A 57,671-nucleotide genomic window follows, 5' to 3' on the forward strand; every position below is an offset into this window, starting at 1 on the left:
GCTGACGGCCTGCTGTTGATTGGCCGTCGCCATGTCCGCAGCAACAACTCGTGGATGCACAACAGCCAGCGTCTGGTCAAAGGCAAAGGCCGCTGCACCCTGCTTATCCACCCGGACGATGCCAGCAAACGAGCGTTGAACCCCGGAGATCATGCCGAGGTTTCGGTTCAGGGGCGAGACGTGGTGATCCCGGTGGAAATCACCGAAGACATTATGCCGGGTGTGGTGTCCATCCCCCACGGTTGGGGTCACCATCGATCAGGCACCGGCCAATCAGTGGCATCGTCCCACGCCGGGGTCAGCATCAACGATCTGTTGGATGATGCCCTGGTGGATCCGGTTTCGGGAACCTCGGTCTTGAACGGCCAGGCGGTTGATGTCAGAGTCTGGCAACCCGAACCTCAACAGAAACAGGCCTGATAGCGGCCTCTTGAACAAACAGGAGTGTAACCATGCCCAGAGGGCTGCAATTGGTCTTTATTGCCATCGGGCTGGTTATTATCGGTGTGTTACTGGTGTATATCTGGCGCCAATCTCGGCTGCTGTCCGAACAGCGGCTGCGCCAGAAGAAAACCGAGGAGTTTCAGGCCCGGCGCCGGGACGAAATGATTGAAAGTATCCGGATTATCGCCATGGCGGTAGAGGAAGACCAGGTTGAGTATTCCGAGGCCTGTCTGAGATTCAAGGGTCTGCTGGATTACCTGGCCCCGGAACTGCTGGAAAAACCACCCTTTCAGGTGTTCCAGACGGTGCACGACAAGATTCAGCACATGCCCACGCATCAGGCGAGGAAGAATACCGACTCTGCGACCATCCGGGAAATGGACAAAGAACGGTTTGCCGTGGAAAGGGAGCACTCCGATGAAATCCGTCAGGCTGCCACAGCAATCCGCCATCATCGCTTTGACTGACGCCCGTATTTTGTAACTTTTTGTTACCGATCGGACGCCCGCTTCAAAAATATGTCAAAGCAAATCAATAGCTTTTAGCCTCAAGGAAAGCTGACACCATGCTCATTTATGTAATCTGCATGCAGTCGCCTTTCCTTTTCCCGGAGCTTGTCTAAATTTAAAACAGGAGGCCGCTCCCACCACACTGGATCAGCCTCCCCGTTGTTTTCTCCTGACAAGTTTGGACGACTCTGCAACAAGCGGGTGAACTTGCCGGCCTCAATGGCCGGCCCTTTTTTATCCGCCCTGACTCATCATCCCGGCCATGGCCATAATGCTGTCTTTTCGGCGCACCAGCTCATCAAACTGTTCCTGAACCAGCTCCCTGTCCAGACCCAGCTCATCATAGACAGCCTGAGTTGCAGACTCACCCGCGCCCAAGGCAACACCCCGCTCGGTCAGCAACTGCCGCCCCAGCCACAAGAGACGGGCATATACATTGTGAGGCCCGTCATAGGCGGGATTCTTCTGGTAACGAATAGCCAGTGTCACTTCGTCCGGCATACCCCAGTTTTCCATCAACTGCGCCGCAATCTGCTCCCGGGTGATCCCCAGCAGGTAATGCTCGATGACACTGGAATCAATGTGCGGGCTCACCTCCAGCGAGCGGCAGACCAGCTTGAAATGCGGAGGGAACACCTGCGCCAGTACCAGATGCCCGAAGTTGTGGAGCAAACCGGCCAGATAGGCGAGACCAAACAGAGGTCGCTGCCCTCGAGGCATCATACTCGCGAGAATACCTGCAGACTGAGCCTGCCAGATGGCCTGCTGCCAGTAATCAACATAACCGTCCGGGTGATCCTGCGGGTGCTTCAGGGCACGCCCCAGTGCCAGGCCCATGGCCAGATTCATCACCAAATCAAAACCCAACACCCGGGATACTGCATCGTGGACGGAATGCACCCGCCCTGCAGCGGCGTAGAACGATGATGACGCCCAACTCACGACCTGGGCTGCCAGGCTCGGATCGCTCTCCACCACATCCACCAGGTCCCCCATTACCGCATTAGGGTTTACCCGCAGATGAATGATGCGCTGGGCAGTCTCAGGCAAGGGCGGCAGCTCCAGCGTATCCTCCAGTCGCTGCTGAATACGCAAGCCGGTGAACCTTTTGATGGCGGAATGCAGCTGGTCACGGTCGGCGGCGTGATTGTCAAGATTGACGGAGATATTTGCGATATCCACCGCAAAATCGTGTCGGGCGGCCTTTGCGGTCAACTGGCGGAAATCTTCGGCCGGCATCATCAGGCCCAGGTCCTGTTCCCCCAACTCCAGCGCAACCGCCTCGAGTTCGTCCACACGCCGGTCAACTACAGTCGGCCAACCGGTGAGTGATGGCAGCGCCGGCAACTCCTGAAGCCCGGCTTTCTGGCGGACCCGAACCTGCTCGCGCCGCTGCATCATTCTCAGATCCCGCCCCAGACGCTTGTTCAGGGCTTCCAGATCGAGCATATCGTTGCGACGGCAGATGGCCTGCAGATTACCTTGATCGTCACTGAGCAGTACCATTCGAAGCAAATGGCCGGTATCAATCTGGCTTACGCTCCGGAACGATACACCGGGGGCGTTATCACCAAGTGCCTGCTGTACCACAACAGGAAGTTCCATAGCATTCTCCGGACAAAGGTTATCAATCAGTTTTCATGCATTTTGCAGTCATTAACGCGACATTAACAGGCCAATATCGGCCACGAGCACAGGCGTTATGAAATTCATGACCAACACTATACGTCGCCATAACGAATTTTCTCACCCAGCCACCGTCTGATAAGTGCTGAGACTACCCGAGGCTCCCTCATCAGGCTCGGAGCCATGTCACGAATGGGTTCAATCCAACCCTTGTCGCGTTCAAAATCGGCCAGGCGAAACTGCATCAAGCCAGTCTGGCGAGTACCCAGCACTTCTCCAGGCCCCCGAATCTCAAGATCCTTTTCGGCGATAAAGAAGCCATCCTGACTGTCCCGCAGCGCCTGTAACCTGGCCTTGCCATTATTGGACAGGGGCGGGTGATACATCAGCACGCAGAAACTGGCTTGCTCACCGCGGCCAACCCGGCCCCGCAGCTGATGCAACTGCGCCAGCCCGAGCCGCTCCGGGTTCTCGATAATAATCAGAGAGGCATTGGGCACATCGACGCCGACCTCGATCACCGTGGTAGCTACCAGCAAGTCCAGTTCACCGTCTTTGAAACGCTCCATTACCGCGGCTTTTTCCTGGGCTTTCAGGCGGCCATGAACAAGGCCAATGGACAGGTCCGGCAACCTCTCAACCAACTCCTGGGCGGTCACTTCCGCCGCCTGGCACTGAAGCGCCTCGGATTCTTCAATCAGAGTGCATACCCAGTAGGCCTGCCGCCCTTCCCTGCAGGCCTGGCGTACCCGCTCAATGATGTCGTCCCGGCGGCTCTCCGGCAGCACAATCGTTTCAATGGGCTTACGCCCCGGCGGCAGCTCATCAATCACGGAGGTATCGAGGTCGGCATAGGCGCTCATGGCCAGGGTTCGCGGTATGGGCGTCGCCGTCATGATCAACTGGTGCGGCGCCAGCGTTCCTCCAACCCCTTTCTCTCTCAGGGCCAGCCGCTGATGCACGCCAAAACGGTGCTGTTCGTCGACAATCACCAGCGCCAGGCGCTGGAATACCACGTCATCCTGAAACAGGGCATGGGTACCAATGGCAATCTGAGCACGGCCCTCGGCGACCGCATTCAATGCTGAGTGCCGGGCCTTGCCTTTCACCTTCCCCGACAACCAGACCAGCTCCACATCCAATGGCTCCAGCCAATTACGGAAGTTCTGATAGTGCTGCTCCGCCAGAATTTCGGTAGGTGCCATCAAGGCTACCTGGGCGCCGGCTTCGATGGCTTGCAGGGCCGACAGAGCGGCGACCACGGTTTTTCCCGAGCCGACATCACCCTGAACCAGGCGAAGCATCGGCACCGGCTGGCTCAGATCCTGCCGGATATCGGCCATCACATGGCGCTGGGCACCGGTCAGACTAAACGGCAGTTGCTCCAGAAATCGCTCTGCCCGGTCTCCCGCTGGTAGCAGCGGCAAGGCCTCCCGGGCCTGTATCTGCTCCCGGACCTGCAACAGGCTAAGCTGATGCGCCAGCAACTCCTCCATCACCAGCCGCTGCTGAGCCGGGTGCTTTCCCTCTACCAGCAGATGCACCGGGGCGCCGGCCGGAGGCAAATGCACCAGGCGAACAGCCTCGGTTATGCCGGGCAACTGGTAGTCCGCCAGCAGTGCCGGGGGCAGCCAGTCCTTGATGGGGTAGCGATCCAGATAGCTCAGGGCCTGCTGACACAGCCCCCTGACCCGGGGCTGTTGAATGCCCTCGGTCAGCGGATACACCGGCGTGAGCGTCGCCTGTTCGGCCGACGGCATGGGAGGTGGATTGGTCTGGTACTCCGGATGGTAGAATTCGTAACCGGCCCGGCCCGGTCGCACTTCGCCGAAACAGCGTACTCGCGTGCCTTCAGCAAGCTGGTTTTTCTGGGCGGCATTGAAGTGAAAAAACCGCATCACCAGAAACCCGGTGTCATCCCGCAACGTCACCTGCAGGCTGCGCCGACGCCCCATCACCAGGTCGGCCTTCATGACCTCACCTTCCACAACGGCAATATCGCCGATACGCAGGCTGCCCATGGGCACTACGCGGGTGCGGTCTTCATAACGGTAGGGAAGATGGAACAGGAGATCCTGAATGGAGTGGATGCCCAGCCTGGCAAGTATTTCCGCCAGGGCGCTTCCTACGCCCTTGAGCTGGGTTACCGGGATGTCCTCCAGTGACGTCATACGGCCCTCAGGCGCTTTCAGCAACCGCCGGTGTGTCGGTTTTGGCTTTTTCAATCACCCGGCACTGGCTAGCCGCCAGTGACAGTACATCGATGGCTTTGGGCCGCGGGAAGGTTACACGCCAGGCCAGCGCCACGGTTCGGAAAGGCACCGGCGCCGCAAAAGGCCGCACCGCAAGGATATCTTCCTGGTATTTGATGGCAGTGGCGGCCGACAGCGGCAGTACCGTGATTCCCAGACCGGAGGCCACCATGTGCCGGATGGTTTCCAGCGAACTGCCCTCGGTCACCAGCTCCGGTCTGCCGTTATCCGCCCGTTTGGTGATGGCATCCACCAGGGGCGGACATGACTCCAGCACCTGATCCCGGAAACAGTGGCCGGGCCCGAGCAGCAACAATTGCTCTTTCGCCATCTCTTCGGCCGTCACCTGCTCTTTCTCTGTCAGCGGATGATCTGCTGGCAGCAGCACCACAAACGGCTCATCGTAAAGCGGCAGGGTTACTACTTCCGGCTCTTCAAACGGCAGGGCAATGATGATGGCATCCAACTCTGAGTGCCGCAGCTTCTGGCGCAGGCTGGCGGTGTAGTTCTCTTCTATGTACAGGGGCATGTCTGGCGCTGCTCTGCGCAGCTCCGGTAATAAATGCGGGAACAGGTAGGGTCCGATGGTGTAAATCGCGCCGACCTTCAATGGCGAATTGAGCTGATTCTTGCCGTCCTGCGCCATATCCTTGATCACGCCCACCTGGTCCAGAACCCGCTGGGCCTGCTCAATGATACGCTGGCCAACTTCGGTCACCCGAATACTGCTTTTGCTGCGCTCGAACAATGGGATACCGAGCTCATCCTCCAGCTTTTTAACCGCAACGCTAAGGGTCGGCTGGCTGACATGACAGCGCTCTGCGGCACGGCCAAAATGCCTTTCCCGGGCAAGTGTAACAACGTATCGTAACTCGGTGAGGGTCATGGTGAGCTCCGGTTGACGTACTCAGGTCGAAGTTTCACTTACTTTATCAGCCAAAGGATAAGGATTGAAATTGTCTATGGCAATGACTGATGACAAGCAAAAGGCACAAATTCTGGTGGCGGGCTGCGGCAAGCTCGGAGGTGACATTGCCACGGTTCTGCTGGGCGCCGGAGACGTATACGGGCTGCGCCGCAACCCGGATCGGGTTCCCCAGGGAGTGACCGGGATCGGGGCAGATCTGACCCACCCGGAATCCATGGCTGGCAAGCTTCCGGAACACCTGGACATCGTCGTCTATTGCCTGACGCCATCCAGCTACGACGAAGAGGGTTATCATCAAGCCTATGTCACTGGTCTCAAGAACCTGCTCAACGTCATCGGTGAGCAATCCCTCAAGCGGCTGATCTTCATCAGCAGCACCAGCGTCTTTGCGCAGAATGATGACAGCTGGGTCGATGAGAACAGCCCTGCCGATCCGGACCGGTTCACTGGTCAACAAATCCTCCAGGGCGAACGTACCGCCCTGAACAGCGGGCATCCAGCCACCGTTATTCGCTTCAGTGGCATTTATGGCCCCAGCCGTCAGCGTTTTCTTGAGGAAGTCCTGGAAGGCCGCATGAATCCCCAACCACCCGCACCTTTCAGCAATCGCATACACGAAGTGGATGCCGCCAACGCTGTGGCATGGCTTGCGCAAAAAGCCCTGAACGGTGAGGACCTGGAGCCACTGTACGTCGCCAGTGATTGCGAGCCGGTTCGGCTGGATGAGGTGGTTGATTGGGTGCGGACTCAGGTGCCGTGCAAAGCCCCGGTGGAAGGCGCCCGTAAAGGCGGGCGGGCCGGTAGCAAGCGCTGCAGTAATCGAAAACTGCTTCAGAGTGGCTTTGAATTCCGGTACCCCGACTATCGGGCGGGGTACCGGGAGATGATCAGCAAGCTCTGACGCTTAGCTGAGCACCATAACGGCTTCCATTTCCACCGGAACGCCTTTCGGCAGCGCGGCTACACCGACGGCGGCGCGTGCCGGATACGGCTCCTGGAAATAGGTGGCCATGATCTCGTTGACAGTGGCGAAGTTGGCCAGGTCCGTCATGTAGATATTCAGTTTGACGATGTCCTTCAGCTCGCCACCGGCCGCTTCACACACGGCTTTCAGGTTCTCGAACACCTGACGGGTCTTGGCGGCAAAGTCGCCCGCCACCACTTCCATGGTTTCCGGGTCCAGCGGAATCTGGCCAGACAGATACACGGTGTCCCCGGCTTTAACAGCCTGAGAGTAGGTACCAATCGCCTGAGGGGCGTTTTCGGTCTGGATAACAGATTTGTTGGTCATGACCTGCAATTTCCTCTTTTCCAAAACGCCAATCGTCACCTTTGGGCGTAGCCACTGTCAACCACGCAAAGGTCTCAGTGCCGAACCCGGCCGATATGGGTCACTGCACGAATATTCCGGACCCTGCGCATCACCCGCGCCAGATGCTTGCGGCCATTCACATGCACCACGAGGCTGACGATGCCGAAGCGCGCGTTCTGGTCTTCCACACTGATGCGCTCAATGTTTCCGTCTGCCATGGCAACGGCGTTCGCTACTTCGGCAATCACCCCGCGCTGGCGCTCCAGTTCAACCCGAAGCTCCACCGAGAATTCATCGGTAATGTCCTTGGCCCACTTCAGGTGGGTCAGCCGGGCACGGCCTTCATCGTCCTCCGGCAGGCGGGAACAGGTATCTGAATGAATCACCATACCGTTGCCGGAGTCCATCACACCAACCACCGGGTCCCCGGGAATGGGTTTGCAACAATTGGCAAAGCGCACCAAGAGCCCTTCGGTGCCGCGTATGGTGACGGCGCCCTGCTTGCTGTCCGGGGCATTTTCCAGGTTGGCCGGCGCGTCCATCACGTCATTGCCAGACACCAACTGACGGGCCACCAGATAGGCCATACGGTTACCCAGACCAATATCGCTGATCAGATCATCAAAGCTGTTGACCTGGTTGTGATTAACCACCGCCTGTTTCTGGGCATCGCTGATATCCGACAGTTTGGCACCAAAACCCTTGAGCGAACGTTTGAGCAGGGTGCGACCCAGCTCCATGGACTCGGTCCGCTTACGGGTTTTGAGCACATGCCGGATACTGCTTCGGGCTTTGCCGGTCACCACGAAGCTGAGCCAGGCAGGATTCGGGCGGGCGCCGGGCGCGGTGATGATTTCCACCGTCTGCCCGCTTTGCAGCGGTTGACTCAGAGATGCCAGATTGCGATTGATCCGACACGCCACAGAGGCATTGCCGATATCGGTATGGATTGCATAGGCGAAGTCCACCGGGGTGGCCCCGCTTGGCAGCTCCATGATCCGGCCCTTGGGCGTAAACACATAGATCTCGTCCGGGAACAGATCGACCTTGACGTGTTCAATGAACTCCATGGAATCATCCGCGCGTTCGCGCATTTCCATGAGCCCCTTCACCCACCGATCAACCCGGGATTGATTGATGGTGGTCACGCCGGAGGCTTCGTTTTTGTACATCCAGTGGGCAGCAATACCATTGTTGGCAATGTGCTCCATTTCCTCGGTCCGGATCTGGATCTCGATGTTCACGTGCATGCCGAACAAGGTGGTGTGAATGGACTGATAGCCATTCGACTTGGGCATGGCAATGTAATCCTTGAAACGCCCGGGCAGTGGCTTGTAGAGACTGTGTACGGCGCCAAGTATGCGATAACAGTTATCCTCGGTATCCGTAATGATCCTGAACGCATACACATCCATGATTTCATGGAAGGATTTCTGCTTGAACTTCATCTTGTTATAAATGGAGTTCAGGTGTTTCTCCCGCCCCAGAATGCGGCCCGGAAGCCCACGCTCCTCCAGCTTTTCCTGCAGCTTTCCCCGGATGTCTTCAATGATCTCCCGGTGGCTGCCACGAAGCTTCTCCACCGCCTTGGAAATGTACTTGGCGCGCATGGGATAGAGCGAGGAAAAGCCCAGATCTTCAAGCTCGGTACAGATGGAATGCATGCCCAGGCGATTGGCAATGGGCGCATAGATATCGAGGGTTTCAGTGGCGATACGCAGGCGCTTCTCGTACGGCATGGGGCCAAGGGTGCGCATGTTGTGCAGGCGATCCGCAAGCTTCACCAGAATCACCCGGATATCCTTGGCCATGGCCAGGGTCATCTTCTGGAAGTTTTCCGCCTGGGCCTCCGCCCGGGAGCGGAACTCAATCTGGGTCAGTTTGGAGACACCATCCACCAACTCGGCCACATCCTCTCCGAACTGTTCCGCCAGCGCATCTTTTGGAATGCCGGTATCTTCAATGACATCGTGAAGCATGGCTGCCATCAGGCTCTGATGGTCGAGCCGGAGGTCGGCAAGAATTCCGGCCACAGCCAGGGGGTGAGTAATATAACGGTCGCCGCTTTTACGCATCTGGCCTTCGTGGGCCTGCTCGGCGTAATAGTAAGCCCGTCGCACCTGATTGATGCGATTGGTATCGAGGTAGGAACTGAGCTCTCTGGCCAGTTCTTCTACCGTTGCCTCTGCTGCGACCACCGCGCCTCCATCGTTCTCAGTATACCGGGGACAAAAAAGCCCGAATGCGTGCATCCGGGCTTCCGTTGTCCTTCCTGGCAGGTTCTATAGTTACACTATAAAACTGCGGAGGCAGATTTCAATGCTTCTCAATTACCGGCACGTATTTTTACGCATCGCCGGCAACCGGACGAACTCAGTCGTCGTCTTCTTCCAGCAGAAGATCGCGGGTCACCTTGCCTTCTGCAATCTCACGCAGGGCAATAACGGTCGGCTTGTCATTCTCTTCCGCAACCATCGGCTCGGCACCCTTGGTGGCGATCTGGCGGGCGCGTTTGGTGGCCAGCATGACCAGCTGGAATCGGTTATCTACGTTTTCCAGACAATCTTCAACGGTAACTCGTGCCATTATCTTCCCCGAACAAAAAGAATCACTGATTTAGCAGACCGCGTAGTTTACTGGCCCCGGCTCAATTTGTATACAGTGAAAATCACCATCACCCGTGAGCGGACAAGTCCCGCAGCAACTCACCGTGGCGAACCTGCTGGGTGGCCATTTTCAGCCGCTCACTGCGGACAATGGCCAGCAGATCAGCTAATGCCACCGCAAAGTCATCGTTGACCACCAGGTAATCAAACTCGACCGCGTGCCGGCACTCTTCCTCCGCCTCCGACAGCCGCCGTTCGATGACTTCCGGCGCGTCAGTACCACGGCCAACAAGTCGCTGGCGCAGGATTTCAGCCGAGGGCGGCACAATGAAAATGCTCACACATTCCGGAATCAGCCGGCGCACCTGTTCCGCCCCCTGCCAGTCAATCTCCAGGATCACATCCTGCCCGGTAGCCAGGGTTTCCCGCACCCACACCTGGGAGGTGCCATAGTAGTTGCCGAAAACATCCGCATGCTCCAGGAAATCACCCCGGGCAATCATGGCCTCGAACTCATCCCGGCTGATGAAGTGATAGTTCACGCCATCCTGCTCTCCATCGCGCATCGGGCGAGTGGTGTGGGATACCGACACCCCCAGCCGGGAATCCTGACGGAGCATTTCCGACACGAGGCTGGTCTTGCCCGCGCCGGAAGGAGCGGAAATCACAAACAGGGTACCCTGCCCACCGGCCTGCTTCATGGCTTGAAGACTCCTGAACAACAGTTTGCGGCCAACACGCATGGCCAGAAAGCGGCAAATTATACGGGGTTTGACTTATCTCCGCATCCCGGCCCGGGTTCAGCTGTTAGTATGAACGCAAACACCCACAGTAAACGGATACCGCCATGGAAAAACTCCTGATCATCATGGATCACCACCATAAAGACCAAACCGCCCTCGCCCGTGGCGTGGCACTGGCCCGGGCAACGGGCGCAGCGGTGGAGGTCGTGGCGTTTGTGCATGAATATCTGGATGCACTGCCGGGCGATCCGGAGGTACAACAACGGGCCCGACAGGCGCTCATGGAACATCGCCAGAAATGGCTGGAACAGATGCTGGCGCTGGCCGATTGCAATGATCTGAAGATCCATGCCCGAACGGTCTGGGAAAAGCACATTCACCTGTGGGTAATTGCCCAGTGCAAGAAAGAGAACGTTGGTGTCGTGGTAAAGACGGGCCATCGCTCAGAAACCTTCCTGTATACCCCAACCGACTGGCACCTGATTCGCGAGTGCCCGTCACCGGTGATGCTGGTGGCGGAGAACAAATGGAACAAGGCTCGGCCAATCCTGGCGGCGGTGGACCTGAGCTCCGACAAACCCGTGAAGAAAGCCCTGAACAATCGCATCATTGATCGCGCCTGGCATCTGGCGAAGGCTCTGGAAACAGAGCTGCACCTGGTGCACGCACTTCATACCTCGGTGGTTCTGGCCGACCTGGACATCATCGACCCTCTGGCCCACGCCAGAAAACGGGAAGCGGCCCTGAAACCGCAGATTGAACACCTGTGCAACACCTGGCACCTGATGCCGGAACAGGTCCACATCGAATCTGGCCCTGCTCAAAAGATCATTCCCAGTGTTGCCAACCGGATCAAGGCCGACATGGTCGTCGTCGGCACCACCGGTAAAACCGGCCTGGCCGCCCGTGTCATCGGCAACACGGCCGAAAAGGTGCTGACGCATTTGCGGACCGACCTGCTGGCCATCAAGCCGGCAGAGTAAACCGCACGAACACCGGGGTGGCAGAGACCACCCCGGCTCACACCTCACTCCAGATTCTGCACCTGCTCGAAGAATAAAAATATAAAACCCTTCAAAAACAGGTGATTAAAACGTTTTCTCTTGTGATAAATGATCGGTACTACCCAATTTACTACCCATGAATAGAAACTTTATCTCTGAGTAGCCCACATAGTTACTACTCATGATTATAAACTGGGATAAGTGGGAAACTGGGAATTCCTGATCTTTTCCGGTTTCCCGTCACCTCGTCTCAACCGAAGAAAACCTGCCAGCAAGTCTAGCAAGAGCGGCGCTCCCAGCGCACCTCTGCTGATACAGCGAAGTTTGTACTGATAGTACAAACCATTGATTTTATTGATTATTTTTTATTTTTTCTCTTGCATATTTGAAACTTCGTGCGAGTATTTTAGAAAACGCAGGAGTTCAAAATGACCAAGTTGAAGACCATTTGTTTTGCTGTAATTACAGCCGCGCTCGCGGGTTGCGCTGCTACGCCTCGACACTATGACGACGAATCGTCCCGCGCACTGAATCTGGCCCGTGCCGGCGGCGTCTACGACCAGGACCTACGGGATTCACCAGACGGGACGCGCTCGTATCGAAAGGGTTTGTTGGTAAGCGCCCTCGACCTGGCCAGTCTGGCCACCTCATTAGATGCGCCACTCCGTCATCTTACGGGCACCCAGACCCTGCTATTTAACGCCACCGATATCATGATGACGCCGGACAACCCTTCTGCACGACCCAGCCTGATTGGCTGGATGCCGGAATCACTGGCGGCGAACGAGGATGACGCCTATGACCACTATGTTGCCGTCGTTGATGAGGCCATCACCCAAGCCGCCGAATCGATGGCAATTACGGCAACGAAACTCACAGACGTTAAGACGCCGGAGATTGACGGGTACCCACTCATGCTGTGGTCGGTAACAGCGGAGCGATATGGCTGTGCCGATAGCAACTGCATCATCGCCTACAACATCCAACAGCCAAATCACTGGAAGACACCAAGCTATGTCATCGGCGGTGAAGCAGCCAGTTACAACATCGCTGCCAACCACCCCGAGAAATACTCCCGACTGGTATTTCGACAGTCCGGCCATGAACCCACCTTTCCAGTAGATGAATTCTATCGCGCTGTCAGCGCCGGCATGCCTCCCTGGATAGTAATGTACTTTCCACCGAACACCGTGATCCACGACGGCGAGCCGCTCCCCTATCCGGTGCTGTATGAACAGGGCCAACAGCTGATGTTCAGGGAGCCCGACCATGAGTGACTGGCACGATGAACTCGAGTTGGCACTGCTGCCGCTGGAGGACCTGAGAGTCGATAGCGTCTACCTGACTTGTGTGATCAGCAATGCCCTGAGCGAGCGAGGCATTTTCCATCAATGCCGGATCGGATACGCGGAGGACCGACTGAGCCGAATGACCACCGCTCCCCATTGCTGGGTCGAGCTCGAACAGGGCTGGTGTATCGACCTTCGGCTCAGACAGTGGCTGGGCGATGAGGACGACCTCCCTCATGGCGTATTCCAGCCATCCGACTACCCGCGAGTTCGATATCAAGGCACGGCGTTGCTGGTTCCACGCCTGGACGTGGAAGATTTGAAGGCGATGACGAATGAGGTCTACAGCAAGGTGAAACTGCCGTGGCTGCCCGGGCAAGCCGCAGCGGCCTGATCCCGGGCAAAACTTGCATTTTCTCAGGTTCTGGTAGCTTCGAAGTAAAGAACTATCGGGGACTGAGGCCATGGTGAGAGTGGCAAAAACAGTAGCAGTGGGGCTCGCCGGGATCGGCGTTGTGGAACTCGCCTTTAGGGGTACCGATGCTGCGCTTTACGCATGGTATCTATTGTTCGCGCTCTGGATGGTCGCACTTTTCACTCGCTTCACACTAGCCGCAGTCGATGCTTACAAGACGGTTTTCGCCAAGGGACCCGATGGGGAAATGACGTTTCCTGAATTCGAACAAAAGATGGCGTCGTTCAGTCGAGGCAGTGATGAGGAGGCAACCGGCGCGAGCAACAAGGCAACTTCCGGCAATGGGAGCAATGGCGGTACAGAGGGTTTCATCGATGACGACAGAATCAACCAGATTTATCGAGCGGACGATCCGTTCGGGGAGTTTCTCGACTCTTGAGGTGGTTCCTTATGGGTACAGATCAGGAGAACCATAGGTTCGAACCCGGTAACGGCCACCAGAACCACCTAAACCAGACTGGTCAGAGAGAACCACTTATAACAGACTGAGGAACCGACGATGTTTATTCGAGCCTACCTTCGGGCATCCACGCAGGAACAGAATGCAGAGCGAGCCCGGGAGTCACTGGTACAGTTCGCAGCCAACCACGGTCAGCGTATTGCCGCTTTCTACGTGGAGAACGTGTCCGGCGCTACCCTGCACCGCCCCGAGCTGATGAAACTGATCGCAGATTCTGGTGAGGGCGACATCGTTCTGGTCGAACAAATTGATCGGCTGGCTCGCCTCAAACAGAGTGACTGGGACTCCCTCAAGCAAAAGCTGGCCGCCAAGCGGTTGGCCATCGTCTCCCCGGAATTACCAACCAGTTGGCTCGCCCTGGAAAAGAAAGACGATACCGGATTCACAGACTCCATTCTCCGGGCGGTCAACGCCATGATGCTCGACATGCTGGCTGCCGTGGCCCGCAAAGATTACGAAGACCGCCGGCGCCGGCAGTTCCAGGGCATCCATAAAGCAAAAACGGAGGGTAAGTACCAGGGGCGGCAGCCAGACCTGAAGCGCAGGCAACACATCGCCAGCCTTCTCAACAGCGGCCACAGCTACAACGAGATCCAGGAAATGCTGAGTTGCTCGCGGCACTTGATCGCGTCTGTCGCCAAAGAACAAAGACAGGCCGATGTGGTGGCCTGAGACCAACAAAGGGCCCTCAAAGGGTCATCAACTATTGGAGACCTGAATATGCTGAACCTATCTGCCACACTGATTGCATTCCTGAGCTTTGTCGCAGTCGTACTTTTTATCTGCGTTATGGCCTACCGCAACGCAGACCGTCTGGAAGCGTTTGCAGAGGGCAAATTCCGGAAAAGATCATCCCGCCACAATGGCGGACCGAAATAAATTTGGGGCAAACCGGTGTTCTTGACCAAAACGGGCAGTTTGAGAGCCGTGCCTACGGCGTCGTCCATGGCAGCATAATCGTGAAGTCGATATGAGGTTATGCACATGACGAACAAAACAGCCATGCTTCCCGACAGCTTTCTCCTTTTATTGGAAAAGGAAGAAAAGCGGAGGCAGCAGCGGGAGGACGCGGGGCTTCCGGCTCTCACAATACTGATCGACGCCGCCCAGAGTGGTGGTGGTCAGGCCCGACATATCCGGCGATTCCTTCTTGGCCTATATAATGCCAGTCGCTGGCCATTCGAGTTGAACCGGCTGAGGGCCTTGGATACCGAACTGCAACAGGCTGCCGTGCAGGTCCTGGAGCTGGATTGGAATGGCCGGGAAATTCACACCTATGTGCCAGGTGGTGACCAGCTGTTTCAGGCCTGGTGGGAGCGTGAATCAAAAGCGTGATAGATTTTCTGCCCTGTACAGGATTGAAACCTACCCAACCCCATATCGGGTGTTCTATCCCAGCACCAGGGAGCTGGGAAGATCCCTCGCTGTTCACGGCGACCTCGACACGGATACCGAGGTGACGGGTGACCATGCGGGACAGACCTACAGCCAGGGAGAAGCTGACGATAAGCTTTCACCAACGGAAAGACTCGTCATAGGCCGAACCTCCCGGATTGGTCAGCCGATATGCCAATAGGATATGCGCAGAGTTCTTATGAAACATTACTCAACTACACTTTCTATATTTTGTTTCTCAAACCAACTCTCAACCGTGTTCAGGGCTCCGGGAGAAAGCTGCTGGGTAAACAGAAGAGCGAGTCGTCTTTTTGGTCTAGAGCATGCAACGTAAAAAAGGTTTCTGTTATTTTCAAAAGTTGCGCGGTCCTTTTCGCTCAGCGTGTCCTGTTTGGGGACATTTTCGAGCATTTTCCCAAAATTGTATTTGTTCCAACCTCGGCCAACTATGACCAGAACATTTTCGAACTCAGCACCTTTTACACCATGTTTCGTCTCGAATGGCGAATGCCCCTCAAGGTAGTTGGTAACGGATATAATCTCCTGATATGGAATATCATGAAGTTTCCGTACCTCCATCAGTGAACGAGGCATTTCTTCCCCCTCTGATGGATCGAAAGTTTCGAGCCGCAGCTCTATCTTCTCCACTGCATCGGCAATCCGGGGAATTCGGAATTCCCGCAAATGCGCAACTACATCGGCGACAGTGCCAGTCTGTCGGATTTCGAGGAGGCGCGTCATGGAGTCCGACCAATCCTTTTTGTCAGCGGCCTTTAGTAAATAGCTTTTACTCGCCCCCAGCGCCGCGAACATCTCTCCATACCGTTTTGCTGCAAAAGCTCGACAAGCGGGCTCCAAGTGATCGACAAAGAACGCGATATGGGCCTGCTCCTTCTTCGTGAAGGAATTATTGTCCCGAAAAACGCTTGCTAAACTGCTATAGCCCTGCTGTTTACCTAGCGCCCGGTGAGTGAGCATGAGGATCTTAGTCCTTTCGGCCGACAGGTCCCAACCTGCTTTGGTGAGGCGGCTCTTTACTTCGGAGATTGTGTTGTTGGCAGCATCGTCCGGCAAATCGCCGCCGTAATGTGGCCCCTTGAGCCTGATACCCGGCCACTCGTTTGTATGGAATATACGCACCTCACCACGAACGTCTGGATCGAGGACGAACTGCTTGAGCTCCGGTCTCATACGGTTGAGACAATCGACAACGGCGGACGCAGACCGGAAATTGGCTTGCTTTCCTATCTCCGTTATCGTGGTGTCTACCAGCTCGCCGCAGCCATCTCCATAAATCTTTTGCCAGTGATCTCCGAAAAATCCGAATAGCGGCGGCCCGCCCTTGCCAAAAAAATGTTCGCGTATCGCTGCAATCCAATCTGCATTTGTATCTTGGTATTCGTCGATCAGGATGACTGGATACCGGTAACGAAAGATGTTTCTGAACTTCTCATAGCCAAGCAATCGTATGGTCAGGGGTAGAACATCGTTGTGGTGAATCGAGATAGCCTCGTCCGTGATGCCGCGATAGCCAAGTGAATATTCAATCCTCCGAGATCCTGGGCCACCAGCTTCTTTAAGACGTTCTTCCCATGGATCGCTAGACCATCCTTCAAGCTCCTGCAAGTGAACGCGCAACTGAGACTGAAAGCCGGAAATTACAGACCAGCAGAAGGCATGGATGGTGTCGCAGTGAATAAGCGGGCTGCGATCGGTCCGTGCCTTGATTTCTTCCTTTGCGACATTTGTAAAAGTAATGCAAGCAATACGCTGATTGAGGCGTAGAAGGCGTTCGCCTTCCCGTTTGATGAGGAACTGCAATGCTTTGACCAGCGAATAGGTCTTACCAGCCCCGGCACCCGCCTCCAGCTTGAAACTATTCGACTTCTCGATGGCTTCGCGAACCGCAGTAAGTGCGCGTTCGCTGGCTTCCTCGGCAGGTGATAACTCAGTCGGTTCAGTCATTGGCGGATTCCTCCGCAATATCCTCTGAGACAACAGTGGCTTCCGGTGGCACTGGGACGGTGGGTGGTGCTACGAAACCTCTGGCGAGCCAGGCAAGCCCGTCATTGATATATTTCGGAATGTTCCAGTCCGTATCGTCGATCGCGTATTGCAGAGCAAAAGCAGACTTCTTGAATGTTTCGGCTTTTGCAAGGGCATCCCCGGCGAGGGCTTCGGGCGTGTCGCCGTTTACCCCGAATTTTGCGCCATTTGCCAGCAGAAAAGCATCCTCGAAAGTTCTGCCGCAGGGACCATCATTCACTTCCCGGCATTGGTACGCGATCCTAATGCGCCCTCTGATTTGTTCTTCACCGGATTTTTCAAGCAGATCATTGGGAACGTTGGGCCCACCGCCAAACCATGAATTGATACAGGCATTGCTGGTGGCGTTTGCTTCATGCACGAGACACTTTTTTCCTCCGACGTCAGTGACAGGGTCAAGGTCGGTTACGATGAGCGTTTGCAGCTCCAGGAAATTTAAAAGATCGAAGAATTTATGCGCATAGGCACCTCCAACCTCCATGATGGTTAAGTACTGACTGCGAAGCTTCCGTCCCGACGTGTCGGCTTTGTCTCGCTTTTTGATCATGATTGGCAACATGAGCCGCTCGCTGGTGCCTTCGATCAGTATCGCTTTGTCCGCAAAGAACAGATCGCAGCGCGTCAGGGTAAGATACTGGTGGAGGAACTTCTTGTCTTCGGGCTTAGTGCTAGACATTCCTCGGCGCAGGTCCTTGATTTTGGTATTCCAGATGGTCGACCTATCATTGGCCGGTGAAGGCAGGAAATACCGGATCGATTCAAAATGCGCTTCGTTTGCGATATGAGACGAGTGAGTCGAAACCAGGAACTGGACAGGCCACTCCGGATCCTTTTCATGTTCCTTGTTTAACTTTTCGACGATCGCGCCAATCTGGCGAATAAAAACTTCCTGCATCTGGGGATGCAAATGAGCTTCTGGTTCCTCAATAAAGACGATGTGGACTCCGGGGGCGTGGGCCTGCGCCCGGAATTCACGATAAAAACTGACTATCTGTAGCAAGATAAATATCAGGTTTCGCATACCAAGCCCGTTATAGGATTCGGGCAAAAGGACGCCGCTATCCCCTTCGTAGCGGATCTTTGTATGGTTCGTCAGAAGACGATGAACATCGAGTGACGTCTCTGTCGTCAGCACGGATCCACCCAATCCAGGGTAGCCAAAGGTTTGCAAAGTAGGTAACAATTGTTGCAATTGGCTGCGAAAATCGCTGTCGATAGTTTCTTGAATTGTGCGAACAGCTTCCTCAAGCTGTTCGGCTATTTTGCGCTCCTTCTCATCCGCGGTATCCAGTGATGCGTTATTGAACAATCCTTCCAGCACCTTGGCGAGAACATCGCTTTCCTTGGTGGTGATATCGTCAAGGCCACGCTGTGCGTTGATAAAGCCTGTTTTTAGCAAGGTCCTGACGGCGGCCTGAGAACTTTCTTTACGATTCGACGCATCATTAGGGTCTTCCGCCCAGACTTTAATGCCGTACAGATTGTGGATGCGCGCAGCGATTTCACGAAAGAACAGTTTCCGTGTCGCATCAGTGATTTCTTCAGGAAGTCCGTCGAACAGTCGGTTGATCGCTCCATCCATCGGCTCAAATCGCATTACAACGAGAGCTTCATCGCATGCCATATCAAGATCGACTATAAATTCGCCGAGTGGTCCAAGTCGCGGCTGTGCAGAGTTATAACGGAAGAACAAGCGCAGTTCGATAATTGGAAGAAGCGTGCGTATTTCTGATTCCTCCTTTCCTTCTCTCTCCGCCTTGAACGCTGCGCAGAACTCCTCATAACACTCGGTTGAGAAATCTTGAAGGTAAAATGTCGCATTCTTGTCCGATGTGAATCGCCGAATGACTTCGGATAGGGATGTTTTGCCGCTGTTGTTCCTTCCCACAATTACAGAAGTCTCGCTTTCAAGAAAAAGTTCAACATCCCGAAGAAGACGGAAGTTCTTTATCTGTACGCGGTTTAGTTGCATAGTGCCTCCGTAGCGCGGCGCCGAAAATCTCTCAGTTCACCTGAGTTAACGTTCCACCTTCTCAATGGATCGAATGGCAGCGACTTGGAACCACTGGGCGCGCCCTGAAAACCATTTGGTCAGTGATGCCGTTACGCTGCTCATGTTATTCCCCCTCAGTTCCATTCGGCTTTTGTTTAATAAACGTAACCTCAAAGGCTTTACTCGACCGAAACTGCTGCAACCGGTTGGCAAACGCGAAGGCTTCATTCATCTCGTAGTGCTGAAAGATGTCCAACCCCCGATCCAGTGAAATCTTCCAGCCGTGGTCTGTAACGATATGACGCGCGTGAATGGTGCCGCTTTCGTCAAACTCCCAGGTGAAGTCTATGCCCACGGTGCGAGCGGATTCCTGAATCTTTTCGAAACTCTCGTCTTGCAGATCACCCTTGAACTCGTCCCGGACGGTGACGAGGTGAACCGCCACTTCATCTTCCTCGGCCTTGTTCTTCACGATGGCTTCGAGAAACTCCATGAAATTGCGGATCTGGTAGAAAAGCCGGATGTAGGGGTCTGTAACAGTGATCCTGCTGGCTCCTTTCAGGTAAGCGCCAAACAAGCCGTCGAATGAGATGCCCTTCTGATTTTCCTGGAAGGTCAGGTGCTTTTCTTTCAGTACGGGCTCGGGGGCATTCGGCTCTTTGGACTCGATACCTTTAACGTCCGCTGTTGGCTCGGGTTCTACTCCCTCGTCATCAGTTGTCGAGACCGTCTGGTGGTAGTAGCCTGGGTACTCTTCCTCCTCAAGTGTTGTGACCAGTATTTCCTGGCCTTGTTGATCCTGATAGGAAAATCGGACTTCACCGTAGGTGGTGTCGATCCGCTGTAACTGGTCCTTGACCCGCTTTCGCCCCTCGATGGCAAAACGCAGTACTTCTTCAACCTCATCCCTGGTTGCTCCGCCCTGGGGGAACAGGATCTTCATCAAGCCGGAAAATGTCTTGTTGATACCGTCCCGGTCACGGGTCGAGATATCCGAAGAGAGGGTAAAGTACTCCCGGTACTGATCGGAATAATCGTAGTTCCGCATCGAGCGCAGGATTTCTGCAAGGTAGTCCACCACGAAGCCATAGCCGTCGGAGAACATCTCGCCCCGGATGATATCGACCTCCCACCCGGGGATGTAGAAGTGGATTCGGTCCAGAAAGGCAGAATCGTAGAACTTGTCCGGCAGCTCATCGAACAGGTCCGAATGCTTCAGCATGTAAGGCACGGTATGCCGGGTGTTCCCCACGAACACCATGGACGCCTCGGCGCCCAGGGTTTCCACGCCCCGGGAGAAGGACTTGTTGGCCATGTAGTTCTTCATGATGTCGACCAGTGCTTTATCGACGCGTTTCTGCTTGCCGGCGAACTCGTCGAAGGCCACGCAATCCCAGTAGCCCACCAGGCCGATCTTGCCGCTGGAGTTATTCACAAACAGCTTGGGTACGGTGACTTCACCACCCGATACCAGGATCCCATGGGGCGAGAATTCGGAGTAAACGTGGGATTTACCCGTCCCCTTGGGGCCAAGTTCAATAAGGTTGTAGTTCCGCTCGCAAAACGGAATCAAGCGGACCAGTTGGGTTAGCTTGCTGCGCCGTCCGAACATCTCCGGGTTAAAGCCGATACTCTGGATCAGCAGGTCAATCCACTCATCGGTGCTGAACTGCTGCCGCGCGGCAACGTAGGCGTCGTAGTCGAAGTGAGATAGCTGAATCGGCTTGAGGGTGGACAGAATCCAGGGGCTGACGTTCTGGTCTTCAGAAAATACGTATTCGATGTCCGCAATGCACCAGACGCCGCTTACCAGCAGTTTGGGGTGGGCCTTCACGGTCCCCGAATCCACCAATACCTTCTTGATTCCCAGGTTGGAGAACTGCGCCTCGTAGGCATCCGTCTTCTCATTCAGGGCCACGCTGATCTTGTCGATGACCTTGTAGCGCCCCTTTTCCTTGATATTAGAGCGCACCAATCCGGCTTCATTACGGTGGACATAGTGCTTGGCGAGAATCTCCTTGACCGTTTCAATCCCGGTCTGAATCGTGGCCTCATCGCTGGTGGCGCAGTACTGGCCAAGCAGATACTCCAGCACATATGAGGGGACGATGGCGTTGCCCTTGACCGTTTTCACCAGGTCTTTGCGCACCACCAACCCGGGGAAGTGTTCGTTGATCTTTTGGTCAAGCGTGCTCATTGGCTATAACCCTCAGAAATCAAAATCGCTGGTAAAGGACCGCCGCATCAAATACCTGAGCGACTTGTATTCCTTGTAGTGGGAGGTGCCGGCGTGCTGTTCTTCCAGCTTTAGGAAGACCTCCTGGCCGTTGGCCTCGTCCGCCTTGCGGCTGAGCACAAAGCGCACCTGAAGCTCCCGCTCGCGGGGATTCTCCGAGGTCAGGTCAAACGACAGTTCGTGACTGTCTGAAATCAACTCCCCTGACTGGGTATAAATCCCGGCCCGCAGACGGCGAGGCTGTACTTTCTCGGTAACCGGCCCGGACTGATACAAGGTGACGGCCAGTTGGCCGGACGTGATCACCGAGCTGGCCCCACGCAGGATGTCCACCTCAACGGCGCTGACATCACTCTGGCGCTTCTTGTTAACCTTCAGGACCGGAATCACAACCTCCTGAAGGGATGCGCCGCCATGCACAAAGCGGCTGCCAGAGCCTTTAAGGCGCAGTCGGTTGATGGACTTGGGAATCTGCACTTCCATGTCGCCATCCAGCCCAAGCTGCTCAGACGAGAAGTGATGGAAAGCTGGAGAGGCGGACAGCCCCTTGCCCAGCACGAACCGACGGTCCCGGTAGCGAATATCGTCGCCAGAAACAGCATCCCCCAGGAAGTCACTCTCATCCAGCTCACGGTTCTGGTAAATAAAGCCATGGTCAGCGGTGATCAGCAGGTTGTTAGCGTTGGCCGCCGTGAGCTTCTTGATCAGACGAATCAGATCCCCCAGGGTCTGTTCTGCGGCTTCAAAGGCCTGCCCCTCTGAGTGCATCTTGTCGCCAGTGTGATCGATGCGGTTGTGGTAGATGTACAGCACATCATTACCCTTGAGCAGCTCCCGGCTGTCTTCCCGGTTGAGCTGCATAAAATCTTCCGCCTTGACGGCCTGCCCCCGCCCATCCAGAGCGGCCTGCAGGATTTTGGTACGGTTGACCGTGCCCTGTGAGCTTTGGCCATCCACCAGCACCGTGCCGGTATCGTTGTCGGCAATCGCCAGGGAGTTGTTGGGCAATAGCGCCGCCATACCGAGCTGGGTATAGCTGGGAAGGGTCGAGAGTGCCGGTTCAAGCTCCGCGCTGTAGCGATCTTCCTGTCGGATAAGGCCCAGCAGCTCGTCACCAATCTCGTAGCGCATGGCGTCGGAAATGATCACACAGATCCGCTTGTCCTTACGCAAGTACGGGCGAACCCAGTGCTCGAAAAAGGCCTTTTGCTGAACGACCGGATAGGCTTCCCAGCGTGACGCGGCATCCACGTGAACCTGGAAGCCATCGCCCAGCTTGAGCAGATAGTTGTTGGAATACAGGTTCTCCACCTGCTCACTGAGCTCGCCCATCAACGATGCCTGGCCGGACATGCGCACATGGTAGGTAAACTTGCGGTAGAGCTGATCCAGTTGGAACCAGGTGCGGCTGTATCGCTGAACGCCGTCGGAGAGGCTGTCCATGGTGAGACGAGCCTCACCCAGCATCTGGACAAAGCGCGCCGCAAACTCAATGGCTTCATACAGGTGGCGGAACTCCCCGTACCAGTGGCCCTGGCGCCGCTGCCGCACCCACAGTGCCACATCGCCACTAGTGACCGTGCGGCCTACCACCGCCCGCACCAGATCACTGATAATCTTCTGATCGATTAGCCGGAAGTAGTCCAGCTCAACCAGGTCCCGGAAGTCCCGTTTACCGAGATCCTGCTCAATACCCAGCACCTCGGCACACTCGGCAGACAGGGTTTCAAAGCCTTGCTCGAACTGCCGGCTGTCTTTCCAGCGCTTGAGGAACACCAGGGCGTCGCCAGTCAACTTGACCTCGCCGTCCGTACCCATGGCATAGCAGGACTTGAACAGCTCAACCACGAAGTCGCGCAGGCTGGGCTCACTGGCCTCGTAGCCGTAGAAACGGGTCAGTTGCTCCCACAGGAAGCTATCCAGACCACAACGCTCAATCAGCCGAATGCCATCATCGCGCTCTTCCGCCAGTTGCTGCAGCAGGGTTTCCACCACCGAGTCCATACGGGGCTCGCTGCCGGCACACACAGCCAGCATCTTCAGGCGCAGCTGACCGGCAGTGTCGTCCGGCTTCAGCAGCTTCTTCAACGCATCCTTGCGTTTGATTGCCTGGAAAAACTCCGCGTGGGCCTGGGCCACCTCGGCAAACTCCAGGCCTAGCTCCAATTCGGAGAGCCAGATTGCCACCTGGTCGGTCCGGAACTCGCCGTGGGCCAGCTGTACGTCCAGCAACCAGTTGTGCAGGTCCTCTGGTTGTGGCCCCTCCTTGTACAGAAGAAACTTCCGCTCCGGTGCCTCCCGCAGGATGCGATATTTCAGGCCGTACTCGTTGTTAGCGATCTCCAGCTTTTCGACGTCCTGAACGGAAACCGCCTCGAAGTCGCTGCGCAGCTCTTGCTTGGTGTCGTACCAAAACACGATTCGGTGCTTATCGAACAGTCGGCTCAGGGCTTGGCTAATACGGTCACTCATTGGCTTAACCCAGTAATCTTTTTCAAAGCGTCGCCAAATTTCGGATAATTGGCCTTCACCCCGTCATCGAGATCGATTTCCACCTGCTCGGTAGCCAGGGGGTAAAGCACATCCCGCTCGTAGTCATCCAGCTCGGCGAGGATTTTGTTGATCTTCTCGATCTCTTTCAGGGCCTTGGTCTTATCACCCGGGGAGGCCCCGGCGCTGATACTGACGGCCTCCAGATGGTTTTTCCGGGCTTGCAGCTTCTCGTCTTTGAAATCCCGCAGGTACTCCAGCACCGTGCCCACGGTGTGGGGCTGGTAGCGGTGCATATAGATCAACGCATTGAATGAGCCCTTTGGTGAGGAGAACAGCCAGTAGATCGGGCGCTTCTTGTAACGGCGCACGTGGTCGTTGTAGAAGTCTTTCAGGAAGTATTTACGGAGGTCCTTGCCCAGTGCCTGTTCGACAAAGCGGAGGTTTTCGTCATAGTGCTCTTCGCCAAAGGCGATGCGCAGGAATTCACGGAAGCGCTCGGTGATATCGTCGGTGAACCAGTCACCGTCGAGCATGGGGATGACATTGTCATCGTCTGCCGGGAAGCTCGGTTCTGGGATCCGCTTCAGGTAGTCCTCGATGGTCTCACCCTGATTGGCCATGATCAGCCCCGGCTCTTCTATAGCATAGCGGCCGAACATGCAGCCAACGGCGTAGGAGACCAAATCGCGCATGGTATCGGCCAGCAGCAGAGACTCCAACTCCTCTTCATTTTTGTTGTTGCCGTAGCGGTAATAAGGGTTGCAGGTCAGAGTGACCTCTTCCAGCGGCACCTCTGGTGTCAACTCATCCTGCAGGCCATAGGCATCAATGAAGATGCGATTGTTTTCTTCCTCCAGCCGCTGCATCTTGAGTGTCATCTCCCGCCAGTGGGCGCGAAGCTTCTGGTAGGTAGCTTTTAGGGTGGGCTGGTGGTAGCCGGCATTCATAAGCGGGATCCTAGTGAAGCCCCATGAGCTTTCAAAGGAATCCCAGTCTGCTTTTGTTATTTCGTATAATTCTAGATACTTGTCCCGATGCTCAGGGCGCACTCTTATCAAGGGAAGTTTTTTAAGAATTTGCGGTGTTACATTAAGCGTTGGATTTAATAACTCGATCAGGGCGTCTGATATTTTTGAATTTAAAAAACCCATTGCATCATAGAGGCTATCTCGCTCATTCGAGAAGAGTGCCAACCCTGCAGAGTCAAAAGTAAATCCCTCCGGATAAAATCGAAAGCTAGAAGTAGAGGACGTTATTTTTGACCAGCCAATATGTTCCTGAAAGTAATACTCTTTTCCATCATGCCTGAACCCTGGATTTTTCTCCATGGCATCCAAATGCCTTTGGGAATATTTCAAGACGGTGTCCCAGTTGCCAGCCCATTTCCTGAATTCGCCACCTTTATTATGTGGGGTGTACTCATATTTCTGTTCAGGATCTTTTCGAATAAGGTTAAATGCAACTTCAGGCCAATAAAGTATAAATACTTCGTTCTTTCCAGTACACATTCCCGCCCTAATGGCAAATGAACTCTCAAATGTTTCCTCATTTAAGAAAAGGTCTCTAATTTTGTCACTCACCCAATAGGCAATGGGGCTGCCTGGTATTTTTCTGAAATCTGAGGTGGATGCCGTAAAACGGTTTTCCCGCGCTTCCCTTAGAGCCTTCTCTTTTTCATGTTCTGAAGTATCATCTACAAGACGAATGTAGGTTCCCTTGTAATCTTGCCGTCGCGCCTTATCCACTACAAATGCTGTAGTCTGAACAACAGCGCCGCCAATACTATCGAAGGCCCTAGCACCTAGGTGCGCCATAGTTCTTATGGTGTCTCTATTAATGATGGTTTCACGAAGGGCTTCGAATGATGATAAAAACATCCAACTTTGCATGGTAATCATAGCGAATGAACCACTATCTAAAGCTAAATCTGCACATCTATCGATGAACATAGCAAACAAGTCGGCTTTAGAAGTTGTGTAGTTATCTTTGGCCCATGCTCCCAGCCTCCCATTCATTCCGGGCGCTCCCATATACGGAGGATTGGCGATCACCACATGGTATTTGGGACTCAGGTAATCTGCCTGCCGCAGGGCTTTCAGCGCCTTCTTATGCGTTTCGCTCAGAAAAAGTTGTCCTGATACCTCCTTGGCTTCCAAAACCCTCAGAGCGCCGTCCACATCGGTGACATCCGGACGGATCAGGGAGCCAAAGTTGTCGGCTTCTTCGAACTGGCGCAGAGTTGTTTGCAGCGGCGCGGTGAACATGTCGCGCCCGACAAACCCCATGTATTCCTTTAGCTCAACTTCATCGAAACGCACATTCTCCAGAACGCAAATATTGGGCTGAACTGGCTTTCTAAAGAACCTCCGAAGCTTGGCCCGTGCCTTCATGGTTAAAGCAAAAGCAGCGAGTTCTCCAGCCCGCTCGTCGATCTCTATGCCATACAGGTTATGACTTAGAATCTTGGCCGGAATGTCGGCAGGTTCGTAGCCTTCCTCTTCGTACATGGCATACAGCAAATCGAAGGCATACGTCAGCATGTGGCCTGAGCCACAGGCTGGATCGCAGACCTTGATCTCTTCGGGGCTGCTGATACGCAGGAAGTCGGTCTCGGGTTCCTCCGGCTTGATGTAGTAATCCATCTGCCCGATCAAGCCAGAGTCTGGCCGATTGAGCATCCAGAGGCGTCCCAGAGAGTTTTCCACCAAATAGCGGACAATCCAGTGCGGCGTGAACAGCTGGGTCGCCGCCGGGATATTCTCGGGAGTAACCTTCTTGTTTTTCTTGAGGTCAGCAAATACCTGGTCTTTCTTCTCGGAGATATAGAACTGATACAGCCAGCCGATCACCTCGACATCCTGGCAGACATCCGGCGTCATGGCCTCGCGGGTATAGGCCAATATCGAATTGCCTGACAGCAAGTCATCCGGCATCAAAAGCTCGGTGTAATCATCAATGCGCTCAAACAGGAACGGCATCGCACTGTACCAATAGTTACAGGCCGCAACGACCAACAGGCGATAGGCCTCCCCTTGCGGGTCCTGGCTGGGTGTTTTGCCATCCAGCAGGGCGAAGATCTTTTGGCGGGTTGGCTCCGACACCATTTCTTCATCGATATGGCCCATTTTGGCATCCGCCAGGATCTCTGGCTGGAACTGCCCCTCAGCAGGGGAAATAATGCCAATGCGGTTGTAACGATTCACGTCCATAAAACGCAGGGCGCAGAAGCGGTTGAACCAGATATAGGCCACCCGCTCGATAATCTGCCCTTTGCCTTGGTCGGTTATCGCCTCTTCCAGCTTTTTAATCGCCTGTGGTCTTTCTCGCCGGGCGGGACTCTCGTCGGCGAGTACCAGTTTGAGTTTGGCTGTAACCTGTTCGAGCAGGCTCCGGCGAGCAAATTGGGCGAATTTTTTAAGTTTCGATGTTTCCATGAATTAGGCTCCCGCACTTATTCTGCGGACGGTATGGGTTCCAAATTGTTTCTTGTACTGGTCCAGATTGAGAATGACGCACGCCTGTGCAAACGACAGAGACCAGTCTTTGTGATTCAATGGCAGGCAGCGGTGCAGCTGATCTTGTTTAGCTAGCAGCAATGCGGGATCGAGAGCGGCCATGGAAAGCAGGACGACATAATGAACTGGTTTTCCCACCTTACCGCTGAGGGCTCGGAACCAAAGGCTGTCTCTATACTTTCCCGCTAAATCGGGTATTAAATTGCCACTGACGAGCTTTTGTCTGAATGCTTCAGGATTGGTCGCGACAGGGTTGTCAGGGTCTTTTACTTCCACAAAAACCAAGCGATCCTCATACTCTGCAATAAAATCAACGCGCTTCATGGTGCTTTGCCCATGTAGCGCGTCGTCATCGAAGCGGACGGCTTCAATAGCATCGCTGAAATCGAATTCCAGATCGTCCTCGGAGAGAAGAGTCATACCTTTCCCCCGAGCGAGCGCTTGATCTCTTCGTCGTATAAATCATTGAACGTGTTCGCTATGGCATTGTTATCCAGCTCTTTATAGCTATTCGCTGATTGAAGAGTAACTTGGCCACCTTTGTTGACCAGTGCATGGAAGCGAATATGATCTCCCTGCCCTGGGCGGGCCAGGAGGTCAAACCATTTGAGCAGTACATAATCATGGGTGGCGAGAATGACCTGCTGGTTATTTCGAGCGAGCTCCAGAAGAACCTGAACAAGCAGCTTCATCAGCTTGGGGTTCATATTGGATTCTGGTTCGTCCCAGAACAGGGGGCCACTGGAACCAGGAGACAGCACGCCGTTACTTAGCAACCTGTGCAGAATACCGATCTTTCTGAAGCCTTCCGCTGTCATGCTGCTGGAGTACTGACGACCGCTTTCTGCGACGAACTCCGTCACTGTGGAGTCCTGATACGCTTGGGCGGACTTGGAATTGGTTCGTTTAGGAGAGGGCTTTTCCCGATATTCACCTGGCTGGAAGCAGAAGCCGCCGTTTTCCCACTGATAACGGCCACCAATCAGGCTGACCAATTGCGGAACGATCGAACTCAGCCTCGGATCTTGGTTGATTCGCACGTCCAGGTCGTCATCACTGGATTTGGTCAGGGCCTTGGCAAGATCGACGTAGCCATCATCGAATATCAGCTCAACCGTCTTCTGATCGTGTGTTTCGTCGGCCATACCCTTGACCAGAGAGAGCACTTCTTTGGTTGGGATGAACACTGGCTCAGCCCGGTACTTGGCGTAGCTTTGCGAATCCTTGATCGAAAGTTCAGAGGAGTTGTTGAAAAAGGTCGCGTTGACCTTCTGCCCCTCTGCAAACTGTGCGGTTAAACTGGCGTGCTCCCTGGCCCCGTGGAGGTGCATCTTCCCGAGCTTGTCATCCAGAGGCATGAACAGGCGTAAGAACTTGGTAGTTAAGGCCGCTTCGAGCTCGGCTTTACCGAGATCCGGCTTGCTCTTGAAAAACGATGCGCCGGCACAAAGCCCATAGGCCGCCTTGAGCAAGTGTGTTTTGCCGGTACCGTTTTCACCAATGATCACGTTGATCTTGGGTGAGAAATCGATGTTCAGATCACCGAATGACGTAAAGTTTTTGAGTTCAAGCCGGTCTATCATCATTACTTCCCGATTGTTCACTATCCCCTGATCCAGCACCCGGTCGGCCACTGCCCTCACTTGCACGCGGAAATACGCGCGGCGCTCGTATCCGCTCGTATTTTTCGTGCGCCGCACGTATTTTATCAGCTTCGCTCATATCGAGTCCCCTTCCCCTGGCCTACCGGGCGTATCACACCCTTGTCTTTCAAGCGGTTGAGCAGCCGAGTGGCTTGGAAAGGGCTGATATGGCACAGATCAGCGGCATCCGCTCGTTTGATGCTGCCGTGGGTATCGATGAAATTCAGCACCATCTGCTCCTGTTGGATGGCATCGAACCCCGCCTGGCGAACGTAGGCCGCCTTCTGTCCCGCCCCCCGGTAAACCTTGGCGCTCAGGGTGTAAGTGCGGCCCTTGCCGGTGCCGTGGGCTTCCACCATGCCTGCTTCCACCAGCTTTTCCAGGGTGCCCCGGACCACGGTTTCGGGCTTTTGCACGGATTTGGCCAGGTCCGCCGTTCTTAAGCGCCGCTCATTGCGCAGCCGGGACAGGATGATCAGGCTGTCGATGGGCATGGCGGCGCCGGTCTGTTCCTCACGCTCGACGATCATCCGCAGGAATTCGGCGTCCGCGTCCGCTGCGCTCATGCGCACGGAGACGGTGTGAGCGGACGACATGGAGTAGTCGGGGGCGGTGCGCCCGTAGCGGAGCATACCCTCGAAGATCCGGTCGATGCCTCGGCCAGTGCGTTCGGCCAGGCCAATGCGCTTGATGATGTCAGCCAGCAATGGGTTACGGGAGCGAGGGTCAGCCACCAGCAGGTTGTCCAGGTTGACGCCCTCCACAAAACCACCGGGATTGCTGATGCTCAGGCCGTCGTCGTCCAGTTTGACGTGCACGGCACCCAGGGCGCTGTAGTCGCGGTGAACCAGGGCGTTTACGAAGGCTTCCCGGAAGGCTCGACGGTCGAAGTTGGGGATGGGCACGCGAAACAGCCCGACCTGAATCTCCTCTTCCTCCACCCGGGCGCGGAACAGCACTTCGACCTCTTCAAACGTCTCCAGCAGCGGTTTGCGGTAGAACTCGTTGACCAGCACATCGGTACCGCGCAGCACCTGGAAGGCTACCTCGTGGGAGGGTAGGTGTTGCCGGAGCTGCATCTCACTCCCTAGCAGCAACAGGCCTGCAACCGTAGGGCGGCGCATGCCTCCCACGCTCACAGTCAGCCCCAGGGCGCCGTCCAGCTCATCATCCGCCAGGGGCATCAGGCTCTGGTCGCCACCGTACTTCTTGATGGCGTTGCGGATGCGGATGCGCTGAATCGGGTCCAGGTCCTCAACCGCGAGGTTTTCCACCGGCAAGGCCGAGGGGTCCGTTACCCCCAAGCTTGACTGGCGCTGAACAAACTCATGGGGGTAGAAGGGCACAGCCTCTGGAGTGCCGTCCATTCTCAGGCGCCGACGTTGCAGCAGGCCATCCGAAGTGGACACCAGCTGCCGGGACTTGGGCACCTGGATCCTGGCAATAGGTTGCCCGTCCAGCTCCAGGGACTCAACGCGCACAGCCAGCGAGGGAATGGTCTTGTTGGCAATCAGCGCGGGCAGGCCGGCGAGGTTGCGGTGATTGGCATGCAGCCCAGTCGGGGTGCCATCGTCTTCAACGCCCAGGAACAGGTCGCCGCCCTCGGTGTTGGCCAGGGCCACCACCGCAGCTACCAGATCCCGGTCCGGCAGGCTTTTGACGTCGCTTTTGAACTCGACGGCAAGGCTTTCGCCGCCGCGAATGAGCGCCTGGATTTCCTGTTCGGCTTCGTGCATGGCTATCCCCAACTTTGACCGATTAGACGGTTCGGCACGCTTAGATCTGGACCTTGCGGCCTTGCTGGACTTCAACCAGCAGGGCCTCGCGCAGGGCATTCAGATAGCGGTCCACATCCCCCTCGTCGGCCAGCCAGGCCTTGTCGAACGCGACACGGAGGTTGCGGGTGTGAACGTAGTCCGCGGGCGATTCCTTGATCTCGTGAGGCCCCCTGTCGTGCAGGTCTTCACTCTGCCCACCTGGGGGCTGATCGGGGTCGTCTGCCGGTGCTGATTTCTGATTGGCCAGCGCCACCATTTTGCCCAGCAGCTTCTGGTAGCCCTCTTCTTCAAAGTATCGGGTCCGGTCCTTGATCACGGCAATCAGGCGCTCCTGCCCGATATAATCGACCAGATCCCGGAACGGTTTGTTGAGCTCATCCTGGCGCGGCTCCGGCAGGGACTGATACTCATCCATGCTTTGCATGCGTTCTTGCATGGTCTTTAGGGACGTTTCTGCCTGGGAGCGGGTTTGCTGCACTTTCTCGTCGATGCGGCTCTGTAGACTGTCCAATTGGCCCTTCAGCTGCTGAATGCGATTTCCCTTGTAGCAGTTAGGGTCGTTCAGGATGGTGCGGATCTGCTCGATCTCATCCCCGGACACATAGATAAAGTTGGGCTCCTGGCTCTGCAGGAAGGACCGAGCCTGGTTGTAGATGTCTTTTTGTGAACCGCCCATAAACTTGCGGATGGGGTCGATGACATCCTCTTTCAGGCCCAGCAGCTGGTCTTCCTGCTTGCCCAATTCCGTCAGGTGCCAGGTGTAGGGCTTTCCGGCGACCTCTTTCAGCGTCTCCAGGGCCGGCTTCAAAGCATTGAGAAACGGGTACTGATCGACCTGCGCTATCCGCCGATCCAGGTCGTGGAACATGTCCTGAAAGGCTTCGCCAGCCTCTTTACCCAGGGCTTTGGCTTCGCTGCTGCGGGGCGGGCTGTCGAAGAAGTCCTCGTAGAACGACTTGAGGGCTCGGACCTGAGAGGCGGTGAACTCAATCTGTGGTTCCAGCACCACGTTGCCGTGGCCGTGAGTGTTGCGCAGGGCGCGCTCCAGCTCGCTGTCCTCCAGGATGTTACCGTCGAGACGAACCTCCACCTTGCCACGGGCACACAGGTTGGCCAGGGTGCAGAGAATCGCGGCGTAATACCAGCCGTAGGGTTTGCGTTCGAATTTTTCCAGCAAGCCCTTGAGGGTGGTACGGACACCGCCCCGGTTGTTGCTCTGAATGAACGCCAGCACTTCCTGCTCGGATTCCGCCAGGGCCGTGGCGTCGTTACCGAAAAGGCCATCGTCTGTACGGTTGAGGCAATTGTTGATGTCGTTTTCCGTGTAGGAAACGCCGCGCAACATGCGGAGGTTGGGGTAAGCCCGTGAAATCAGCTCATGGAAGCCCCGGATAATGCGGGTCTGGGGGTCCTCATTCGCCACTTCCACATCGGCGCCGCCAATGAGCAATTTGGACTTGCCAATGAGGGTCTGAACCTGCTGCCGGAGCCTGGCCTCGCGCTCACGGTTCTGGAAGCCTTTATCATTCAGGATCCGCTTGACAGCTTCCTGCTGGGTAACAGAGATATTCTGTTTGATGTACTTCTCGGTGCGCTTGAACATGAGCAGATCACGCACCAGGCGCTCGTCCGACGGCATGAGCACGAAGAGCTCGTCCGCCTTATAGGTTGAGGCTGTACGGAGCATTTGCTCATTGTCGGTATGCTCGTGGAACGGGCTGATGACATTGATCGAGAGTTCGTATTCACGCCCATGCAGACGATCATCCAGTTTGCGCGAATAGGAGTAGTCTTGCCCCTGGTTCTGGGAGGAGCCTGCGTCATAGCGGATTTTGCGCTGCTTGATGACAAAGTCGAAAACGATCTTTTCCAGCTCGTCAGCCACGTCCGATGATTCGACCTCTGTGTTCTTGATCTCCTGCTCGACGTCCTTTTCCTCGTCCGTCAGGTACTCGTACTGGTCGCCGTTGCGCTGTATGTAGGTCTGTTGCTCCAGAAGGCTCAGGGCCTCCTCGACCTTGGTGCGAAGTGCCGGCAGATCCTGATCGAAGGCATCCAGCATCAGCACGCAAAGGTTGCGCACCGTGGGCTTGAATTCCTTGACGTATTTGACCAGGAACAGGGCCTTCAGCAGACGAATGGCGAAGGCATTATCGAGGTGGTTCTCGGCCTGAATAATCGCCCGCTGTATTTGTGATTTCAGTGCAGAGCGGATGCCTTCAAACATCAGGTCAAAGGTGGCCAGTTGGCCCACCTCATGGTTGCCGATGTGGATGGCCACCTGCTGGAAAACCCCTAGCATGGAGCGCTCACCAACAGAGCTGTGCTTACCTTCAAAGGCGTTGTGCTGGGACAGATTCTGGATCGCCGATTGGAACAGCGCGAACTGGTAGGGGATAAAGGGATAACTGTGGATGAAGTGGTCGCGATCCCGGAAATTCCGATAGGTAGCCGAACCATCCGAAAAATCGAAGAGCGTTTTAAAATTATTGGATTGATCGTGGTAAAGATCTGACAGCTGGTTAACGCCCTCTTCGGTTTTGGTCAGCAGGCGCTTCTGGATCACTTCCGCTACATCGGCACTGGACAGTTTCATGCGGTTATTGAAACGCGCCTGAATTTTCGAGAAATCGTTACCTTGCTGCTTGCCCATTTCGCCAACCACGTTTTTCATCTCTTCCTGGGCGGTGACGATAATCCAGGCCCGGCCCCGACACTTAGTGGCGAGGCTCTCGGCAATGGTTTGCAGGTTGGTCATCAGCTTGGTGTTGTCGGCAATGTACTGGCCGACCTCGTCCACAAAAAAGTTCAGGCGGAACTCTTTGTGGCCACCCTCTTTTGCCTGCTTCTCGATATAGGCATTCACATTGTCCGCGAAGTCCTCAATTGAAACGCGGTATTCGCTGCGGTACTTGTCCAGAATGCCCGCTGCCGACTGCGGGTCGCCACTGGTCACAGCGGCGTAGGCTTTGGCAATATTCGGGCCTTCCAGAAGGGCTTGCTCCCGGCCTTTCTGCCAGGGGCGGCCGGCGATGGCCTCGTACTCGACTTTGAATTGTTCGTACAGGCCACGGCCGTCCAGATCGCGCTCAAACTGGGCAATGTGCCCTTGTTTGCCGTAGTAACCGCACATTTCGTCAAAGACTTTAACGAACACGGCCAGAAGCGCATCGATCTGGGTTTTGCTGATGACATCGGCTTTCTGATCGATGTTGAACAGAATGCTCTTCGCCGGAATTGAGACAGCTCGTTTCAGGTCGCCCCGGAGAATTTCATTCTCGCTGCATTTGGGAAGGAACAGGTCCAGGGTTGTAGCACCGTCCATCTCGCGGTTTTCAAGCAGAAGCGCCAGCATCTTAAGCAGGTGTGACTTACCCGAGCCGAAGAAGCCGGATACCCAGACCCCGTTCGCCCCTTCGTAGTTATTGTAGGCGTCCAGGAACTCTTCGAGACGCTTCTCGACTTCGTTGGTCAGTACGTATTCTTCAATTTCGAGGCGAAGACTGGCTTCATCGTCGGCTTTGATAACGCCTTCAATGGGGCGGTCAACGGGCTTTAGAAAAATATTCTTCAATGTCATTGTACTTTCCCTTAATGATTACGCCTCGAATCGTATCGTCCGCTCAGGCTTCGTAATGAAAGATGTTGAACGCACGGTAGTACTTGTCGTCATGCAACCTGCCGAACAGATCCAGCGATGCCCCGGTTTCCAGCGAGTGGGTATAGGAGCCCGGGAAGAACATCACCGTTGGCTGGTCTTTGGCGGTGCTCTGCAAGTTGTTGAGCACGTTATGGGAGCGTATGTAGGGGAAGACCTCGCCCACCCCTGAGAGAAACAGCACGTCAAACTCAACGGACTGGAGTTTTGCCGCAATAGCGGGCACCAAATGGGCTTCCGGGTCCAGCACTCCCTGTAGCAGCTCTTTCAGCTGATCCTTTGAGACTGTGGGCTCGAGCTCCAACACCTGCTCCCAGATGTCTCTTTCTTTCAAAATATCGACGGCCAGGTCGTACAGGTTGATGCTCAGAATCCGAATGCCCGCCTGCTCCAGCCGGTTAACCAACTGCCGCTGAAGACGCTCCATCTCGACCGCTTCTTCAGGCCGGTAGGGGCAGATGAAGAAAGGCACTTCATTACCCAGCCCCTGTTTGTTCAGGAATCGCTGGCCGGAAACCACGCTGAACAGGTGCTGTAGTCGCTCCTGCATCGGCATTTTGGCAATGTCCTTTCTCAAGCTGACATCCCCCTGATATCGGATTCATAGACTGGGAAGTAAAAAAACTCGTCAGGATTGTTCTGACGCAGCAACTCAACCAGCCTGGGGCTTAGCAGTATTGCGTTTATGGTTTTGTCTTTAGCTAACAACCCTACCTCCCGCATCATTCTGAACAGGACCTGCCGCAATTTATCGCGCGTTGAGGCGCTGGCATTATCCAGTTCGTCATGCCATTCCGATTTACGGTTATAGAAGGCGTCGAAATCCTCAAAGCTGAGATCCAACTTCATCGCTACAAACCGTTCGTGTAGCACTTCCACCGCGAAGTCCGCTATAAAGCGATAAAGGCGGCACACGGAAACCCACAGGAGATGTGCCTGGTCCTGGTGGTTTGCCTCGGCCAGGAAAGTCAGTTCGCTCTCGGTCAACGTCTTCAGGCGTGCAACCGCCTCTCTACAGGTGCGCTTTGCCGTGCTTTCCGTTCTGGCCTGTAGAAGGTTGTCATGTAGAGCTTGAGTCCGCACCTCATCCCAGTCACGGAGCGACAGGTACAGCTCGGCCAGCTTCACCGATTCGCGGTGATACAGGCTGCCGGACGTGAAGGAGATGCGATACCGGCCTTGGGTCATTCGGAACGCTCACCTTTGCTCGTCTCGGCGGCTCCTCCGCCCTTGACCCACTCATCTACTTCGACTTTTTTGAACTTCCAAAATCGCCCCATGCGGTGGGCGGGCATTGAGTGCTTGTCGATCCAGCGGTACACGGTGTCATTGCTGACACCGAGGTGCTTGCCTATTTCGTCTACGGATAACCAGCGATCTTCCATCTCGGCCATGTTTTCGCTTCCTATGGGCGATGGTGTTGCCGCCTCATCTGAGGCGGCATGGTTTCGTGGGCGGAGCAGCCCTACACTAGATTGACTGATCAATATATAGAGGTACCACGCCGCATTCAACCGATTTGACCCGGATAGACCAGCAAAGAACGGCGCATATAGCCATGTAAAATCTGGGCGACCCCATCAATAGCCCCACACAATCAACACCTGCGGTGTGAACGACAGGCCTTTTACCGCCAAAAGCCCTCATCTCTCCTCGCTGGAGCGGCTTGAACTCACGCTGGTAGCTTCCTTCAGTCCACGGAGGTGGTCCTCTAGATCTTTCAGAAGGCGCTCGCTTTTCCGCACGATTCGACAAAGCTCCGCCTGGTTGGCATTGAGCCTTCGCAACATCTCAAAACCGGTCTCAGTCTCCATGATGAGCGGTTGCTCCCAATCCTGGGCCCGCGTGAAGGCCGGTTTGTGGTAGCGATACTGACCTTCTTTGCGGATGTATTCACTGAACACCGAGCGGCCTTCACTACCCTTCTTCGGTACAAAGCGATTGTAGTACCAGGACAACTCCAGCTTTCTTTTCCGGAGTCGGACGCGGCAGCCGAAGTGCCCGGGATAGCCGGGTGTCTGGTCGGTACGATGCGCGACGTTGTGGGACCAGAAGTGATCACAGAGCCGCTGCGCCAGATAGCGATATCTGGCTTGCTCCACGTCTGCTTGTTGCTGAATCGCGGCCAGAAATTGGCGGCACTGCCTGATGGCGGCTTCGGTGCCGCGACGATGGTCCAAATTTTGGGCTCGGCTGACCGACTCCCACTCTTCGCAGATTTCCTGGTGAGTCATTCGTTTGCTCATGGCTGGCTCCTCGCTATGGATTTGCCAACAATCGTAATCCGTCGAGTGCTTTGAGCTGCCATGTGCTTTTGTCCTTTTTGGACACAAAGGCGGGGGCGGAGGCAGATTCCTTCCTCCAAGCCATGGGACCTTTCCAATTCCTGTCCACGTAACTATCTGATTTGGGACTTTGCCGCTGCGCTCCCGCGCGCCATGAAATAGCTCGCATGGGCTGAAGGATCCGCGTTCCATTATTCATTTGGGACCCTGGCCTCCCACCTCAGTGACAACACCGGTATCCGGAGGCTTGATGGAACCGGACTGACTGTCGTCGCTACAACAATTCCCACCGCTTCCTCGAGGCACTTACAAGGGGCTTGAAAGAGACCTTTTGGAGCCCCGGTGTGATGCGGGCACGTCCCGTGAAATAACAGGGTCTCGACAAGGCTTTTTGAGAGGCTGTTTTGATCACGTCCAGCATTGACTTTCACATGTGAAAGTCAGCGGGAGTTACCGCTTCATAAAATGATGCCGTGATGATGGCGGCTAGCGGAGACTGTTCACATTTTCGCCAGAATTTATCCAAAAACCGATGGCCGCCACATAGAAAGCGCCTAAACCCTAAAATTTATCCTTTAAATTCAGCGTTTTAATATCTTTTTCTCTTTGCGCCCAAATTGGCCAATTCCACGGTTCTGGTGTGAATTCAGGACTATTCATAATCACTCCTGACCGTTAAACAACGAATCAGGAGTGGATTATGCAACGACAGTATTTCAACGAGACGAATGAGCGTTTGCTCACCTATGAAGAGGTTTGTGCCGTCACCCAGCTTTCGCAAGCCACGCTTCGACGGTACGTGAAAGCCGGTCGTTTCCCTGCCCCCATAAAGCCAAGCCCGCAAGGAAGGGCCGTCAGGTTCCGGATTCAGGATGTTCGTGACTGGCTGGACCGGCTGTGACGGAGGCGCGAATGAAATATCAATTGAGAGACTCAGGGCTGTACTGCTACAGCTCTGAAGAGTGGCAGAGGGTTGGCGGATGGATAGAGGTTGTTGCCCGAACCCGCCTCTCCAATAAAAAACACGGCCACGGCGCGCTGCTGCAGTGGAAAAATATGGACAACGTCCTGCTGCGCGAGGTGGTGTATGCGAGGACTCTGAACGGTGATAACGCTCGTCAGATACGAGAGCTGTTGGTGGACACCGGCTATCCCCTCGAACCCGGCAATATTAGCTGGACACGACTGCAGCGGTATTTGCTGGAGGAAATGGCAAAGGCGCCTCCGGCCACAACCGTCGACCGCAGCGGCTGGCATGGGCCTATTTTCGCAACGAGCAGCTGGACGGCAGGTCAGGCGGATGAGCAGCACCACTTTGTAGGGCAGCTATCGACCTCACCGTTGCTCCAGGAAAGCGGGTCTCTTCAAGACTGGCAGAATCAAGTGGGGAAGCTCTGTGGCGGCAACCCGCTGGCGATCCTCAGCGTCGGGGTGGCACTCGCGGCGCCCCTGCTAAAGCATGCGGAGCTTGAAAATGGGGCCTTTCACTTGGTTGGTAATAGCTCCACCGGGAAAACGACGTTGCTGCAGGTGGCCGCGAGTGTTTGTGGAGCACCAACGTTCGTGAGGAACTGGGTAGCGACTGCCAATGGCTTGGCAGCCGTCGCTGCTGAGCACAACGACATGTTGTTAGCGTTGGACGAGATTGGCCTGGCTCGGCCGGAAGATGTCGATGTGGCGACGTATCACATAATGACCGGTGCCAGTAAGCTGCGCGCGAATATCTCAGGGGATCTTGCTGAACAAACGCACTGGCGAACGCTGGCGTTAAGTACTGGTGAGGTATGGCTGTCGGAAGTGTTTCAGGAAATAGGAAAGTCGGTTAAAGCCGGCCAAGAGAATCGTCTTGTCGAGATCCCCGTTTTTGGAAAATTTGGAGCCTTTGACGAGGTGCATGGCTTCAGCAGCCCCCAAGAGTTCGTGGACGCGTTGAAAAGCCGCACCAGGCACTACCATGGCACGCTGTTCCGGCACTGGCTTGAGCGTCTCACAGAAGATGTGGATGACTTGCCCGGCTATATCCAGAATGAGGTCGCCCGGTTGACGGACCAATGGAAGACCTCTCATATGGCTTCGCAAGTCCTCCGGGTGATCAGGCGGTTCGCACTGATCACCGCTGCTCTGTGCCTAGCCTGCCGGAACTACCTACTTCCCTGGTCGGAAGCGGAGTCAGTTCGAGCGGTACACCAAGCAGTTGGAGCCTGGCTTCGGAGCCGAGGTCACATCTTCAATTCGGAGGAGCACCGCATTTTGGCTCGCCTTCGCGATGCGATTTACAAATGGAATCACCGCCTTGTTGACATAGAGCGGGGGGATTACGGAAGAGCAATTGGTCTGCGACGCAAAGTGGCCGGTGAGACGCAGTGGCTGATACCCAAAAATACTCTGATCAAGGAGCTTGGCCTTCGTAGTCGATACACTCGGGAAATTGAGCCGCTTATCCAGAGAGATTTCATGGAAACCAATGAGCAGAGCCGTGGCACCATGAAAATCAAGCTGCGGGATCGATCGGAGCGTTTTTTCGCCCTGTGGCCTGATCGCATCAAGGCGTATTGGGAAGCGCTACCGGATGGAGATGGACTTTCCCAGTTTCCCACTATTCCCACCGGTGATTCGGAGGTAGAGGAGGATGATTGATAAAACCTTCAGTCCGCCTTCGGAAGAGGTGCGCACCAAGCTTCTGGCTCGTTCTGGACAGTGTGAGCGACTGGTCCGGGAGGGGGATCGCCGCGCGATTACCGGCGTCAGCCGAACTCAGTGGTGGACCTTGGAACGAAAGCGAGTGGCTCCGGCACGACTCAAGCTGGGCTGCAACTCGGTGGCGTGGCGGTTATCGGATCTGTTGGCCTGGATCGAGCAACAAGGGGCCTGATCTGGCCCCTTTACTCTCCAGAGCTGACTTCACCTCTCACGATGGGCGCCAGCCACTCGCAGAGCGCCTCGTGAGCCTCTTTTCGTTCTTCAAAATACGCATGCTTGTTATAGACCCGGTCAGTCCGGTTGCCGGGCAGCTGATTCAGGCAGCGTTGGGCCAGATTGTCATCAAAGCCGAGCTTACCCAGTTTCGTACGGGCCGTGCCGCGAAGATCGTGGACGCGGCGCTTGTCAAATGAGAAGAGCTTTTTCTCAAAGAGCTTCTTGAGCGCATGGTTCAGCGTATTCTCGCATACGTGCGGAGTCCGTGCTTTTTTGCTGATCCTGCGAGCTGGGAAGACCCACTCACTCCCACAGGAGCGTACTTTCAGTTCATTCAACCATTCCACGGCGGGTTCCGCCAACGGGATATCGATGGCCCTTCTCTTTTTGGTCCTTTCCTCGGGCAGGTACCAGATACGGTTCTCCAAATCGAATTCTGACCAAGGCGCGGCCAGAAGCTCCATCTTTCTCGTACAAGTCGCTATCAGCAACGCGCAGGCCAAGTAGTTCTCTCGACTGAACTGCGCCGGAATCACCCTAAGTTTGGTAAAGAACTCGGTGACTTCGTCTTCATTCATTGGGTAGTTGGCGGCCTTCTCCTCCCCGCCGGCGTCCCTGGGGCGGAATGGCGAAGCTGGATTGAACCTGGTGACGTCCAGTTTGATGCCATGATCAAACAGGTTCCTCAGCAGGCGCATCAAGTCATTTGAGAGGGTCGGGCGAGGCTTATTGTCCTCATAGCCATTGGCCACGTCCCGCAGGATTTCGCTGATATCCACTGGCCGGATCTTTTCAAGTTCCACCTTTCCGATGCGCCAGGCGACCTCACGCTCGTACAGGCTCTTCTCTTTATGGTGGGACGCGATTTCTCGTTTGCGAAGCTCGTAGTAGTCCGCGTACAGGTCATTGAGCGTTTTGAAGGGGTTTTGGTTGACCCTCTGCCGCTCCTGAACCGGGTCAGCACCCTCACGCTTGATCGCCAACCTCAGCTTCGCCGCCTCATCACGGGCGTCGGCCAATGACCAGTCGTCCACCTTGCCGATGGTGTATTCGCGCCGGAGCTTGGTAGCTGGCGTGGTGTATCGCAGCATCCAGTAAGCGTCGCCGCGCTTCGGGGTCATGAGGTAGAGGCCATTGCCGTCGGCATGTCGCACGGATGGCTTCTCTTTGATCAGTTTCTTGACGGTCTTGTCGTGTAGCTTGCCCACTTTCCTGCCTTAAAAAAATTGGGGAGTACAATCTCGCTGAGACAATATAGCGAGAAAATACTCCCCAATCTACTACCCATCACTACCCAAACTTGGCAGAACTTACACGAACGCGGTGACCGTCAAAATTACATAACCATTTGATTTTTAAAGAGCTAAAGAACAACGACAAACACCCAAGAACATCACTCTATGTTTTGCACCTGCTCCCGCATCTGCTCGATCAGCACCTTTAAGTCCACCGCTGCGCGGGTGACGGCGGCATCGATACTCTTGCTGCTCAGGGTATTGGCTTCCCGGTTCAGCTCCTGCATCAGGAAGTCCAGGCGCCGGCCGATGGCATCGTCGTTTTGCAGGGTCTCGGTGACTTCGCTGATATGGGCATCCAGGCGGTCCAGCTCTTCGGCCACGTCACTTTTCTGGGCCAGCATGACCATCTCCTGGGCCACGCGCTCCGGGTCCAGCTCTACCTTGGCTTTCTCAAAGCGATCCCGAAGGTTCTGCTCCTGGGCGGCCAGCAGTTGAGGCATTTTCTCGCGCACCTCCGCCACCAGCTTACCCATGGTGGCCAGACGATCCTCAAACAGCGGTCTCAGGCGTTCGCCTTCCCGTTCGCGCACGCTCATCAACTCGGCCACTGTATCGACAAACAGATCTGCCGCTGCCTCCTTTGCCGCGCTGTAGTCCTTTTCCGGCAGAGACATCACCCCCGGCCAGCGCAGAATATCGAGCGCATTGATGTGGGCCGGGTTATCCAGCATACGGTTGATATGATTGGCCGCCTCGTTCACAGCCCGGGCCATCTCATCACTGATTTCAAAGCCCTGGACATCACTCTCGGCCGACTGCAGGCGCATGGAGACATCGACCTTGCCCCGCTTCAAGCCCTGCTTGCGCAATTCCTCCCGAAACCGGTTTTCAAGCTCACGAAAAGCCTCCGGCAATCGGAACGAAGGTTCCAGATAGCGGTGATTCACGGTACGAATCTCACAAGTAAGAGTACCCCAGTCACCCTGGGCGTCCTTGCGGGCAAAAGCAGTCATGCTGCGGATCATAGTGGCTCCAGTGTTCGTCAAAGGAACGTCGAGTTTAACAGGCAAACGCCCGGAGCGGCGAACCCGACCAAAGGGGCACGCGGCCTCCCCCGCCTGCCCCTTGCTACGTGCTATACTCGTTGCCCTTTCAAAACGCCCGACCGGCAACAGCCGGACATTCATATTCAGAAACAGGACACACTATGCGACCAAGCGGCAGAACGCCTGAGCAACCCAGAGACGTCCGCATCACCCGGAACTACACGCGCCACGCCGAAGGCTCGGTATTGGTGGAATTCGGCGATACCAAGGTGATCTGTACTGCCTCTGTCGAGAACAAAGTACCACCGTTCCTGCGCGGCGAAGGCAAAGGCTGGATCACCGCCGAGTACGGCATGCTGCCCCGCTCCACCGGCAGCCGCATGGGCCGGGAAGCTGCCCGTGGAAAACAGGGTGGCCGCACCGTGGAAATCCAGCGCCTGATCGGCCGCAGCCTGCGCGCCGCAGTGGATCTCGAAGCGCTGGGCGAACACACCATCACCATCGACTGTGACGTGATCCAGGCCGACGGCGGCACCCGCACTGCTGCGATCACCGGTGGCTGCGTGGCCCTGGTAGACGCGCTGAATCACCTGGTAAAAGAGAAACGCCTGAAGAAATCACCTCTCAAACAGATGGTGGCTGCGGTCTCTGTCGGTGTCTACAAAGGCACCCCGGTGGCCGATCTGGACTACCCGGAAGACTCTGAAGCTGAAACTGACATGAACGTGATCATGACCGACCAGGGCGGCTTCATTGAAATCCAGGGAACTGCGGAAGGTGCGCCGTTCGAGCAGGCAGAACTGGACGCCATGCTGGCGCTGGCAAGAAAAGCGATTGATCAGTTGTTTGAACTGCAGAAAGAAGCTTTGAGCGCATAGGCCTGACGGCCTACTGAAAGCTAGCGGGTTCGGAGGGGGAAGCCTTTCCGGGACCGTCTCCGGCCAGGGATGGCCGGAGTCGAGCGCACAGGGATGTGCTTGTAGCGTGTTCCGGAAAGGCTTCCCCCTCCGGACACGCGACCGACTATCTCAAAGCTCAGAAGCCGATTTCGATATCGTAATCCATGATCACAGGGGCATGATCAGAGAACCGGGTCTCGTCATCAATCCAGCCATCGCGAATGGTCTTTCGAATACCCGGCGTCAGCAGGTGATAATCCACCCGGATACCCGCTTTCTTACGGGAACCCTCAGTCTGCTCCGGCCACCAGGTGAACTGATTGCTCTGCTTGTTGATCTCGCGGAACGCATCAATACAGCCCATTTCATCAAACAAACGATCCAGCCATGCGCGCTCATGGGGCAGGAAACCGGAGAAATCGGTCTTGTGATAAAGCGGGCTTGCGTCGGTTACATGATGAGCGGTCTGAAGATTCGCGCATAGAATAAACTGACGACGTTTGCGCAGGGTTTTCTGCATATGAATGCCAAAGGCTTCCATGAACTCGTCTTTGTGATCGAGCACTGTCAGGTCGTCTTCACCGATCAGTTCTTCCTCGCGGCCGAGGGCACAGGGCGCGAGCACGCAGGCAACGGAAACCTTGTCGAAGTCGGCCTGGATAAAGCGGCCTTCCCGGTCTGCCTGCTCATTGGCAAAGCCATACATAATGGCTTTCGGGAAATGACGGGTGTAGATGCCGACACCACCGTGCTCGTTCAGCTCACCATCGATGAAATAGGCCTCGTAGCCTTCCGGAACCAGGTTCCTGTCTTCAATTTCGTAGGCGCGCATGCGGTGGTCCTGCACACAGACCACATCAGCGTCCTGTTCGGCAAGCCAGTCAAAAAAACCCTTTTCAACAGCCTGCTCAAGACCATTGACGCTGATTGATACTACCCGCATACGTGTTCCCTGATTCGGTTTGTGTGTATGATACCGTTTTTACGCTTTAATTAAAGATCAAACCCCGCCAGAAGCCTTGCCATGCATGACTATCAGCAAAAATTCATTGAGTTTGCCATCCAGCGGAATGTGCTGCGTTTTGGAGAATTCACACTCAAATCCGGGCGCACCAGCCCCTACTTCTTCAATGCCGGACTGTTCAACACCGGAAACGACCTGCTTGAGTTAAGCAAGGCCTATGCCGCTGCGATAGCACGCAGCGGGCTGGATTATGACATCATTTTCGGGCCTGCCTATAAGGGCATTCCGTTGGCCACGGTAACCGCCATGGCACTTGCAACAGACGGTAACAGCAAACCTTTTGCCTTTAACCGCAAAGAAAAGAAAGATCATGGTGAAGGTGGCAATATTGTTGGCGCCCCACTACAAGGTAAAGTACTGATTGTTGACGACGTGATTACCGCAGGCACGGCCATCCGGGAATCTATCGACATCATCCGGGCCGCCGGAGCCGAGCCGGCCGGCGTGCTGATTGCCCTGGACCGACAGGAAAAGGGCAACGGTGAACTGTCCGCCATCCAGGAAGTCGAGAAAGAGTTCGGCATCCCCGTTGTCAGCATCATTCGTCTTGAACAGGTACTGGACTACCTGAAGTCCAATCCGGAATTTGCCGGCCATGCGGAGAACGTGGCCAGCTACCGGGACCGCTACGGAGTCTGATGAATGCGTCACCATCTGACCGTTTCTCCTGTTGTTGCCGGCGTTGCGGCCTTCGGACTGCTGTTTGCGGCCGGCGCCCAGGCAACCATGTACCGTTACACGGATGAAAACGGACGGCTGGTTATCAGCAACACCATTCCCCAGGAAGCGACCAAACGTGGTTACGATATCCTGAGCAACAACGGCCGGGTGGTCGAAACCGTTGCCCCCGCCCCCACCGCGGAAGAAATCGCCGCCCGGGAAGCGGAGAAAGAGCGCCAGAAGCAACTGGAAATCCAGCAGGAGCAGGATCGTCTGCTCCTGAAACGCTTCAGCCATCCGGATCAGGCTGTGCGCGCCATGCATCGCAAGATCCGCGAACTGGAAGGCATTATCCAGCTGAAGCGCGGGAACATTTCAGTAATTTCCAGCCAGCTCGACAGCGAGCAGAGCCGCGCGGCGGATATGGAGCGCGCCGGCCGGGACATCCCGGAAACGACGCTGGAGAAAATCCGCAGGCTCGAAGCCCAGATTCGAGATATCGAGCGGGAGATTTCCGCTCAACGGCAGGATATCGGCGAAATGAAAAAGGCCTACGAATCAGACATCAAGCGCCTGGAAGAAATCACCGGGGAGACACGAACACTCCCCCTGGAGCCGGAAGAAAACTAAGCTCCACTAATGACAAAGGGCGCTCAACCGAGCGCCCTTTGCGTATGACTCACCAACTCGCCGAATCAAGCAGTGGCGGCAGTGGTTTTCTTGGCCGCAGGCTTGCGGGCAGTGGTCTTGCGCGCAGCCGGCTTCTTGGCGGTTACGGACTTCTTGGCATCCTGAGCGGCTTCTGAAACATCGTCGGCTGCTTCAGAAACGGCGTCCGCACCTTCGGCAGCTTCTTTTTCCAGCTTCGCAACCAGCTCAGCGGCGAAATTGCCAAAGCGGGAGTTCAGCGAACGCAGCTGCTCGAACAGGTTCTCGGAGTAGCCGTTGTAACGCTTGCGCAGGGTCTTTACGCTGTACTCGCGCGCTTCCGCCTCCAGCTTTTCTGCATAATCAAACGGCTTGGACGCCAGCTTCTTCTGCTGCTCTTCAGCCGCGTTGATGCCTTTCTCAACGATGTCTTGCAGCTGTTCCTGGTAGGATTTCAGTTTACCCATGGTGGTTCTCCCTGTTTTCCGAGTCGTTTCGGCACCGCGTTTTGCAGAGCCTTTGGTAACTTTCACCTACCAAACTACGGCTAAAAATTAGAATGTTCATACTAAACACGGATAGGGGTTTTTACCGATTATTCACTTGATCACAGAATACTCGCTGGCATAATCGCACACTGTTTTAACGAAGCCCGTCTCCCGGTTGTATTCAGGCTCCATACGAACGAATACCAGAGGGTGCACCTGCAGCGCCCCGTATGCGAGTAGTTATGAAGAGAACGCTTTATCCCAGTCCGCTGTCACGAACCGCGGCCACACTCCTTTGCCTGTTTGCCATACTTCTGGCCGGCTGCCAGGAAGACACGCGAGCCAGTAAACTGGATTCAAAACGCGCTTCGGAGATGGCAGACAGCCGCCTGAAACAGGCGCAGGGCGACCTGCTTGCCACGCTCGGCCAAAGCCAGCCGGACGATCAGGAAACGCCACAGCCACCTGGCGCCGACATCCCGAAAACCCTGGTATGGAACCCACCGCTCACCCGTGAAGATGGCTCAGCACTGACACCTGGTCAGATTGCCGGTTACCGCATCTATTACCGACTGAAACATCAGGAGAGCTTCAGCGTCATTCCGCTGAACGATGGCAGCAAAACCCGATACACCCTGTCGGAGATGCAGCCCGGCGCCTACGAGTTCTCAATCACAACCATTGATGTGGATGGCCTGGAAAGCAGGCGATCAGATCCGGTTGAGGTCAACCTGATCTGACCGGAAGGACGGATTACCAGCGGAAGATCACCCAACTGGGCACGAGCAGGTCGGACTCGGTATCCTGAACCCAGCCACCGCCGTCGGCCGGCACCAGGTAGTATTCCGGGCCAATTTCAGGCACCACTTTAATCTCCATTAGCTGGCCATTCACCCGATACTCATAAAACACTTCTTTCTCGCCGGGGCGAATAACAATCTCCGCACCACCCTCCGGCGGCTGGTAATCGGAAATAACCACAGGTTCTTGAGGGGTAACCACCGGAGTGGCATCCAGAGCCCCTTCATCCTGGGCCAGCAACGGCGCAGAGAAGCAGCCCCATAGCAGGGCGGAACAGGCGATTCGTTTCATTTTCGTGGTACCCTTTGGTTCATCTTTCTGGCTAGAGTTGCACAAGCCAATCCACGCTTCAATCAGAATCCGGACCTGTTTTGATATGACTGAACAAACCAACCCTCCCGTGGTTCTGGTGGACGGATCGTCTTACCTGTTCCGTGCCTACCATGCCCTGCCGCCACTAACCACCAGCAAGAATCACCCGACTGGCGCCATCAAAGGCGTAATCAGCATGTTGCGGCGCATTGAACAGGACTTTCCGGGTTCGAAAACCGTGGTGGTGTTTGATGCCAAGGGCAAGACCTTCCGGCACGACATGTATGAGGAATACAAAGCCAATCGCCCCCCCATGCCAGATGATCTGGCGGTACAGATTGAGCCCATTCACGAGATTGTCAGGGCGATGGGCCTACCGCTGTTGATCGTGCCCGGCGTCGAGGCCGACGATGTCATCGGCACCCTGGCCCATGAAGCCACCAGCAAGGGCATCGATGTGGTCGTGTCTACCGGCGACAAGGACATGGCCCAACTGGTCAGCGACCACGTTACCCTCATCAACACCATGACCGAAACCGCCATGGACCGGGACGGGGTCGTTGAAAAGTTTGGTGTTACCCCGGAGCAGATCATCGATTACCTCGCCCTGGTGGGTGACAAAGTCGACAACATTCCCGGTGTAAACAAATGCGGCCCGAAAACCGCCGTCAAATGGCTGCAGAGCTACGACAACCTCGACAACCTCATTGAACATGCCGACGAAATCAAGGGCAAGATCGGCGAATACCTCAGGGAAGCAACCGACACCCTGCCCCTGAGCCGGGAGCTGGCCACCATCCGGACCGATGTGGAACTCGAATTCGGGCTGGAAGATCTTCAGGAACGCCAGCAGGACGACGCCAGTCTGTTGGAGCTCTTCAAAGAGTACGAATTCCGCACCTGGATCGCGGAACTGGAAAACGGCTCCTCATCAGACGACGGCTCCCAGAATAGCCAGCCACAGCCGAAACCTTCGGTGGAAAAGCAGTATCAGGTCATTACCGAGCAGGCGGACCTGGACCAGTGGCTGAAGAAACTCAAAGATTCCGATCTGTTCGCCTTCGACACCGAAACCACCAGCCTCCGCTACATGGATGCCGAAATTGTCGGCGTTTCGTTTGCTGTTGAGCCGGGAAAGGCCGCTTACGTGCCACTGGGCCATGATTATATGGGCGCGCCGGAGCAACTGGACCGCGACTCTGTGCTGGAACAGCTGAAGCCGTTGCTTGAAGACCCGAAACACAAAAAGGTCGGGCAGAACCTCAAGTACGACAAAAACGTGCTGGCCAACCATGATATACAGCTGGAGGGCATCGCCGAGGACACCATGGTGGAGTCCTACGTGCTGAATTCGGTCGGCACCCGCCACGACATGGACAGCCTGGCCCGTACCTATCTTGATGAAGAAACCATCACCTACGAATCGATTGCTGGCAAAGGTGCCAAGCAACTGACGTTCAACCAGATCGATCTGGAAAGAGCCGGCCCCTACGCCGCCGAAGACGCTGACATCACCCTGCGCCTGCACCAGACTCTCGCCCCGAGGCTGAAAGACACCGGCAAGCTGGAATCCGTCTACCGGGAAATCGACCTGCCGCTGGTGCCGGTGCTGTCCCGGATGGAACAGCGGGGCACCCTGATCAGTGCCAGCACGCTGCGCCAGCACAGCCAGGAACTTGCCGAGCGCATGGCTGAACTGGAGAAGGAAGCGCACGAGGTTGCCGGCGAAGCTTTCAACCTGGGCTCCACCAAACAATTGCAGGCCATCCTTTACGACAAACTTGGCCTGCGGGTCATCAAAAAGACACCCAAGGGCGCCCCGTCTACGGCCGAGCCGGTTCTGCAGGAGCTGGCCCACGAGCACGAACTGCCCCGGCTGATTGTCGAGCACCGCAGTTTAAGCAAGCTGAAGTCCACTTACACTGACACCCTTCCCGAGCTTATCCACCACCGCACCGGGCGAGTGCACACTTCCTATCATCAGGCAGTGACAGCGACAGGACGTTTGTCTTCATCGGAACCCAACCTGCAGAACATTCCGATTCGGACCCAGGAAGGCCGACGCATACGCCAGGCATTTATTGCCCCGAAAGGCTACAAGCTGCTGGCCGCCGACTACTCCCAGATTGAGCTTCGCATCATGGCCCACCTGTCTGGCGACAAAGGGTTACTGACTGCGTTCGAGCACGGCGAAGACATTCACAAGGCCACCGCAGCCGAAGTCTTCGGCGTGGCGGTGGATGAGGTAACCGGCGCCCAGCGCCGAAGTGCCAAGGCGATCAACTTCGGGCTGATCTACGGGATGTCGGCATTCGGACTCTCGCGCCAGCTGGAAGTGGACCGGAAAACCGCTCAGGAGTACATCGACCGGTATTTCGAGCGTTACCCCGGCGTACTCAAATACATGGACAACATCCGCAAACAGGCCCATGACGACGGCTACGTGGAAACGCTCTACGGCCGCCGCCTGTACCTGCCAGAGATCAACGCACGTAACAAGCAGCTGCAGCAGGCCGCCGAGCGCACCGCCATCAATGCGCCCATGCAGGGCACGGCCGCCGATATCATCAAGCGGGCCATGATCGAGGTAGACAACTGGCTACGCAGAGAACACGCGAACGATGCCTGCATGACCATGCAGGTCCACGACGAACTGATCATCGAAGTTCGCGAAGAGGCCGTAGACAAAGTCAAAGAAGGCCTGGTCAAGCGCATGTCCGCCGCCGCCAGCCTGGATGTGCCACTGCTGGTGGAAGCCGGTGTGGGTGACAACTGGGACCAGGCTCACTAAAAGCCCCGCAACTTCGGATAACGCCCTGTTTCTGAACAACATCCCGCTTCCGGGCACAGGAACAGGGCAGACTCTCCGCCCACACCCTCGCAGACACCAGCAAAGACGGCCATCGGCACTGAGGCACGAATTCTGCATTGTCCTCCGATGTCTCGGGGCCCTTCGCCCCATGCAGTGACACCAATGCGAGGTCCAAGCGATGAATTCCGCAACCAGCGAACGCAACTGGCTGTTCGACCCCAGTCTTCTGAAACTCGTGCATCAGTGCCGCCGGCTTATCCAGTCTGAATTCGGCGTAAAACTGCACCTTAACGAAGATGGCCTGGAGCAACACCTGGCCGAGTACGCCCGTAAAACCCGTTCAAAGCATCTGGTTCATACCTGGGAAGCGCTTAAACAGAGAGTACCGGAGCTGAATACCGCCAATATCGAAGAGGAAATTGCGCCACGGATGTACCGCGGACAACCCATAGCGGAGGAAGGTGCCAAAAAAGCTACAGAGGAACTGTCGGAACCTGACTGCCCCCGGCAGAAAAAGGTGATCTACCGGGGCCAGGTGGTGGGCTGATTCCGGAAGGAATCAGCCTCAGAGGGCTATTCGAGAATCAGAAGGCTTTGCTGACTTCGAATGCGGCGCTCCAGGCGCTGAGTTCATATTCAGCCTGGTAGTTTGCATTTGAGATCGGCTGGCCCGTCGGATCAGCGTGACTGTACTCACGATCATCAACCTTGGCGTCGTCGGCAAAGATCAGCGTGCCTACCGCCACATCAACCGTCCAGCCACTTTGCACGTCCTTCCACTGAGTACCCAAGGTGAGCCAATGGCGATCTTCAGAGGGAATACGAGCGGTAACATACTGGTCGACCGGTGATTCATCAAAGGCATAGCCAGCTTTGAGAGCCCACTCGGGCGTAGCCTGCCAAATACCACCCACGTTGAACTGCCACGTGTTCTTCCACTCTTCGGTGATGTGGGTGATGGGCATATCACCTACTCGACCAATCTCAGCCGAAACCTCACCCGATTGCCCCTCACGACTGTTGATGTCGAGTTCTTCGAATCGACTCCAACGGGCATAAGTAGCACCCGCCAAAAGGGTAACATTATCAGTCAATCGATGGCGCAAGCCCAGCGTGGCGCTTTCAGGAATCGCGAGAGGTACCGTAACGTTTTCGGTCAGGGTCTGCGGTGCCAAACCAAAGGGAGACTGAGCACTCGGAGCCGGATAGCCCTCAAGCTCAATTTCGCCTTCAAGCTCGAACTCGGTGCCTGTTTGAGCAGTCAAACCGATTTGAGTCTGCTCAGACAGCTCGTACAAAAAACCAACCCGGAAATTGATTGCAACATCATCGCCCTCAATATCCGCATACGGAGCTCCAAATGCTTGCTCATACTGCGTTGCAAGCCCGTTGGCTTGAGCTGGTGGCAACCCCCGTTGAACCAACCCACCTCGAATATCCTGGAACTTACTGAGTCGGCCCTCGGCGTACATGATGTTCAGCGTTGCCCCCATTGAAAGGCCTTTGCCGTTATTAATGGCAATAGAGGGCGTAAAGGCAATCGCCGTCAGCTCGGTCTTGTCGGCAAAGTAACGGCCCACAAAGTCATTGTCGTAGTCTGCCGCCAGACCGTATGGCGCATGGATGCCGAAGCCTACATCGATGGAATCGTTGATTTCGTGGGTCAGATAGAAATTCGGCAGAACCGCAGGATCAGCAATATCACCACCGCGGGATCCCTCTACGTCACCGCCGAGCTGGTTAACCGCTTTCGCACCACTTTTCGCCTCAGCATCAATATCCAACACCGCCGCACCAAACGAAATATTGGTGCCGGAAAGCTGGCTCATACCGGCCGGGTTGAACAGAACCGTGGTGGCATTCTCAGGGTTGGCGGCAGCGCCGGCATTGGCCACGCCCATCTGGCTGGCGCTCTGCTCGTTCAGGGAAAAACCGCCGGCCAGAACGCTGGCCGGTGCTGCTACGGCTGCCAGCGTCACCAAACGGATCGCTTTTACGAGTGCGTTGGTATTTTTGTTCATGGTGTCTCCTTTTTTAGAATCGCGCGGAGTATACGCAGCACATGGCAACCGCCTCAAATGCCAAAGCTACTGGTTCGCGCCGCTAACCAATTACAACTTTGGTATTAGATGCCGCCCCCGGTGAACGGGGGCGGAAAACGAGGACGTCAGTCGTCCTGAATGGTGAGTTTGTCGACGGAGGAAGACAGCTTGTCTGCACCCTGGGCGTCAGCACCCAGCTTGATCATCAGGCGCAGATCGTTGGCGGAATCTGCGTGCGCAAGGGCATCTTCGTAGGTGATGGAACCCTCCGCATACAGCTTGTACAGAGCCTGATCGAAGGTCTGCATGCCAGACTCGTTCGATTTTGCCATCAGCTCTTTGAGTTTGTGCACTTCGCCCTTGCGGATCAGGTCTGCCACCAGCGGGGTGTTGATCAATACCTCGATAACCGCCTTACGCCCCTTGCCGTCCGGCGTGGGAACCAGTTGCTGGGCGACGATGGCCTTCAGGTTCAGAGACAGATCCATCCAGATCTGGTTGTGCTGCTCCGGCGGAAAGAACTGGATAATCCGGTCCAGCGCCTGGTTGGCGTTGTTGGCGTGCAGGGTGGCCAGACACAGGTGGCCGGTTTCGGCGAACTGAACCGAGTATTCCATGGTCTGGCGTGTCCGCACCTCACCAATCAGAATGACATCCGGCGCCTGCCGCAGAGTGTTCTTCAGAGCCACCTCAAAGCTTTCGGTATCAATACCCACTTCCCGCTGGGTCACGATACAGCCCTGGTGTTGATGCACGAATTCGATCGGGTCTTCGATGGAGATGATATGGCCGCGACTGTTGCGGTTGCGATGGCCAAGCATGGCCGCCAGCGAGGTGGACTTACCGGTACCGGTTGCACCCACAAACATGATCAGGCCACGCTTGGTCATGGCCAGATCCTTGATGATCTCCGGCAGCGACAGATCGTCAATCTGGGGGATTTTCACCTCAATCCGGCGAAGCACCATGCCGCAAAGGTTGCGCTGGAAGAAGGCCGACACCCGGAAGCGGCCAATGCCCCGGGCACTGATGGCAAAGTTGCATTCGTGGGTTTCTTCAAACTCGGCGCGCTGTTTGTCATTCATGGCGCCGTAGACAAACTCCCGCGTCTGTTCTGGCGTCAGGGCATTCTTGGTAACGGGCAACACCTTACCGTTCACCTTCATGCTGGGAGGCACCCCTGCTGTAATAAACAGGTCTGAACCACCCTTTTCTACCATCAGCCGTAACAGTTTCTCGAATTCCATTTTTCTACCCAGTTTTCAGTATCAGAAGTTATCCGGCATCTTCGCCTTGGCCCGCGCAGCCTCGCGGGAGATCAGACCTTTCTGAAGCAAGCGCTCCAGGCACTGGTCCAGCGTCTGCATACCCAGGGAACCACCGGTCTGAATGGCCGAGTACATCTGGGCGATCTTGTCTTCCCGGATCAGGTTCCGGATGGCGGCGGTGCCGATCATGATTTCATGGGCGGCAATACGGCCACCCCCCATTTTCTTCATCAGAGTCTGGGAGATAACCGCTTGCAGTGATTCCGACAGCATGGAGCGAACCATGGACTTTTCTTCCGCAGGAAATACATCCACTACCCGGTCGATGGTTTTCGCGGCGGAGGTGGTGTGCAGGGTGCCGAATACCAGGTGGCCGGTTTCAGCAGCGGTCAGCGCCAGACGAATGGTTTCCAGGTCCCGGAGCTCACCTACCAGAATGATGTCCGGGTCTTCCCGCAGGGCCGAACGCAAGGCTTCGTTAAAACCCAGGGTATCCCGATGCACTTCCCGCTGGTTCACCAGACACTTTTTGGATTCGTGCACGAATTCGATCGGATCCTCAATGGTGAGGATGTGCTCGTAGCGAGTATCGTTGATGTAATCCATCATCGCCGCCAGGGTGGTGGACTTACCGGAACCGGTAGGCCCGGTTACCAGTACCAGACCACGAGGCACGGAAGAAATATCCTTGAAAACCTGGCCCATGCCCAGATCTTCCATGGTCAGAACCTTCGAGGGGATCGTACGGAATACCGCGCCAGCACCGCGGTTCTGGTTAAAGGCGTTAACCCGGAAGCGGGCCACGCCGGGGACTTCGAACGAGAAGTCGGTTTCCAGGAACTCTTCGTAGTCCTTACGCTGCTTGTCGTTCATGATGTCGTAGATCAACCCGTGCACTTCTTTGTGCTCCATGGGGGGCAGGTTGATCCGGCGCACATCGCCGTCGACACGAATCATTGGGGGCAAACCGGCAGACAGGTGCAAATCCGACGCACCCTGTTTGGCCGAAAAGGCAAGCAGTTCAGTAATATCCATAGGATTCCTCGGAGGGCTTTTTCTTTTAGTCCAGAAGCGGCAAACTCACATTATGAGCAGCATAGCAGACAACATCGGGAGCGTAACCCGACGCATACAAAAAGCAACATTGCAGGCTGGCCGGGAGCCCGGCAGCGTGCGCCTTCTGGCGGTGAGCAAGACCCGCCCGGCGGAGGATCTGAAGGCCGCTTTTGAGGCCGGCCAGATCGCCTTTGGCGAGAACTACCTGCAGGAAGCCCTGGACAAAATGCAGGCGCTCTCCGACATAGAGGGTATAGAGTGGCATTTCATTGGGCCGATCCAGTCCAACAAAACCCGTCAGATTGCCGAAGCCTTTGCCTGGGTTCACAGTGTGGACCGATTGAAGATCGCCCGCAGGCTCAGCGAACAACGACCAGAGACCCTGCCGCCGCTCAACATCTGTCTGCAGGTGAACATCAACGATGAGGAGAGCAAGTCCGGCTGCTCGCTGGACGAGCTTGATGAACTGCTCGAGGCCATTGGCGAACTGCCCAATCTGCGCCTGAGGGGATTAATGGCGATTCCGGACCCGGACCAACCCGAGGCCGAGCTGCGGCTGAGCTTCCGGAAGCTGGCCTCCACCCTGACAAAACTGCGGCAGGGGCATCCTGAAGCCGGCCCGCTGGACACCCTTTCCATGGGCATGTCAGATGATCTGGAAATGGCTATTGCCGAGGGTGCTACCTGGGTTCGAGTTGGTACGGCCCTGTTCGGCGCCCGCCCGGCCAAACACAGCCAGAGCTGAACGCTGCGGTTCCTGCTATCATCCGAACCAACGATTCAAACGATCAAGACCGGGAGTGAACCTTGAGCAGATCACCCACCATCTCATTCATCGGCGCCGGTAACATGGCCAGTGCCATCATCGGCGGTATGCTGGATAGCGGATTTCAGGCCGGCGATATCTGGGTAAGCGCCCCGGATGACGGCCATCTTCAGTCAATTCGCAAACGTTTCGGGGTCAGCGTCACAACCGACAACCGCTACTGCGCCCAGCAGGCGGACATTGTGGTGCTTGCGGTCAAACCCCAGGTGATGGGCGACGTCTGCCGGGACATTGCCCCGGTAGTTCAGAACACCCGCCCGCTGATGGTTTCCATTGCGGCCGGGCTGACGGCCGACACACTGGATACCTGGCTTGGTGGCGGGCTGCCGCTGGTTCGGGTGATGCCCAACACCCCGTCTCTGGTGGGCAAAGGGGCCGCCGGTCTGTTCGCCAACAGCCAGGTGAAAGACGATCAAAGAAATGCGGTACAGAAAGTGTTCGAGAGCATCGGCTCGGCACTGTGGGTTGACGACGAAAACCTTCTGCACAGTGTCACCGCCCTTTCCGGCAGCGGCCCCGCTTATTTCTTCCTGATGCTGGAAGCACTTGAGTCCGCCGCAACCGAAGCCGGCATTAAGTCCGAAACGGCTCGCGCCCTCGCCATTCAGACCATGGCCGGGGCCGCCGAGATGGCCGCGCGCAGCGAGGATGATCCCGGCCAGCTCAAACGCAACGTGATGTCCCCTGGCGGCACAACTGAACGCGCCATCAACACCTTCGAGGAAGGCGGCCTGCGCGATCTGGTGAAAAAAGCCTACAGCGCTGCCTTCGAGCGCTCACGCGAGATGTCCAGAGAACTGGCCGATAAACAGTAACCGATAACGGAGACTCAGCTTCATGCTGGCAGATATTGTTATTACGATCCTGCTGATTGCGTCCACTTTCTATATGACCATCGTGTTGCTGCGGTTTCTGTTGCAGCTGGCGCGGGCGGATTTCTACAATCCCATTTCACAATTTGTAGTCAAGGCCACCAACCCACCGCTGCGTCCCCTGCGGCGTTTCATTCCGGGCTGGGGCGGCATTGACGGCGCATCCCTGGTATTGGCGGTTTTAATCCAGGCCATTACCTTCTTCCTCATTCTGGTCGCACTGAACGGCGGCATTCCCGCCATCAATCCGGTTACTCTGCTGGTTTGGGCCGTACTGAACGTGCTCAGTCTGATCGTGAAGATCTACTTCTGGTCGGTCATTGCCGTGGTGGTGGTCAGCTGGATCGCCCCCCAGAGTGGCCACCCTGCCATTCAACTGGTGGCTCAGATCACCGAACCGGTGATGCGACCCGTGCGTAATATCATGCCCTCCATGGGCGGTCTGGATCTTTCGCCAATCATCGTGTTCCTGATTCTGAACGTGATTACCGTGGTCATTGATCACATGAAAGTGGCGGCCGGGCTGGGCTCAATCGGGCTCGGAATGTAACACGCGTCTCGAATATACATTTCGTTACACAATACACTGATTTGTTACTATCGATGGCCAGCAATTCAACCCACTGAATTGCTGGCCTTTTTGATAGCAAACTCAGATCCTTTCCCGGAAATGCCGACTCGCGCACCCTCAAATATTAACAAAACAGGTTATTATTAAACGCATTTAATCTGGGCGAGCGATTGGCGACACGTGTTCACCATCACTGACCTTCTCACCCAGGACATACCCGGAAGTCGCGCAGAAGGATTATCCGATGAACCCGCAGGGAACTCTGTCGCAGCAGGTTGAGGCGTATCACAACTGGAAAAAGGAACTGATCCGGCAGATTGGCCGCTATCGGCTGTGGCTGCAGGATAACAACCTGTTTTCAGAAGACGTCAGCACCCGTATTCGTCACGGACTGGAGCTGCTCATTGAGGATGAGCTGACCATCGCTTTTGTTGGTGAATACTCCCGTGGCAAGACGGAGCTGATCAACGCCCTGTTTTTCTCGGAATACGGCCAGCGCATGCTGCCATCCCAGGCCGGACGCACCACCATGTGTCCGACCGAGCTGTTTTTTGATCGCAGCGCCAACCAGAACTATCTGCTTCTGCTCCCGATCGAAACCCGCACGGGTGATCTGTCTCTGCAGCAGCTGCGCAAGAAGCCGGAACAGTGGATTCGGCATGAGCTCGACGAGCGCAATCCGGACGTCATGCGCGAAGTGCTGGCAGAAGTTGCCCGGATCAAGAGCGTGAGCCCGGAAGAGGCCCGGCAGCTGGGCTTCGACGAGGCCATGCTGGAACACGATCGCAATAATCCCGGCAATGTGCTGGTACCGGCCTGGCGTAATGCCCAGATCAGCATTCGCCACCCCCTGTTCGAGCGCGGCCTGCGCATTCTTGATACTCCGGGCCTGAACGCCCTTGGCTCGGAACCCGAACTGACCATCAGCATGCTGCCCCGGGCCCATGCCGTTATCTTTGTGCTCAGCGCGGATACTGGCGTCACAGCCAGTGACATGACTATCTGGAAAGAGCATATCGATACCGAGCACGCCGACCACCGGGCCGGCCGGTTTGCAGTTCTCAACAAGATCGACGTTCTATGGGACGACCTTCAGGGCGAGAAGCACACCCAGGAATCCATTGACCGTGTTCGCAACTACACCGCGGACCATCTGGGCATCCGCCAGCAGGACGTTATTCCTCTCTCTGCAAAACAGGGATTGCTGGCACGGGTTCGCAAAGACAACAACCTGTTCGACCGCTCCAACATCGGTAAGCTGGAGCAGCTGATCATTCAGCGCATCCTGATGCATAAGGAGCAGCTGATTACCCAGAACCTGATCAACGACTTGCTGGGAATGCTACAGAACAGCCAGGCGGCCATGCAGTACCGCCTGGATGCCCTGGAAGAAGAACGCCAGGCCTGCGCCGGCGCCACCCTCGACAAGGCCGCGCTGTCCCGGCTCGCGGAACGGGCCCAGAAGGATTATGACTTCTACTACAAGAAGCTGATCACTCTGC

General features: G+C 55.8%; 51 protein-coding genes (2 of these 51 cut by a window edge). 23 read left to right on the forward strand and 28 right to left on the reverse strand.

Annotated elements, in window-relative coordinates; genetic code table 11:
- Positions 1-420, forward strand: the final stretch of a protein-coding gene (locus tag ARC85_RS06395) for a molybdopterin-dependent oxidoreductase (protein ID WP_278350750.1). Its footprint begins 1,875 nt before the window's first position; only the last 420 of its 2,295 coding nucleotides appear in the window; its start codon lies off the left edge, out of view; its stop codon occupies positions 418-420.
- Between the two features lie 32 nt (positions 421-452).
- Positions 453-911 carry a DUF2489 domain-containing protein gene (locus tag ARC85_RS06400; protein WP_011784175.1) on the forward strand — a complete coding sequence of 153 codons (459 nt, stop codon included), beginning with the start codon at positions 453-455 and terminating at the stop codon, positions 909-911.
- 276 nt (positions 912-1,187) lie between these two features.
- Here the strand turns inward: ARC85_RS06400 and ARC85_RS06405 are convergent, their stop codons facing one another.
- The 3 genes from ARC85_RS06405 to ARC85_RS06415 form a co-directional block, all read right to left on the reverse strand.
- Positions 1,188-2,558, reverse strand: a complete 1,371-nt coding sequence (locus ARC85_RS06405; RefSeq protein WP_199453085.1) for an aminoacyl-tRNA deacylase and HDOD domain-containing protein — start codon at positions 2,556-2,558, stop codon at positions 1,188-1,190.
- A gap of 116 nt (positions 2,559-2,674) precedes the next feature.
- Entirely contained in the window at positions 2,675-4,750 is a 2,076-nt protein-coding gene (gene recG / locus ARC85_RS06410) for an ATP-dependent DNA helicase RecG (protein WP_199453083.1), read from the reverse strand.
- Positions 4,751-4,757: 7 nt separating this feature from the next.
- Positions 4,758-5,717, reverse strand: coding sequence for a hydrogen peroxide-inducible genes activator (locus tag ARC85_RS06415; RefSeq protein WP_011784172.1), 960 nt, complete (start codon positions 5,715-5,717; stop codon positions 4,758-4,760).
- A gap of 76 nt (positions 5,718-5,793) precedes the next feature.
- Here ARC85_RS06415 and ARC85_RS06420 point away from each other — a divergent pair, with 76 nt between their 5' ends.
- Positions 5,794-6,660, forward strand: coding sequence for an NAD-dependent epimerase/dehydratase family protein (locus ARC85_RS06420; RefSeq protein ID WP_199453082.1), 867 nt, complete (start codon positions 5,794-5,796; stop codon positions 6,658-6,660).
- 3 nt (positions 6,661-6,663) lie between these two features.
- Here the strand turns inward: ARC85_RS06420 and ridA are convergent, their stop codons facing one another.
- The 4 genes from ridA to gmk form a co-directional block, all read right to left on the reverse strand.
- Positions 6,664-7,050, reverse strand: coding sequence for a deaminase RidA (gene ridA / locus ARC85_RS06425; protein ID WP_011784170.1), 387 nt, complete (start codon positions 7,048-7,050; stop codon positions 6,664-6,666).
- A 74-nt stretch (positions 7,051-7,124) separates the two neighbouring features.
- Positions 7,125-9,269: a RelA/SpoT family protein gene (locus ARC85_RS06430; RefSeq protein ID WP_031211543.1), complete on the reverse strand. Its 2,145-nt coding sequence runs from the start codon at positions 9,267-9,269 to the stop codon at positions 7,125-7,127.
- A 175-nt stretch (positions 9,270-9,444) separates the two neighbouring features.
- The gene (gene rpoZ / locus ARC85_RS06435) at positions 9,445-9,657 is read right to left on the reverse strand and encodes a DNA-directed RNA polymerase subunit omega (RefSeq protein ID WP_011784168.1); all 213 of its coding nucleotides are present in this window, start codon (positions 9,655-9,657) and stop codon (positions 9,445-9,447) included.
- Between the two features lie 88 nt (positions 9,658-9,745).
- Positions 9,746-10,378: a guanylate kinase gene (gene gmk, locus ARC85_RS06440; RefSeq protein ID WP_286714545.1), complete on the reverse strand. Its 633-nt coding sequence runs from the start codon at positions 10,376-10,378 to the stop codon at positions 9,746-9,748.
- A gap of 146 nt (positions 10,379-10,524) precedes the next feature.
- On the opposite strand from gmk, the gene ARC85_RS06445 reads away from it, so the two are divergent.
- The 7 genes from ARC85_RS06445 to ARC85_RS06475 all read left to right on the forward strand — a co-directional run bounded on the left by ARC85_RS06445 (position 10,525) and on the right by ARC85_RS06475 (position 14,983).
- Entirely contained in the window at positions 10,525-11,403 is an 879-nt protein-coding gene (locus ARC85_RS06445) for a universal stress protein (RefSeq protein WP_286714546.1), read from the forward strand.
- A 449-nt stretch (positions 11,404-11,852) separates the two neighbouring features.
- Positions 11,853-12,701 carry a hypothetical protein gene (locus tag ARC85_RS06450; RefSeq protein WP_286714547.1) on the forward strand — a complete coding sequence of 283 codons (849 nt, stop codon included), beginning with the start codon at positions 11,853-11,855 and terminating at the stop codon, positions 12,699-12,701.
- A complete protein-coding gene (locus ARC85_RS06455; RefSeq protein ID WP_286714548.1) occupies positions 12,694-13,107 on the forward strand; it encodes a hypothetical protein in 414 nt (137 codons plus the stop codon). The genes ARC85_RS06450 and ARC85_RS06455 overlap by 8 nt, the downstream gene beginning before the upstream one ends.
- Positions 13,108-13,177: 70 nt before the next feature.
- Positions 13,178-13,567 (forward strand): hypothetical protein, encoded by a 390-nt coding sequence (locus ARC85_RS06460; RefSeq protein ID WP_239296675.1) that lies wholly within the window; start codon positions 13,178-13,180, stop codon positions 13,565-13,567.
- 120 nt (positions 13,568-13,687) lie between these two features.
- Positions 13,688-14,320 carry a recombinase family protein gene (locus ARC85_RS06465; RefSeq protein ID WP_172515120.1) on the forward strand — a complete coding sequence of 211 codons (633 nt, stop codon included), beginning with the start codon at positions 13,688-13,690 and terminating at the stop codon, positions 14,318-14,320.
- 48 nt (positions 14,321-14,368) lie between these two features.
- Entirely contained in the window at positions 14,369-14,527 is a 159-nt protein-coding gene (locus ARC85_RS06470) for a hypothetical protein (RefSeq protein WP_273071540.1), read from the forward strand.
- Between the two features lie 105 nt (positions 14,528-14,632).
- On the forward strand, positions 14,633-14,983 hold the full coding sequence (locus tag ARC85_RS06475) for a DUF7673 family protein (protein ID WP_172515121.1): 351 nt from the start codon (positions 14,633-14,635) through the stop codon (positions 14,981-14,983).
- Between the two features lie 267 nt (positions 14,984-15,250).
- Here ARC85_RS06475 and ARC85_RS06480 read toward each other — a convergent pair whose 3' ends face one another.
- The 13 genes from ARC85_RS06480 to mobI all read right to left on the reverse strand — a co-directional run bounded on the left by ARC85_RS06480 (position 15,251) and on the right by mobI (position 36,651).
- Entirely contained in the window at positions 15,251-17,008 is a 1,758-nt protein-coding gene (locus ARC85_RS06480) for a UvrD-helicase domain-containing protein (protein ID WP_172515122.1), read from the reverse strand.
- Positions 17,001-19,061 (reverse strand): ATP-dependent nuclease, encoded by a 2,061-nt coding sequence (locus tag ARC85_RS06485; protein ID WP_172515123.1) that lies wholly within the window; start codon positions 19,059-19,061, stop codon positions 17,001-17,003. Before ARC85_RS06485 ends, ARC85_RS06480 begins: the two co-directional genes overlap by 8 nt.
- A 145-nt stretch (positions 19,062-19,206) precedes the next feature.
- Positions 19,207-21,279 (reverse strand): BREX system Lon protease-like protein BrxL, encoded by a 2,073-nt coding sequence (gene brxL, locus ARC85_RS06490; RefSeq protein WP_286714549.1) that lies wholly within the window; start codon positions 21,277-21,279, stop codon positions 19,207-19,209.
- 12 nt (positions 21,280-21,291) lie between these two features.
- Positions 21,292-23,790 (reverse strand): BREX-1 system phosphatase PglZ type A, encoded by a 2,499-nt coding sequence (gene pglZ / locus ARC85_RS06495; RefSeq protein WP_228232940.1) that lies wholly within the window; start codon positions 23,788-23,790, stop codon positions 21,292-21,294.
- Positions 23,787-27,245, reverse strand: coding sequence for a BREX-1 system adenine-specific DNA-methyltransferase PglX (gene pglX / locus ARC85_RS06500; protein WP_228232942.1), 3,459 nt, complete (start codon positions 27,243-27,245; stop codon positions 23,787-23,789). Before pglX ends, pglZ begins: the two co-directional genes overlap by 4 nt.
- 3 nt (positions 27,246-27,248) lie before the next feature.
- Positions 27,249-27,746, reverse strand: a complete 498-nt coding sequence (locus ARC85_RS06505; RefSeq protein WP_228232946.1) for a hypothetical protein — start codon at positions 27,744-27,746, stop codon at positions 27,249-27,251.
- The gene (locus ARC85_RS06510; RefSeq protein WP_286714550.1) at positions 27,743-29,026 is read right to left on the reverse strand and encodes an AAA family ATPase; all 1,284 of its coding nucleotides are present in this window, start codon (positions 29,024-29,026) and stop codon (positions 27,743-27,745) included. Before ARC85_RS06510 ends, ARC85_RS06505 begins: the two co-directional genes overlap by 4 nt.
- 8 nt (positions 29,027-29,034) lie before the next feature.
- On the reverse strand, positions 29,035-30,705 hold the full coding sequence (locus ARC85_RS06515; RefSeq protein WP_027854331.1) for an ATP-binding protein: 1,671 nt from the start codon (positions 30,703-30,705) through the stop codon (positions 29,035-29,037).
- A gap of 40 nt (positions 30,706-30,745) precedes the next feature.
- Entirely contained in the window at positions 30,746-34,327 is a 3,582-nt protein-coding gene (brxC, locus tag ARC85_RS06520; protein ID WP_286714551.1) for a BREX system P-loop protein BrxC, read from the reverse strand.
- Positions 34,328-34,370: 43 nt separating this feature from the next.
- Positions 34,371-34,961: a DUF1788 domain-containing protein gene (locus ARC85_RS06525; protein ID WP_011784100.1), complete on the reverse strand. Its 591-nt coding sequence runs from the start codon at positions 34,959-34,961 to the stop codon at positions 34,371-34,373.
- Between the two features lie 17 nt (positions 34,962-34,978).
- On the reverse strand, positions 34,979-35,593 hold the full coding sequence (locus ARC85_RS06530) for a DUF1819 family protein (RefSeq protein ID WP_286714552.1): 615 nt from the start codon (positions 35,591-35,593) through the stop codon (positions 34,979-34,981).
- On the reverse strand, positions 35,590-35,799 hold the full coding sequence (locus ARC85_RS06535) for a helix-turn-helix domain-containing protein (protein ID WP_022992167.1): 210 nt from the start codon (positions 35,797-35,799) through the stop codon (positions 35,590-35,592). Before ARC85_RS06535 ends, ARC85_RS06530 begins: the two co-directional genes overlap by 4 nt.
- A gap of 249 nt (positions 35,800-36,048) precedes the next feature.
- A complete protein-coding gene (mobI, locus tag ARC85_RS06540) occupies positions 36,049-36,651 on the reverse strand; it encodes a conjugative transfer protein MobI(A/C) (RefSeq protein WP_036149400.1) in 603 nt (200 codons plus the stop codon).
- Between the two features lie 739 nt (positions 36,652-37,390).
- Between mobI and ARC85_RS06545 the strand changes: the two genes are divergently transcribed.
- The 3 genes from ARC85_RS06545 to ARC85_RS06555 are packed head-to-tail and all read left to right on the forward strand — an operon-like array spanning position 37,391 to position 39,562.
- Positions 37,391-37,591, forward strand: a complete 201-nt coding sequence (locus ARC85_RS06545; RefSeq protein ID WP_008174219.1) for a helix-turn-helix transcriptional regulator — start codon at positions 37,391-37,393, stop codon at positions 37,589-37,591.
- 11 nt (positions 37,592-37,602) lie between these two features.
- Positions 37,603-39,327 carry a DUF927 domain-containing protein gene (locus ARC85_RS06550; RefSeq protein ID WP_159177836.1) on the forward strand — a complete coding sequence of 575 codons (1,725 nt, stop codon included), beginning with the start codon at positions 37,603-37,605 and terminating at the stop codon, positions 39,325-39,327.
- Positions 39,320-39,562 carry a helix-turn-helix transcriptional regulator gene (locus ARC85_RS06555; RefSeq protein WP_286714553.1) on the forward strand — a complete coding sequence of 81 codons (243 nt, stop codon included), beginning with the start codon at positions 39,320-39,322 and terminating at the stop codon, positions 39,560-39,562. The genes ARC85_RS06550 and ARC85_RS06555 overlap by 8 nt, the downstream gene beginning before the upstream one ends.
- Before the next feature lie 10 nt (positions 39,563-39,572).
- On the opposite strand, the gene ARC85_RS06560 is transcribed toward ARC85_RS06555, so the two are convergent.
- Both ARC85_RS06560 and ARC85_RS06565 read right to left on the reverse strand, forming a co-directional pair.
- Positions 39,573-40,814 carry a tyrosine-type recombinase/integrase gene (locus ARC85_RS06560; RefSeq protein ID WP_286714554.1) on the reverse strand — a complete coding sequence of 414 codons (1,242 nt, stop codon included), beginning with the start codon at positions 40,812-40,814 and terminating at the stop codon, positions 39,573-39,575.
- Positions 40,815-40,999: 185 nt separating this feature from the next.
- On the reverse strand, positions 41,000-41,869 hold the full coding sequence (locus ARC85_RS06565) for a YicC/YloC family endoribonuclease (protein WP_286714555.1): 870 nt from the start codon (positions 41,867-41,869) through the stop codon (positions 41,000-41,002).
- A gap of 182 nt (positions 41,870-42,051) precedes the next feature.
- Between ARC85_RS06565 and rph the strand changes: the two genes are divergently transcribed.
- On the forward strand, positions 42,052-42,768 hold the full coding sequence (gene rph, locus ARC85_RS06570; RefSeq protein WP_113879485.1) for a ribonuclease PH: 717 nt from the start codon (positions 42,052-42,054) through the stop codon (positions 42,766-42,768).
- A 157-nt stretch (positions 42,769-42,925) separates the two neighbouring features.
- On the opposite strand, the gene ARC85_RS06575 is transcribed toward rph, so the two are convergent.
- Entirely contained in the window at positions 42,926-43,732 is an 807-nt protein-coding gene (locus ARC85_RS06575) for an exodeoxyribonuclease III (protein ID WP_023011727.1), read from the reverse strand.
- A gap of 81 nt (positions 43,733-43,813) precedes the next feature.
- Between ARC85_RS06575 and pyrE the strand changes: the two genes are divergently transcribed.
- Positions 43,814-44,452 carry an orotate phosphoribosyltransferase gene (gene pyrE, locus ARC85_RS06580; RefSeq protein ID WP_011784091.1) on the forward strand — a complete coding sequence of 213 codons (639 nt, stop codon included), beginning with the start codon at positions 43,814-43,816 and terminating at the stop codon, positions 44,450-44,452.
- Between the two features lie 3 nt (positions 44,453-44,455).
- Complete coding sequence (locus ARC85_RS06585; protein ID WP_023008361.1) at positions 44,456-45,103, forward strand: DUF4124 domain-containing protein; 648 nt, start codon at positions 44,456-44,458, stop codon at positions 45,101-45,103.
- Positions 45,104-45,168: 65 nt separating this feature from the next.
- Here ARC85_RS06585 and ARC85_RS06590 read toward each other — a convergent pair whose 3' ends face one another.
- A complete protein-coding gene (locus ARC85_RS06590) occupies positions 45,169-45,588 on the reverse strand; it encodes a hypothetical protein (protein ID WP_011784089.1) in 420 nt (139 codons plus the stop codon).
- A 263-nt stretch (positions 45,589-45,851) separates the two neighbouring features.
- On the opposite strand from ARC85_RS06590, the gene ARC85_RS06595 reads away from it, so the two are divergent.
- Positions 45,852-46,349, forward strand: a complete 498-nt coding sequence (locus ARC85_RS06595; RefSeq protein WP_226538210.1) for a fibronectin type III domain-containing protein — start codon at positions 45,852-45,854, stop codon at positions 46,347-46,349.
- A 13-nt stretch (positions 46,350-46,362) separates the two neighbouring features.
- On the opposite strand, the gene ARC85_RS06600 is transcribed toward ARC85_RS06595, so the two are convergent.
- Positions 46,363-46,701: a DUF2782 domain-containing protein gene (locus ARC85_RS06600; RefSeq protein ID WP_041654519.1), complete on the reverse strand. Its 339-nt coding sequence runs from the start codon at positions 46,699-46,701 to the stop codon at positions 46,363-46,365.
- A gap of 85 nt (positions 46,702-46,786) precedes the next feature.
- On the opposite strand from ARC85_RS06600, the gene polA reads away from it, so the two are divergent.
- On the forward strand, positions 46,787-49,513 hold the full coding sequence (polA, locus tag ARC85_RS06605) for a DNA polymerase I (protein ID WP_286714556.1): 2,727 nt from the start codon (positions 46,787-46,789) through the stop codon (positions 49,511-49,513).
- Positions 49,514-49,712: 199 nt separating this feature from the next.
- On the forward strand, positions 49,713-50,081 hold the full coding sequence (locus ARC85_RS06610; RefSeq protein ID WP_278350754.1) for a hypothetical protein: 369 nt from the start codon (positions 49,713-49,715) through the stop codon (positions 50,079-50,081).
- A gap of 37 nt (positions 50,082-50,118) precedes the next feature.
- Here ARC85_RS06610 and ARC85_RS06615 read toward each other — a convergent pair whose 3' ends face one another.
- From ARC85_RS06615 to ARC85_RS06625, 3 genes are all read right to left on the reverse strand, one after another.
- Positions 50,119-51,603: an OmpP1/FadL family transporter gene (locus ARC85_RS06615; RefSeq protein ID WP_502688009.1), complete on the reverse strand. Its 1,485-nt coding sequence runs from the start codon at positions 51,601-51,603 to the stop codon at positions 50,119-50,121.
- Positions 51,604-51,701: 98 nt separating this feature from the next.
- Positions 51,702-52,823: a PilT/PilU family type 4a pilus ATPase gene (locus ARC85_RS06620; protein WP_011784083.1), complete on the reverse strand. Its 1,122-nt coding sequence runs from the start codon at positions 52,821-52,823 to the stop codon at positions 51,702-51,704.
- Positions 52,824-52,844: 21 nt separating this feature from the next.
- Positions 52,845-53,879 (reverse strand): type IV pilus twitching motility protein PilT, encoded by a 1,035-nt coding sequence (locus tag ARC85_RS06625; RefSeq protein WP_011784082.1) that lies wholly within the window; start codon positions 53,877-53,879, stop codon positions 52,845-52,847.
- A 52-nt stretch (positions 53,880-53,931) separates the two neighbouring features.
- On the opposite strand from ARC85_RS06625, the gene ARC85_RS06630 reads away from it, so the two are divergent.
- The 4 genes from ARC85_RS06630 to ARC85_RS06645 all read left to right on the forward strand — a co-directional run.
- Positions 53,932-54,645 carry a YggS family pyridoxal phosphate-dependent enzyme gene (locus tag ARC85_RS06630; protein WP_228224321.1) on the forward strand — a complete coding sequence of 238 codons (714 nt, stop codon included), beginning with the start codon at positions 53,932-53,934 and terminating at the stop codon, positions 54,643-54,645.
- A gap of 62 nt (positions 54,646-54,707) precedes the next feature.
- Positions 54,708-55,541, forward strand: coding sequence for a pyrroline-5-carboxylate reductase (gene proC / locus ARC85_RS06635; RefSeq protein ID WP_286714557.1), 834 nt, complete (start codon positions 54,708-54,710; stop codon positions 55,539-55,541).
- A gap of 22 nt (positions 55,542-55,563) precedes the next feature.
- Positions 55,564-56,148, forward strand: a complete 585-nt coding sequence (locus ARC85_RS06640) for a YggT family protein (protein WP_011784079.1) — start codon at positions 55,564-55,566, stop codon at positions 56,146-56,148.
- A gap of 265 nt (positions 56,149-56,413) precedes the next feature.
- Positions 56,414-57,671: the 5' portion of a dynamin family protein gene (locus ARC85_RS06645; protein WP_014420393.1), read on the forward strand. The gene runs 707 nt beyond the window's last position; only the first 1,258 of its 1,965 coding nucleotides appear in the window; it begins with the start codon at positions 56,414-56,416; its stop codon lies beyond the right edge, outside the window.

Source organism: Marinobacter sp. tcs-11, assembly GCF_002049515.1.
GTDB lineage: Bacteria > Pseudomonadota > Gammaproteobacteria > Pseudomonadales > Oleiphilaceae > Marinobacter > Marinobacter nauticus.

Coding starts and splice junctions, on each gene's coding strand:
- ARC85_RS06400 (WP_011784175.1), top strand. CDS start 453: ATGCCCAGAGGGCTGCAATTGGTCTTTATTGCCATCGGGCTGGTTATT.
- ARC85_RS06405 (WP_199453085.1), bottom strand. CDS start 2,558: ATGGAACTTCCTGTTGTGGTACAGCAGGCACTTGGTGATAACGCCCCC.
- recG (WP_199453083.1), bottom strand. CDS start 4,750: ATGACGTCACTGGAGGACATCCCGGTAACCCAGCTCAAGGGCGTAGGA.
- ARC85_RS06415 (WP_011784172.1), bottom strand. CDS start 5,717: ATGACCCTCACCGAGTTACGATACGTTGTTACACTTGCCCGGGAAAGG.
- ARC85_RS06420 (WP_199453082.1), top strand. CDS start 5,794: ATGGCAATGACTGATGACAAGCAAAAGGCACAAATTCTGGTGGCGGGC.
- ridA (WP_011784170.1), bottom strand. CDS start 7,050: ATGACCAACAAATCTGTTATCCAGACCGAAAACGCCCCTCAGGCGATT.
- rpoZ (WP_011784168.1), bottom strand. CDS start 9,657: ATGGCACGAGTTACCGTTGAAGATTGTCTGGAAAACGTAGATAACCGA.
- gmk (WP_286714545.1), bottom strand. CDS start 10,378: ATGAAGCAGGCCGGTGGGCAGGGTACCCTGTTTGTGATTTCCGCTCCT.
- ARC85_RS06445 (WP_286714546.1), top strand. CDS start 10,525: ATGGAAAAACTCCTGATCATCATGGATCACCACCATAAAGACCAAACC.
- ARC85_RS06450 (WP_286714547.1), top strand. CDS start 11,853: ATGACCAAGTTGAAGACCATTTGTTTTGCTGTAATTACAGCCGCGCTC.
- ARC85_RS06455 (WP_286714548.1), top strand. CDS start 12,694: ATGAGTGACTGGCACGATGAACTCGAGTTGGCACTGCTGCCGCTGGAG.
- ARC85_RS06460 (WP_239296675.1), top strand. CDS start 13,178: ATGGTGAGAGTGGCAAAAACAGTAGCAGTGGGGCTCGCCGGGATCGGC.
- ARC85_RS06465 (WP_172515120.1), top strand. CDS start 13,688: ATGTTTATTCGAGCCTACCTTCGGGCATCCACGCAGGAACAGAATGCA.
- ARC85_RS06470 (WP_273071540.1), top strand. CDS start 14,369: ATGCTGAACCTATCTGCCACACTGATTGCATTCCTGAGCTTTGTCGCA.
- ARC85_RS06475 (WP_172515121.1), top strand. CDS start 14,633: ATGACGAACAAAACAGCCATGCTTCCCGACAGCTTTCTCCTTTTATTG.
- ARC85_RS06480 (WP_172515122.1), bottom strand. CDS start 17,008: ATGACTGAACCGACTGAGTTATCACCTGCCGAGGAAGCCAGCGAACGC.
- ARC85_RS06485 (WP_172515123.1), bottom strand. CDS start 19,061: ATGCAACTAAACCGCGTACAGATAAAGAACTTCCGTCTTCTTCGGGAT.
- brxL (WP_286714549.1), bottom strand. CDS start 21,279: ATGAGCACGCTTGACCAAAAGATCAACGAACACTTCCCCGGGTTGGTG.
- pglZ (WP_228232940.1), bottom strand. CDS start 23,790: ATGAGTGACCGTATTAGCCAAGCCCTGAGCCGACTGTTCGATAAGCAC.
- pglX (WP_228232942.1), bottom strand. CDS start 27,245: ATGGAAACATCGAAACTTAAAAAATTCGCCCAATTTGCTCGCCGGAGC.
- ARC85_RS06505 (WP_228232946.1), bottom strand. CDS start 27,746: ATGACTCTTCTCTCCGAGGACGATCTGGAATTCGATTTCAGCGATGCT.
- ARC85_RS06515 (WP_027854331.1), bottom strand. CDS start 30,705: ATGCACGAAGCCGAACAGGAAATCCAGGCGCTCATTCGCGGCGGCGAA.
- brxC (WP_286714551.1), bottom strand. CDS start 34,327: ATGACATTGAAGAATATTTTTCTAAAGCCCGTTGACCGCCCCATTGAA.
- ARC85_RS06525 (WP_011784100.1), bottom strand. CDS start 34,961: ATGCCGATGCAGGAGCGACTACAGCACCTGTTCAGCGTGGTTTCCGGC.
- ARC85_RS06530 (WP_286714552.1), bottom strand. CDS start 35,593: ATGACCCAAGGCCGGTATCGCATCTCCTTCACGTCCGGCAGCCTGTAT.
- ARC85_RS06535 (WP_022992167.1), bottom strand. CDS start 35,799: ATGGCCGAGATGGAAGATCGCTGGTTATCCGTAGACGAAATAGGCAAG.
- mobI (WP_036149400.1), bottom strand. CDS start 36,651: ATGAGCAAACGAATGACTCACCAGGAAATCTGCGAAGAGTGGGAGTCG.
- ARC85_RS06545 (WP_008174219.1), top strand. CDS start 37,391: ATGCAACGACAGTATTTCAACGAGACGAATGAGCGTTTGCTCACCTAT.
- ARC85_RS06550 (WP_159177836.1), top strand. CDS start 37,603: ATGAAATATCAATTGAGAGACTCAGGGCTGTACTGCTACAGCTCTGAA.
- ARC85_RS06555 (WP_286714553.1), top strand. CDS start 39,320: ATGATTGATAAAACCTTCAGTCCGCCTTCGGAAGAGGTGCGCACCAAG.
- ARC85_RS06565 (WP_286714555.1), bottom strand. CDS start 41,869: ATGATCCGCAGCATGACTGCTTTTGCCCGCAAGGACGCCCAGGGTGAC.
- rph (WP_113879485.1), top strand. CDS start 42,052: ATGCGACCAAGCGGCAGAACGCCTGAGCAACCCAGAGACGTCCGCATC.
- ARC85_RS06575 (WP_023011727.1), bottom strand. CDS start 43,732: ATGCGGGTAGTATCAATCAGCGTCAATGGTCTTGAGCAGGCTGTTGAA.
- pyrE (WP_011784091.1), top strand. CDS start 43,814: ATGCATGACTATCAGCAAAAATTCATTGAGTTTGCCATCCAGCGGAAT.
- ARC85_RS06585 (WP_023008361.1), top strand. CDS start 44,456: ATGCGTCACCATCTGACCGTTTCTCCTGTTGTTGCCGGCGTTGCGGCC.
- ARC85_RS06590 (WP_011784089.1), bottom strand. CDS start 45,588: ATGGGTAAACTGAAATCCTACCAGGAACAGCTGCAAGACATCGTTGAG.
- ARC85_RS06595 (WP_226538210.1), top strand. CDS start 45,852: ATGAAGAGAACGCTTTATCCCAGTCCGCTGTCACGAACCGCGGCCACA.
- ARC85_RS06600 (WP_041654519.1), bottom strand. CDS start 46,701: ATGAAACGAATCGCCTGTTCCGCCCTGCTATGGGGCTGCTTCTCTGCG.
- polA (WP_286714556.1), top strand. CDS start 46,787: ATGACTGAACAAACCAACCCTCCCGTGGTTCTGGTGGACGGATCGTCT.
- ARC85_RS06610 (WP_278350754.1), top strand. CDS start 49,713: ATGAATTCCGCAACCAGCGAACGCAACTGGCTGTTCGACCCCAGTCTT.
- ARC85_RS06620 (WP_011784083.1), bottom strand. CDS start 52,823: ATGGAATTCGAGAAACTGTTACGGCTGATGGTAGAAAAGGGTGGTTCA.
- ARC85_RS06625 (WP_011784082.1), bottom strand. CDS start 53,879: ATGGATATTACTGAACTGCTTGCCTTTTCGGCCAAACAGGGTGCGTCG.
- ARC85_RS06630 (WP_228224321.1), top strand. CDS start 53,932: ATGAGCAGCATAGCAGACAACATCGGGAGCGTAACCCGACGCATACAA.
- ARC85_RS06640 (WP_011784079.1), top strand. CDS start 55,564: ATGCTGGCAGATATTGTTATTACGATCCTGCTGATTGCGTCCACTTTC.